At 57.4% G+C, this 47,148-nt stretch carries 47 protein-coding genes (1 of these 47 cut by a window edge); 16 read left to right on the forward strand and 31 right to left on the reverse strand.

Going from position 1 to position 47,148, the window contains the following annotated elements; genetic code table 11:
* From leuA to miaA, 7 genes are all read right to left on the reverse strand, one after another.
* Positions 1–1,280: the 5' portion of a 2-isopropylmalate synthase gene (gene leuA / locus B7Y89_RS01285; protein WP_292934968.1), read on the reverse strand. Its footprint begins 391 nt before the window's first position; 1,280 of the gene's 1,671 nt are visible here — the first part of the coding sequence; its start codon is at positions 1,278–1,280; its stop codon lies beyond the left edge, outside the window.
* Positions 1,281–1,560: 280 nt separating this feature from the next.
* Positions 1,561–2,145 (reverse strand): YceI family protein, encoded by a 585-nt coding sequence (locus B7Y89_RS01290; RefSeq protein WP_292934970.1) that lies wholly within the window; start codon positions 2,143–2,145, stop codon positions 1,561–1,563.
* Positions 2,146–2,330: 185 nt separating this feature from the next.
* Positions 2,331–2,711 (reverse strand): I78 family peptidase inhibitor, encoded by a 381-nt coding sequence (locus B7Y89_RS01295; RefSeq protein WP_292934972.1) that lies wholly within the window; start codon positions 2,709–2,711, stop codon positions 2,331–2,333.
* An 88-nt stretch (positions 2,712–2,799) separates the two neighbouring features.
* Positions 2,800–3,819, reverse strand: coding sequence for a ketol-acid reductoisomerase (gene ilvC, locus B7Y89_RS01300; protein WP_292934973.1), 1,020 nt, complete (start codon positions 3,817–3,819; stop codon positions 2,800–2,802).
* 126 nt (positions 3,820–3,945) lie between these two features.
* Positions 3,946–4,461 (reverse strand): acetolactate synthase small subunit, encoded by a 516-nt coding sequence (gene ilvN, locus B7Y89_RS01305; protein WP_292935061.1) that lies wholly within the window; start codon positions 4,459–4,461, stop codon positions 3,946–3,948.
* 15 nt (positions 4,462–4,476) lie between these two features.
* On the reverse strand, positions 4,477–6,225 hold the full coding sequence (gene ilvB, locus B7Y89_RS01310) for a biosynthetic-type acetolactate synthase large subunit (RefSeq protein WP_292934974.1): 1,749 nt from the start codon (positions 6,223–6,225) through the stop codon (positions 4,477–4,479).
* Between the two features lie 216 nt (positions 6,226–6,441).
* Positions 6,442–7,416 carry a tRNA (adenosine(37)-N6)-dimethylallyltransferase MiaA gene (gene miaA / locus B7Y89_RS01315; protein ID WP_292934976.1) on the reverse strand — a complete coding sequence of 325 codons (975 nt, stop codon included), beginning with the start codon at positions 7,414–7,416 and terminating at the stop codon, positions 6,442–6,444.
* On the opposite strand from miaA, the gene serB reads away from it, so the two are divergent.
* Together serB and B7Y89_RS01325 are read left to right on the forward strand one after the other, a co-directional pair.
* On the forward strand, positions 7,409–8,293 hold the full coding sequence (serB, locus tag B7Y89_RS01320; RefSeq protein WP_292934978.1) for a phosphoserine phosphatase SerB: 885 nt from the start codon (positions 7,409–7,411) through the stop codon (positions 8,291–8,293). The genes miaA and serB overlap by 8 nt on opposite strands.
* 66 nt (positions 8,294–8,359) lie before the next feature.
* Positions 8,360–9,163, forward strand: a complete 804-nt coding sequence (locus tag B7Y89_RS01325; protein WP_292935063.1) for a Coq4 family protein — start codon at positions 8,360–8,362, stop codon at positions 9,161–9,163.
* Positions 9,164–9,166: 3 nt separating this feature from the next.
* On the opposite strand, the gene purL is transcribed toward B7Y89_RS01325, so the two are convergent.
* Complete coding sequence (purL, locus tag B7Y89_RS01330; RefSeq protein WP_292934980.1) at positions 9,167–11,365, reverse strand: phosphoribosylformylglycinamidine synthase subunit PurL; 2,199 nt, start codon at positions 11,363–11,365, stop codon at positions 9,167–9,169.
* 58 nt (positions 11,366–11,423) lie between these two features.
* Positions 11,424–11,822, reverse strand: coding sequence for a DUF2177 family protein (locus tag B7Y89_RS01335; protein WP_292934982.1), 399 nt, complete (start codon positions 11,820–11,822; stop codon positions 11,424–11,426).
* A gap of 73 nt (positions 11,823–11,895) precedes the next feature.
* Between B7Y89_RS01335 and B7Y89_RS01340 the strand changes: the two genes are divergently transcribed.
* From B7Y89_RS01340 to B7Y89_RS01365, 6 genes are all read left to right on the forward strand, one after another.
* Positions 11,896–12,147, forward strand: a complete 252-nt coding sequence (locus B7Y89_RS01340; RefSeq protein ID WP_292934984.1) for an exodeoxyribonuclease VII small subunit — start codon at positions 11,896–11,898, stop codon at positions 12,145–12,147.
* 11 nt (positions 12,148–12,158) lie between these two features.
* A complete protein-coding gene (locus B7Y89_RS01345) occupies positions 12,159–13,058 on the forward strand; it encodes a polyprenyl synthetase family protein (protein WP_292934986.1) in 900 nt (299 codons plus the stop codon).
* Entirely contained in the window at positions 13,058–13,570 is a 513-nt protein-coding gene (gene coaD, locus B7Y89_RS01350) for a pantetheine-phosphate adenylyltransferase (protein ID WP_292934988.1), read from the forward strand. Before B7Y89_RS01345 ends, coaD begins: the two co-directional genes overlap by 1 nt.
* Positions 13,571–13,661: 91 nt before the next feature.
* Entirely contained in the window at positions 13,662–14,336 is a 675-nt protein-coding gene (locus B7Y89_RS01355) for a peptidylprolyl isomerase (protein ID WP_292935065.1), read from the forward strand.
* A 26-nt stretch (positions 14,337–14,362) separates the two neighbouring features.
* Positions 14,363–15,391, forward strand: coding sequence for a tRNA preQ1(34) S-adenosylmethionine ribosyltransferase-isomerase QueA (gene queA, locus B7Y89_RS01360; protein ID WP_292934990.1), 1,029 nt, complete (start codon positions 14,363–14,365; stop codon positions 15,389–15,391).
* A gap of 65 nt (positions 15,392–15,456) precedes the next feature.
* Positions 15,457–16,605 (forward strand): cytochrome P450, encoded by a 1,149-nt coding sequence (locus B7Y89_RS01365; protein WP_292934992.1) that lies wholly within the window; start codon positions 15,457–15,459, stop codon positions 16,603–16,605.
* On the opposite strand, the gene B7Y89_RS01370 is transcribed toward B7Y89_RS01365, so the two are convergent.
* A complete protein-coding gene (locus B7Y89_RS01370) occupies positions 16,597–17,367 on the reverse strand; it encodes a TSUP family transporter (RefSeq protein ID WP_292934994.1) in 771 nt (256 codons plus the stop codon). The two genes, B7Y89_RS01365 and B7Y89_RS01370, sit on opposite strands and share 9 nt — an antisense overlap.
* A 60-nt stretch (positions 17,368–17,427) precedes the next feature.
* Between B7Y89_RS01370 and tgt the strand changes: the two genes are divergently transcribed.
* Positions 17,428–18,552, forward strand: a complete 1,125-nt coding sequence (tgt, locus tag B7Y89_RS01375) for a tRNA guanosine(34) transglycosylase Tgt (RefSeq protein ID WP_292934996.1) — start codon at positions 17,428–17,430, stop codon at positions 18,550–18,552.
* On the opposite strand, the gene B7Y89_RS01380 is transcribed toward tgt, so the two are convergent.
* Entirely contained in the window at positions 18,549–18,746 is a 198-nt protein-coding gene (locus B7Y89_RS01380) for a hypothetical protein (protein WP_292934998.1), read from the reverse strand. The two genes, tgt and B7Y89_RS01380, sit on opposite strands and share 4 nt — an antisense overlap.
* Positions 18,747–18,892: 146 nt before the next feature.
* A complete protein-coding gene (rpsD, locus tag B7Y89_RS01385) occupies positions 18,893–19,504 on the reverse strand; it encodes a 30S ribosomal protein S4 (protein WP_292935000.1) in 612 nt (203 codons plus the stop codon).
* A gap of 207 nt (positions 19,505–19,711) precedes the next feature.
* Between rpsD and B7Y89_RS01390 the strand changes: the two genes are divergently transcribed.
* Positions 19,712–19,999, forward strand: a complete 288-nt coding sequence (locus tag B7Y89_RS01390; protein WP_292935002.1) for a chorismate mutase — start codon at positions 19,712–19,714, stop codon at positions 19,997–19,999.
* 17 nt (positions 20,000–20,016) lie between these two features.
* Here B7Y89_RS01390 and B7Y89_RS01395 read toward each other — a convergent pair whose 3' ends face one another.
* From B7Y89_RS01395 to B7Y89_RS01445, 11 genes are all read right to left on the reverse strand, one after another.
* Entirely contained in the window at positions 20,017–20,781 is a 765-nt protein-coding gene (locus B7Y89_RS01395; protein ID WP_292935067.1) for an RNA methyltransferase, read from the reverse strand.
* 5 nt (positions 20,782–20,786) lie between these two features.
* The gene (gene nrdR, locus B7Y89_RS01400; protein ID WP_292935004.1) at positions 20,787–21,263 is read right to left on the reverse strand and encodes a transcriptional regulator NrdR; all 477 of its coding nucleotides are present in this window, start codon (positions 21,261–21,263) and stop codon (positions 20,787–20,789) included.
* 3 nt (positions 21,264–21,266) lie between these two features.
* Entirely contained in the window at positions 21,267–21,473 is a 207-nt protein-coding gene (locus tag B7Y89_RS01405; protein WP_292935005.1) for a hypothetical protein, read from the reverse strand.
* 4 nt (positions 21,474–21,477) lie between these two features.
* Positions 21,478–22,788 carry a serine hydroxymethyltransferase gene (glyA, locus tag B7Y89_RS01410; protein WP_292935007.1) on the reverse strand — a complete coding sequence of 437 codons (1,311 nt, stop codon included), beginning with the start codon at positions 22,786–22,788 and terminating at the stop codon, positions 21,478–21,480.
* A 14-nt stretch (positions 22,789–22,802) separates the two neighbouring features.
* Positions 22,803–23,240 carry a ribose 5-phosphate isomerase B gene (gene rpiB, locus B7Y89_RS01415; protein ID WP_292935009.1) on the reverse strand — a complete coding sequence of 146 codons (438 nt, stop codon included), beginning with the start codon at positions 23,238–23,240 and terminating at the stop codon, positions 22,803–22,805.
* Positions 23,241–23,710: 470 nt separating this feature from the next.
* The gene (locus tag B7Y89_RS01420; protein ID WP_292935010.1) at positions 23,711–24,619 is read right to left on the reverse strand and encodes an acyltransferase; all 909 of its coding nucleotides are present in this window, start codon (positions 24,617–24,619) and stop codon (positions 23,711–23,713) included.
* Positions 24,620–25,081: 462 nt separating this feature from the next.
* The gene (locus tag B7Y89_RS01425) at positions 25,082–25,690 is read right to left on the reverse strand and encodes a hypothetical protein (RefSeq protein ID WP_292935012.1); all 609 of its coding nucleotides are present in this window, start codon (positions 25,688–25,690) and stop codon (positions 25,082–25,084) included.
* Positions 25,687–27,690 carry an RNA polymerase sigma factor RpoD gene (rpoD, locus tag B7Y89_RS01430; protein ID WP_292935014.1) on the reverse strand — a complete coding sequence of 668 codons (2,004 nt, stop codon included), beginning with the start codon at positions 27,688–27,690 and terminating at the stop codon, positions 25,687–25,689. Before rpoD ends, B7Y89_RS01425 begins: the two co-directional genes overlap by 4 nt.
* A gap of 61 nt (positions 27,691–27,751) precedes the next feature.
* Positions 27,752–29,620, reverse strand: a complete 1,869-nt coding sequence (gene dnaG, locus B7Y89_RS01435; RefSeq protein WP_292935016.1) for a DNA primase — start codon at positions 29,618–29,620, stop codon at positions 27,752–27,754.
* A complete protein-coding gene (locus B7Y89_RS01440) occupies positions 29,617–29,955 on the reverse strand; it encodes a GIY-YIG nuclease family protein (RefSeq protein ID WP_292935018.1) in 339 nt (112 codons plus the stop codon). Before B7Y89_RS01440 ends, dnaG begins: the two co-directional genes overlap by 4 nt.
* A gap of 165 nt (positions 29,956–30,120) precedes the next feature.
* Positions 30,121–30,576 (reverse strand): GatB/YqeY domain-containing protein, encoded by a 456-nt coding sequence (locus B7Y89_RS01445; protein ID WP_292935019.1) that lies wholly within the window; start codon positions 30,574–30,576, stop codon positions 30,121–30,123.
* Positions 30,577–30,749: 173 nt separating this feature from the next.
* On the opposite strand from B7Y89_RS01445, the gene carA reads away from it, so the two are divergent.
* The 3 genes from carA to greA all read left to right on the forward strand — a co-directional run bounded on the left by carA (position 30,750) and on the right by greA (position 35,957).
* Positions 30,750–31,925, forward strand: a complete 1,176-nt coding sequence (carA, locus tag B7Y89_RS01450; protein ID WP_292935020.1) for a glutamine-hydrolyzing carbamoyl-phosphate synthase small subunit — start codon at positions 30,750–30,752, stop codon at positions 31,923–31,925.
* 71 nt (positions 31,926–31,996) lie between these two features.
* A complete protein-coding gene (carB, locus tag B7Y89_RS01455) occupies positions 31,997–35,335 on the forward strand; it encodes a carbamoyl-phosphate synthase large subunit (protein ID WP_292935022.1) in 3,339 nt (1,112 codons plus the stop codon).
* Between the two features lie 145 nt (positions 35,336–35,480).
* Positions 35,481–35,957, forward strand: coding sequence for a transcription elongation factor GreA (greA, locus tag B7Y89_RS01460; protein ID WP_054109562.1), 477 nt, complete (start codon positions 35,481–35,483; stop codon positions 35,955–35,957).
* Between the two features lie 422 nt (positions 35,958–36,379).
* Here greA and B7Y89_RS01465 read toward each other — a convergent pair whose 3' ends face one another.
* The 5 genes from B7Y89_RS01465 to B7Y89_RS01485 all read right to left on the reverse strand — a co-directional run bounded on the left by B7Y89_RS01465 (position 36,380) and on the right by B7Y89_RS01485 (position 38,940).
* On the reverse strand, positions 36,380–36,601 hold the full coding sequence (locus B7Y89_RS01465) for a DUF4170 domain-containing protein (protein ID WP_292935025.1): 222 nt from the start codon (positions 36,599–36,601) through the stop codon (positions 36,380–36,382).
* A 595-nt stretch (positions 36,602–37,196) separates the two neighbouring features.
* A complete protein-coding gene (locus B7Y89_RS01470; RefSeq protein ID WP_292935027.1) occupies positions 37,197–37,697 on the reverse strand; it encodes a hypothetical protein in 501 nt (166 codons plus the stop codon).
* Between the two features lies 1 nt (position 37,698).
* Positions 37,699–37,983, reverse strand: coding sequence for a hypothetical protein (locus tag B7Y89_RS01475; protein ID WP_292935029.1), 285 nt, complete (start codon positions 37,981–37,983; stop codon positions 37,699–37,701).
* A complete protein-coding gene (locus B7Y89_RS01480) occupies positions 37,980–38,363 on the reverse strand; it encodes a phage holin family protein (RefSeq protein WP_292935031.1) in 384 nt (127 codons plus the stop codon). The genes B7Y89_RS01475 and B7Y89_RS01480 overlap by 4 nt, the downstream gene beginning before the upstream one ends.
* Positions 38,364–38,394: 31 nt before the next feature.
* Positions 38,395–38,940: a hypothetical protein gene (locus B7Y89_RS01485; RefSeq protein ID WP_292935032.1), complete on the reverse strand. Its 546-nt coding sequence runs from the start codon at positions 38,938–38,940 to the stop codon at positions 38,395–38,397.
* 228 nt (positions 38,941–39,168) lie between these two features.
* Here B7Y89_RS01485 and eno point away from each other — a divergent pair, with 228 nt between their 5' ends.
* The gene (eno, locus tag B7Y89_RS01490) at positions 39,169–40,455 is read left to right on the forward strand and encodes a phosphopyruvate hydratase (RefSeq protein WP_292935034.1); all 1,287 of its coding nucleotides are present in this window, start codon (positions 39,169–39,171) and stop codon (positions 40,453–40,455) included.
* 74 nt (positions 40,456–40,529) lie between these two features.
* Here eno and B7Y89_RS01495 read toward each other — a convergent pair whose 3' ends face one another.
* Positions 40,530–41,057, reverse strand: a complete 528-nt coding sequence (locus B7Y89_RS01495; RefSeq protein ID WP_292935035.1) for a MarR family transcriptional regulator — start codon at positions 41,055–41,057, stop codon at positions 40,530–40,532.
* Between the two features lie 590 nt (positions 41,058–41,647).
* Here B7Y89_RS01495 and B7Y89_RS01500 point away from each other — a divergent pair.
* Both B7Y89_RS01500 and B7Y89_RS01505 read left to right on the forward strand, forming a co-directional pair.
* A complete protein-coding gene (locus tag B7Y89_RS01500) occupies positions 41,648–44,563 on the forward strand; it encodes a TonB-dependent receptor (RefSeq protein ID WP_292935037.1) in 2,916 nt (971 codons plus the stop codon).
* A gap of 248 nt (positions 44,564–44,811) precedes the next feature.
* Positions 44,812–46,083 carry a site-specific integrase gene (locus tag B7Y89_RS01505; RefSeq protein ID WP_292935039.1) on the forward strand — a complete coding sequence of 424 codons (1,272 nt, stop codon included), beginning with the start codon at positions 44,812–44,814 and terminating at the stop codon, positions 46,081–46,083.
* Between the two features lie 22 nt (positions 46,084–46,105).
* Here B7Y89_RS01505 and B7Y89_RS01510 read toward each other — a convergent pair whose 3' ends face one another.
* Positions 46,106–46,309: a DUF5818 domain-containing protein gene (locus B7Y89_RS01510; RefSeq protein ID WP_292935041.1), complete on the reverse strand. Its 204-nt coding sequence runs from the start codon at positions 46,307–46,309 to the stop codon at positions 46,106–46,108.
* A 30-nt stretch (positions 46,310–46,339) separates the two neighbouring features.
* Positions 46,340–46,885 (reverse strand): lytic transglycosylase domain-containing protein, encoded by a 546-nt coding sequence (locus B7Y89_RS01515; protein WP_292935069.1) that lies wholly within the window; start codon positions 46,883–46,885, stop codon positions 46,340–46,342.
* Between the last annotated feature and the right edge of the window lie 263 nt (positions 46,886–47,148).

Below are 47,148 nucleotides of genomic sequence, written 5' to 3' on the forward strand. Positions count from 1 at the left end.
GCCTGCAATTCGCGGCCCAATTCGTCGGCCAGTTCCTGCACATGGCGCGAGAAGTGCGCCTGCATTTTCTTGGGGAGCTTCAGGCCCTGATCCTGTTCGAGAACCCAAGCAAAACCGCCTTTGCCAGATTGAGAATTAACGCGGATCACCGCTTCATAGCTGCGGCCAAGATCCGCAGGATCTATCGGCAGATAAGGCACTGACCATATGTCATCGTTCCGCTGTTCCTGCGCAGCGAAGCCCTTTTTGATCGCGTCCTGATGGCTGCCCGAGAATGCCGTGAACACCAGCTCACCGCCATAAGGATGGCGTGGATGGACCGGCAACTGGTTGCAGTACTCCACCGTCTGGATCACATCGTCGATGTCCGAGAAGTCCAGTTCAGGCTCAACCCCTTGCGTATAGAGGTTCAGCGCAACGGTAACGAGGCAGCAATTGCCGGTGCGCTCTCCATTGCCGAACAGACAACCTTCGACGCGGTCCGCGCCCGCCATCAAGCCAAGTTCGGCTGCAGCAACGCCCGTTCCACGGTCATTGTGCGTGTGCAGCGAGATGATCGCGCGGTCACGGTTGGGCAGATTGCGGCCGAAGTATTCGATCTGGTCGGCGTAAATATTGGGTGTCGATGCCTCAACCGTTGCGGGCAGGTTGAGAATGATCGGATGTTCGGCAGACGGCTGCAAAACGTTCATCACCGCTTCGCAACATTCGATGCTGAAATCAACTTCGGCGGTCGAGAATGTTTCGGGGCTATATTCGAAATGCCAGTCGGTCTGCGGAAAACGTGCGGCCTGATCGCGCAGAACTTTTGCGCCATCGATTGCGATTTGTTTGACGTCAGCCTTGTCCATGCCGAACACCACCTGACGCCACAGCGGGGATACCGCATTGTAAACGTGGACAATTGCTTGCTTGGCACCCGCCAGACTTTCAAAGCTGGTGCGGATCAGGTCTTCGCGTGATTGGGTGAGAACTTGCACGAATACATCATCAGGAATGCGACCGCTGTCGACCAGACCACGGATGAAGTCATATTCGGTCGCACCCGCGCTAGGAAAGCCTACTTCAATTTCCTTGAGGCCGACTTTGATCAGCAGATCGAAGAACCGTGACTTCTTTTCCGCATTCATCGGATCGATTAGCGATTGGTTGCCATCGCGCAAGTCGGTGGACAGCCAGCGCGGCGCTTGCGTGATTGTGCGGCTGGGCCATTGGCGATCCGGCAGATTGATCTGCGGAAACGCGCGATACTTGGCCGAAGGGGTTTTCAGCATGGTCATGGGTAGTTCTTCTCGACTGGAAAATGGCCTGAAACTGGTTCTCGCTTCCCTTGGGCGCCGTGCGCGCCGCAATGCGACACGTCAGCTTACGCCCAAGGGCGTGTAAGTCGCAGGGTAAGGGCCAGTCGAGCGTTCATGGAAAAAGCCTATGCTGATTCATTTCGCGCTTGTCCAGAATGAATGCGCAAAATGATCTTCGAACCGTTTTGCGGCCACAAAAAATGGCCTGACGCTCACCGCAATGAGCATCAGGCCGGCATTAGGCTTTAAGCGGTCGTGCTTACTTTTTTTCGAAAGCGACCGTGATGTTCAACTTCACGTCGTCCGACACGAACGGCAAGCCATACTTGATGTTAAAGTCTGACCGCTTGATTGCGGCAGTGCCGTGGAAGCCAAGCGTCGAGGCCTTGGTGAAGGGGTTGTTGCCCGCTCCGGCAAAAGTTGCAGCGATGGCGACCGGCTTCGTTACGCCGTTCAGCGTCAGGTTACCGTTGATTGTTGCCGACATGCCGTCTGCCGCCGGTACAACGTCCGTGGAGACAAATGTGGCATCGGTTGGCGCTGCGCCGAAGAAATCGGCAGGTTTACCATCAGCGGCTGGTTTCAGCAGGTGCGAAGTAAGCCCGGGGCTGGCGGTCAGAACGTTGGAGACGGGGATTTTAACTGAAACTTTGGCTGCGGCGGGATTGGCGGGATCTATTTCGAGCGTACCCGTTACGTCACCAAACAGGCCAAAGTAATCGTTGAAGCCAAAATGATTGACGTTCCACGCGACGAGCGAATGGCCGGCATCGGCAGTGTAGATGCCTGCAACGACGCGGGTTTTGTCAGCTTTGCCGGGCACTTCCGGCATTTGGGCAAGCATCGGTGTGGCCGCGGCCACCAAGGCGAGTGGTAGCGCAATCTTTAATGCGCGAGGCATTTTGGGGAGGAAGGTCACGATGGGGGGCTCCTGACTCTGTTTAAGTAGCACAGAAATGCCGCACGCACGCCATTCGCACAAGAGAAGCTGTCGCTAATACTTTGTAACAGGTTGGCGACAAAGCGGTCTTAGCCGCAGCGCATCGTCAGGATTTGGCCGGTTTGATCAAGAATGACATTCAGGCGATTTTCCTGAAAGTCTTGAGTAATGACGGTGCCCGGCTTGATCCAGCGGATCCGTTCATGCCCGACTGCGGTTGCAACGGCTTTGCGAACAGCAGGTTCCGCGTCAGCGCCAACGAACCGCGAGATTACTTGCGATCCGCAACTATCAGGAGCTCGCGTGCCAGGTTTGGGCGGGGAAGGGCGTTGGCTCATTTCATCAGGAGCGCTGTAGCCCGAATGGGGATTGAGCGTGGCGGCCAAAAAAACGCCGCAGATCAACATTTTATACACGGTGCGAACCTTTGTTTTTGGGCATTCTCTCCAAAATGGAGGAATAGCAGCCAAAGCCAGTTCGTCTACCGCTTTCGTCGAGGTGACGTGTCTGTTCGTCGGAAACGTGGCCCGCTTTACGGGCGGGCCACGATCAATCCGATCAGTTCTTGGTCTGGTCGACCAGCTTGTTGGCGCCGATCCACGGCATCATTGCACGCAGCTTTGCACCGGTTTCTTCGATCGGGTGGCGCTTGGCGAGGCCGCGCGCGGCCTTGAGTTCTGGCTGACCAGCGCGGTTATCAAGCACGAAGTCCTTGACGAAACGGCCCGACTGGATGTCTTCCAGAACGCGCTTCATTTCTTTCTTCGTTTCTGCAGTGATGATGCGCGGACCGGTCTTGATATCGCCGTATTCGGCGGTGTTCGAGATCGAATAACGCATGTTGGCGATGCCGCCTTCATACATCAGGTCGACGATCAGCTTCAGTTCGTGAAGGCATTCGAAATAGGCCATTTCCGGCGCATAACCGGCTTCAACCAGCGTTTCAAAACCGGCCTGCACCAGCGCAGTTGCACCGCCGCACAGCACGGCCTGTTCGCCGAACAGATCGGTTTCGCACTCTTCGCGGAAGTTGGTTTCGATGATGCCCGAACGGCCACCGCCAACGCCCGAAGCGTAAGCAAGGCCAACGTCCTGGGCATTGCCGGTTACGTCTTGGTGGACCGCGATCAGGCAAGGCACGCCGCCGCCGCGCTGGTATTCGCTGCGCACGGTATGGCCCGGACCTTTTGGCGCGATCATGATCACGTCGATGTCGGCGCGTGGCTCGATCAGGCCGAAGTGAATGTTGAGGCCATGCGCAAATGCAAGGGCTGCTCCGGGCTTCATGTTGGCGGCAAGATCGTCAGCATAGATCGCAGCTTGATGTTCATCAGGTGCCAGGATCATGATGAGGTCAGCCCAAGCCGCAGCATCAGCATTCGACATGACCTTGAAACCAGCAGCCTCAGCCTTCTTGGCGCTGGCCGAACCCGGACGCAGCGCGATGGCGACTTCCTTGACGCCCGAATCGCGCAGGTTCTGCGCATGGGCGTGACCTTGCGAACCATAGCCCAGAATAACGATCTTCTTGTCGGTGATCAGGTTGAGATCACAATCGGCGTCGTAATAGACCTTCATTGAATTTTCCTCGTTTTCGTCATTCCCGCCTTGGCGAGAATCCATCTCCGGCCATGTTGTCCAGTAGCACCCGTTGGAGATGGACCCCTGCATGGCAGGGATGACGGGTGGTGGATATGAAACTTGTCAGGCGGCTGATGCGCCCCGAACCATGCCAACGATGCCTGTCCGGCCAACTTCAACCAGTCCAAGCTCTTTCATTAAAGACACGAAGCTGTCGATCTTTTCAGGGGCACCGGTCAATTCAAAAATGAAGCTGGCGGTGGTCGTGTCTACCACTTTTGCGCGGAATACGTCAGCAAGGCGCAATGCCTCGACACGGTTCTCGCCCTTGCCCGAAACCTTGATCAGCGCCAGTTCGCGTTCTACGAACGGGCCGAGTTCGGTGAGGTCGGTGACCTTATGCACCGGCACAAGCCGTTCGAGTTGTGCGCGGATCTGGTCAATCACCGGTGGTGGACCGTGCGTTACGATCGTGATCCGGCTCAACTCATGGCCATCGGTTATGTCGGCCACGGTCAGGCTATCGATGTTATAGCCGCGCGCGGTGAACAATCCGGCAATCTTGGCCAGAATGCCCGCTTCGTTGTCCACCGTAATGGTCAGAACGTGGCGCTCTTGCGCCTCTTCGTGCATGTGCATCATGTCAGGGCTTTCTTAGACCAGCGCCTTGGCTTCGTCGTCCATCGTGCCGGCAACCTCGTCCCCGTAAAGGATCATGTCGGTGTGCGCAGCGCCTGATGGAATCATCGGGAAGCAATTGGCTTCCTTTGAAACGAGGCAATCAACAAAGACCGGGCCGTCATGGTCGATCATCGCCTGGATGCCGGCGTCGAGTTCACTCAGGTCCGTAATGCGGATGCCCTTCCAGCCATAAGCCTCGGCCAGCTTCACGAAATCGGGCAGGCTATCGGAGTAGGAGTTGGAATAGCGGCTTTCATAAGTGAGTTCCTGCCACTGGCGGACCATGCCCATCCATTCGTTGTTGAGCACGAACACTTTCACCGGCAAGCGATATTGCGTGGCCGTGCCCAGTTCCTGAATGTTCATCTGGATGGAAGCATCGCCTGCGATATCGATGACCAGGGCATCAGGAAAGCCCGCTTGCGCGCCGATGGCGGCAGGCAGGCCATAGCCCATCGTGCCAAGGCCGCCAGACGTGAGCCACTTGTTGGGCTTCATGAAGTGGAAGTATTGCGCTGCCCACATCTGATGCTGGCCAACTTCGGTGCTGATGATCGGCTCATGATGTTTGGTCAGCTCATACAGCCGTTCAACCGCCAGTTGAGGCATGATTTCAGCCGTCTTGCGCGGATAGCCAAGGCTCTTGCGTTCACGCCAGGTGTCTACTTGCGCAATCCACGCGGTAAGGTCTTGCGCCTTGTAGCCGCGTGTGTGCCATGCATCGATCAATTGTGCCAGAACCTTGCCGCAATCACCAATGACCGGCAGATCGACGCGCACCGTCTTGTTGATCGAGGCGCGATCAATATCGATGTGGATTTTCTTGGAGTTGGGCGAAAACGCATCCAACCGGCCGGTTACGCGGTCATCAAAGCGCGCACCGATGCACACGACCAGATCGGCGCGGTTCATCGTCATATTGGCTTCGTATGTTCCGTGCATGCCCAGCATGCCCAACCACGCAGGATGGTCAGCCGGAAACGCACCAAGACCCATCAGTGTCGATGTAACAGGCGCGCCGACAAGGGTCTGCAATTCTTGCAGCAGCTTGGCGGCTTGTGGCCCTGAATTGATAACGCCGCCGCCAGTGTAGAAAACGGGCGCGCGGGCATTGGCGATCATTTCGATCGCTTGTTCGATTTCGCGAACGCCGCCTTCGGTCTGCGGATTGTAGCGGTTGCGCTGTTGCGGCGCGGCACCGCTCCACGCGGCCATTGCAATTTGCACGTCCTTGGGAATGTCGATCACAACCGGGCCGGGGCGGCCTTCTGTGGCGATGCGGAATGCCTCATCAATGATCGTCGCGAGTTGCGCCGGGTCTTTGACCAGATAGTTGTGTTTGGTGCAGTGGCGCGTGATGCCGACGGTATCGGCTTCCTGAAACGCGTCCGAACCGATCAGGCCCGTAGGGACCTGTCCGGTGATGACAACCATCGGGATCGAATCCATAAACGCATCGGCAATGCCAGTGACCGCGTTGGTAGCGCCGGGACCGGACGTTACCAGCACTACACCGGGCTTGCCGGTAGCGCGCGCATAGCCTTCGGCGGCATGGGCCGCGCCGGCTTCGTGACGCACAAGGATGTGGCGAATGCGTTCATCACCGAACAGCGCATCGTAAATCGGCAGCACTGCGCCGCCCGGATAGCCGAATACAAACTCGACTCCCTTGGCAACGAGGCTTTCGACCAAGATTTCGGCGCCGCTGCGCTCGCTTGTCACGTCACGTAATCCTTCTGCCTGTCGCATTCGTTTGATCGTCGCATCTGTCCTGATGGGCCGATAGCCGCGACTGCGTGTATGCAAAACAAAAATTATCGGCCCGGTACAGGCTGGCTGCACCGGGCCGTCTCTCCCCACTCGGGCATCCGCGTTGCGGACGCCGCAACAAGGACAATTGACGGCCTGCTACTTGACATAAAATGCCATGTCAAGCGGCTATATGCGCAATAAACTTGCTACATGATCGGTGTCAATGGAATTTTCGTACGTTAAGCGGGGCCAAGTGCCGGGATTCTGGTTGTTCAGCCAAGTGTATTGCCGTTTGGCATAACGGCGGGTTGCCTGCTGACCGGCGGCGATAGCCTCGGATTGAGAGGCCTCGCCGCGACAATACATTCTGATTTCAGGAACACCGATGGCCCGCATAACAGGCATATCGTCGGGCAAGTTGCGCGCAAGCAGGGCTTCAACTTCAGCAATCGAGCCCCCTTGCCACATCAATTCAAACCGCAAATCGCAACGTTTATACAACCATTGGCGTTCAGGCAGGAGGATCAAAGGGTCAAGATCAACGCTGTCAGCGATCCCTCCGCTCAATTGCTTCTGCCAGTGGGCAAGCGAATGGCCGGTAGAGCGGATAACCTCCAGTGCGCGTGTCACACGCTGGGTATCTGCAGGGGCGAGCAGCGCTGCGCGTGCCGGGTCTTCGTTCTGCAGGGCTTTGTAAGTTTGCTCCTGCGGCATTGTGCGGACCTCAGCCCGGATGACGGGGTCAATTTCCGGCACTGGTGCAATGCCATCCAACAAGGTGCGTATATAAAGGCCCGTCCCGCCAACAAGGATCGGCAATGCCCCGCGCGCATGCGCCGCCGCTATTTCGCGTTTGGCGGCGTTGGCCCAGTCCGCTGCGGAGCAAGCCTGTGCTCCGTCCCATGCGCCGTACAGCACATGGGGCACGCCTTGCATCTCATCGTCGGATGGTCGTGCGCTGAGGACGCGCAAATCGGCATAGACTTGTGCGCTGTCGGCGTTGACGATGACGGCCTCTCGTCCGTCGGTCATCGCTCGCAAAGCAAGTTTTACCGCGAGATCGCTCTTGCCGCTGGCGGTCGGCCCTGCGATTAGCGCGAGCCTTGGCCGTTCGGTCCCCAAACTCACGCTTACGCTTTCAAAGGAATTCTCGGTGATCATCGCGCGGTTGATAGCAGACCCTGAGACGCTTGGTGACAATCTTGCGCTCGCCATGGAAATGATCGAGGCGCGCGATTGGGAAGTGGCAGGCGCAGGCATGCTCGACACCTGCGAAGATGTGTTGGAACTTGAGGTGCTTGAAGGCGATCCTGTGGGGATTCGCAGCATCCTTGATCAATGCTTCCCGACAAGCGATTTGCTGTTGTCGCAAGGTTTGATTGATGTACCGGGCCTGTTCGTTTCCGACATGGATTCAACCATGATCGGTCAGGAATGCATTGACGAACTGGCTGATTTTGCCGGTCTGAAAGGCCGCATCGCCGCGATCACCGAACGCGCGATGCAAGGCGAACTCGATTTCGAATCGGCGCTGCGTGAGCGGGTGGGCTTGTTGAAAGACTTGCCCGAGGTTGCAATCCGCCAGTGCCTGGATGAACGGATCCAGCCGATGTCTGGCGCACGGACGCTGGTTTCCACCTTGAAGGCGCGCGGATGTCATACAGTGTTGGTGACGGGCGGTTTCCATTCCTTTGCTGATCCCGTGGCCGAATTGCTTGGCTTTGAACGTGTGGTTGGGAACCGTCTGGGATTGCATGATGGTGTGCTCACTGGCGGCCTGGTGGGTGGAATCGTTGACAGTGCGGTGAAGAAGCAAGTGCTGCTTGAAGAGTCGGCTCGGCTGGGGGAGGGCGTGTTGAGCCTCGCCACCGGCGATGGCGCAAATGACATTCCAATGATTGAGGCCGCCCATTTCGGCATTGCTTACCGCGCCAAACCAAAGGCCCGCGCTGCGGCGGACGGCTGGATTGATCGTGGTGATCTGACTTCGATCCTTTCCCTTCTGGGCATAGGCCGCGAAGACTGGGTGTTGGATTGACGGAGTATTTACACTCCTGTTAGTATGATCATGTCGAGGTGAACGGGAGAATACGCCGTGAATGCTATGACCGGCGCGCTGCAAGCCGACTTGCCGATATATGATGAACGCCGTCCTGAACTTCGGCTGCGTCCCGCCAATGCGTGGCGGCATTTCCAGAACCTGATGAAAGATAAGGAAAACACCGAAGAGGTGTTCCATATCTTTGAATCGCTGCCCTGGCGCAATTTGCGACCATCGGCAGAGCGCTTCCTCCGTTCCGCGTGGGGGCAGGCGTTGCGCGCAAAAGAGCCAAACCTGCCAACGCTTCTCGATGATCACGCAGCGCTGCGCCGGACGCCTGCCGGATCACTTGCGCATGCTTACTGCGATTTCATGGAGCGCGAAGGGCTGACTGCGCAAGGTTTGGTCGACGAATTTGACAAGTTTGCGCAGCACCACGAAAAGTTTGAAGACCAGTTTCGCTGGTATCTGAACCGTATGCGCGACGTGCATGATATGCTGCACGTGTTGACCGGTTATGGCCGTGATGCGCTTGGAGAAGCATGCGTTTTGGCATTCACGTATAGCCAGCAGCCTTCGCCGGCGCATTTGTTCATTGGTTATATGGCGGGCCTGAACATCCGCAAGCAGGTGCGCAGCAATGCACCAGTGATCAAAGCGGTTAGCGAAGGGAAGCGCTTGGGCAAGGCGTGTCCACGCTTGTGCGAGCAATCAATCACAGACTTGCTGCCGCTTCCTCTTGAGGACGTGCGGCGCAAGTTGAACATTACGCCGGCGGTCCACTATCAACAGGCCCATGCCAGATGGGCACAGATCGGCGTTGATCCGTATGATTTACTGGGAAAAAACCTGAAGAAAGCAGCCTAGCGCTTAGATCCTCCCCGAAGCAAGTTCGGGGAGGGCCTGAACTGAACCTTCCATCCAGTCGCGGAAGAAGGCTTCGTTGGCTTCGCGCAAGGTGGCGAGTTCCACGCCTGCGATTTGCGTTCCGCCAACGGTGCCAATCCGGATCGCATCTTCAAGCACTTCGTTGGGTGCAGATGTGACGATGTAGCGCGACTGGTCTTCACCGAAGGCTTTGGCAGTGTCCAGTTCGATGGTCAGCGTGCAACCCTTGTTGCTCGCCAGCGCCATTTCCGTCAACGCCACGAGCAGACCGCCATCGGAGATGTCATGCACGGCGGTCAATTTGCCCGAAGCAATCCAATCACGGATCAATTCGCCGTTTTTGCGTTCAACTACTAGATCAACCTTGGGGGCGTCCCCTGCTTCACGGCCTGCAATTTCGCGCAAATAAAGTGATTGGCCAAGGTGCGTGCCTTCGCCGCCGACCAGCCAAATGGCATCGCCGTTGTTCTTGAAGGCGATTGTGGTCATGATTTCGTGATCAAGCATCAAGCCGACGCCGCCAATGGCAGGCGTTGGAAGAATGGCCGATCCGCCACCGGTAGCCTTCGACTCGTTGTAGAGCGAGACGTTGCCCGACACGATCGGGTAATCGAGCGCGCGACATGCATCGCCCATGCCTTCAAGCGCTTGGACGATTTGAGCCATGATTTCGGGGCGCTGGGGGTTGGCAAAGTTCAGGCAATTGGTGATTGCCAGTGGACGCGCGCCAACCGCACAGATGTTGCGATAGGTTTCGGCCACAGCCTGTTTGCCGCCTTCGTAGGGATCGGCGTAGCAATAGCGGGGGCTGCAATCGGTGCTCATGGCGAGCGCTTTTTGAGTGCCGTGAATGCGCACAACTGCCGCATCGCCACCTGATTTTTGCAGCGTATCTGCGCCAACCTGACTGTCGTATTGTTCGAAAATCCAGCGGCGGTTGGCAAGATCGGGGCAGCCGATCAGCTTGACGAGGTCTGCGCCTAGATCGGCGCTTTCCGCCACGCTGCCGAGCGGCGCGACATTGGCCCATGCCTTGTAATCAACAAGGCTGAGGGCCGGACGATCATAGAGCGGGGCGTCTTCAGCGAGCGGTCCGAGTGGTATGTCGCACACGGTTTCGCCTTTGAAAGTCAGCACCATGTGGCCGGTGTCCGTCACTTCGCCGATCACGGCAAAGTCCAGTTCCCACTTCTTGAAGATCGCCTCGGCCATCGGCTCTTTGCCGGGCTTGAGCACCATGAGCATGCGCTCCTGGCTTTCCGAGAGCATCATTTCGTAAGGCGTCATGCCCTCTTCGCGGCAGGGTACCATATCCATGTTGAGGATGATGCCAGCCTTGCCGTTTGTCGCCATTTCAACAGACGATGAGGTAAGGCCGGCTGCGCCCATGTCCTGAATGGCCACGATCGCATCGGTTGCCATCAGTTCAAGGCAGGCTTCGATCAGCAGCTTTTCGGTAAACGGATCGCCCACTTGCACGGTTGGGCGCTTCGCTTCGGAATCTTCACCAAAATCTGCGCTGGCCATGGTGGCGCCGTGGATGCCATCGCGTCCGGTCTTTGAACCAACGTAGACGATGGGGTTCCCAAGGCCGGTCGCGGCGGAATAGAAGATCTTGTCCTGATCGGCGACGCCCACGGTCATTGCGTTGACAAGGATATTTCCGTCATATGCGGGGTGGAAATTGGTTTCACCACCGACAGTCGGGACGCCCACGCAATTGCCATAGCCACCAATGCCCGCAACCACGCCTTGGACAAGGTGCTTCATCTTGGGGTGGTCGGGACGGCCGAATCGCAGGGCGTTCATGTTCGCTACAGGCCGCGCGCCCATGGTGAACACATCGCGCAAGATGCCGCCAACACCCGTTGCAGCACCCTGATAGGGTTCAATGTACGACGGGTGGTTGTGGCTTTCCATCTTGAAGATGGCGGCTTGGCCATCGCCAATGTCGATAACGCCTGCGTTTTCGCCAGGTCCGCAAATCACCCAAGGTGCGCTGGTGGGCAGCTTTTTAAGGTGGATGCGGCTTGATTTATAAGAGCAATGCTCTGACCACATGACCGAAAATATGCCGAGTTCGACAAGGTTCGGTTCACGACCAAGCGCGTGCAGGACGCGCTGGAATTCGTCTTCGGACAGGCCATGGGCGGCTACGACATCTGCGGTGATCTCGGACATGGCCCGCGCCTTAGCGAGGGCTGCGCAAAGTGGCTAGTCTTAACCTGCAAAGGCCGTCTTAACCTGCAAACTTGGTTGCAGCCCATGTTGCTGCAGTCGCGGTAACGGCGGTGGCAAAAGTGCCCCAGATGACGTCAATGATCGTCACATGGATCGGCCAACGCGCCAAGACAGCCTGACTGGTAAGGTCATATGTCATGTAACACATGGCCCCCAACACCGCTCCATTCAGCGCCGCGGCGCCAAGCCCTAGAGTCAGGCCGGGGCGCACCGCGAACCACATCATGCCCGCCAGATAAAGCACATAGAACACGAGCGCCGGGGCGATGCGGAACGTGGGGGCAAGAAGATCACCCAAAGCGGGGCGATAAAGCTTGGATCCGGCCCAGCCGAGCCAGACAGCGTCGAGCGCACCGAACACCACAGCGGCTGCGATATAAGCGATCAAATACTGCATGGTGTGGGCAACCTCCCTGACAACTTCTTTTCCAAGCTTGACCCGCCCCCCGTGCCCCGTCAATGCTGCCCACATGGGAATGGCACCGGAAATCGCGAACCTCAGCTTTGAAGAGGCCCTGAAAGAACTCGAATCTGTCGTCAGGCGGCTCGAAAGTGGCGAGGCACCGCTCGACGAATCGATTGAGCTTTACGCCAAAGGCGATGCGCTCCGTGCGCATTGCCAGGCGAGGCTCGATTCAGCGCAAGCCCGGATTGAGGCGATTGTCGCAGACCGTGATGGCAAAGCGCAGGGCTTGCGTCCGTTTGATGAAGCAGCAGGTTAAGGGGCTAAGCCATGTCACAGGCAATCGGACTGCTGAAGCCCGCCCTCAAGGCTATTGCCGAGGACATTGACCACAGCTTTGATTTGTTGTTGCCGCTGCCCGGTGATCCGCGCAACCGGCTGGTCGAAGCGATGCGTTACGCAACGATTGGTGGCGGCAAGCGCATTCGCCCGCTGTTAGTAACGGCAACGGCGGCCATGTTCGGCGTTTCGCGTGAAGCCGCGGTACGGGTTGGGACCGCGATTGAGGCGATCCACGTCTATTCACTGATCCACGATGATTTGCCGTGCATGGACGATGACGGAACGCGCCACGGCAAGCCAACGGTGCATGTCGCCTTCGACGATGCCGCAGCAGTCTTGGCTGGCGATGCTTTGCACGATTTCGCTTTCGAACTGTTGTCTGATCCTGCCACCAGCGGCGATCCGTTTGTACGCATCGAATTGATCCGTACGCTCGCCATGGCCAGCGGAATGAATGGCATGTGCGGCGGACAGATGATGGATATCGTCGCTGAAACCGAAAGCTTCGATCTGCCCACCGTAACCCGGTTGCAGCAATTGAAGACGGGAGCATTGCTGGCAGCGTCGGTCGAAATGGGCGCAATATTGGGACATGTTCCCATAGAAGGCCGCACACATTTGCGCGGTTACGCGCGTGATATTGGCCTGGCATTCCAGATCGCTGATGATCTTTTAGACCTTGAAGGGGATGAGGCTGCGGCCGGTAAAGCGCTGCGCAAGGACGAAGCGCAAGGCAAACAGACATTTCTGTCCTTGTTGGGGCCTGATCGCGCGCGCGAACAAGCCCGCCGTCTGGTTGAGCAAGCGGTAGACCTGCTGCAAAGTTATGGTCCGGAAGCGGATTTGTTGCGCGAACTTGCGCGCTTCATCGTGGAGAGGAACCACTGATGGCTGAACGTATCGGCGTTTATCCGGGCACGTTCGACCCGATCACGCTTGGGCATCTCGATATCATCCGGCGCGGCGCGAAGCTTGTGGACAGGCTGATTATTGGGGTGACGACCAATCCATCAAAGAACCCGATGTTCACTCCAGAGGAACGCATGGCATCGGTGCGCCGCGAAGCCTCCGAACAAGGCATCGACAATGTCGAAGTGGTGGGTTTCAACGCGTTGCTGATGAAATTTGCCCGCAAGCAGGGCGCAAGTGTGATTGTGCGCGGACTGCGCGCCGTGGCTGATTTTGAATACGAATATCAGATGGCCGGCATGAACCAGCAGATTGATGCCGAAATCGAAACGGTGTTTCTGATGGCCGATGTCGGGCTTCAGCCAATAGCCTCAAAACTGGTCAAGGAAATTGCGCTTTTTGGCGGCGATATATCGGGCTTTGTCACGCCAACCATTCGTGACGAAGTTGTGGCGCGTGTTGATAAGCTGGGCCGCTTGGGCGACTATTGAAGCGGCCACGGCGCGCAAACACAATCGTTCATTGCAGCGAAAGCGCGACGCGCCTATCCGCGCTGTAGATTTTCCGGAGTTCACCCGTCTCATGGTTTTGCGCTTTTTTACCAGTCTTGCGCTTGGCGCCGCCCTAATTGCTTCGCCAGCCCGGGCGCAGGACAAGGATGCGGCAGCCGCCACACCTAAGCCGCTCAATTATGCAATCAACGCAGATGAAAGCATCGATCGCGAAAACATCTTGCTGCTCGATTTGTCGAATGGCGGTCGCGTGTCGATCCGTTTGATGCCGGAATGGGCGCCCAATCATGTTGAGCGGATCAAGAAGCTGGCGCGCGAAGGCTTTTACAACGGGGTGATTTTTCACCGCGTGATTGATGGCTTTATGGCGCAGACGGGCGATCCCACGGGTACCGGGCAGGGCGGCTCGCCGCTTCCTGATTTGACGGCTGAATTCAACAAAGTGCCGCATGTGCGCGGCACCGTTTCAATGGCCCGCACGAACGAGCCGAACACGGCCAATAGCCAGTTCTTTATCGTGTTTTATCCGCGCTTTGCGCTGGACAACAAATACACCAATTTCGGTCGGGTGATTTCGGGCATGGACAATGTCGACGCGATCGTGCGCGGCGAACCGCCTTCGAATCCTACCAAAGTTGTGCAGGCCTCTATCGCGTCTGACAACAAACCCGCACCTGCCATTGTTGCGCCAAGCACAAAGCCAGCTTTCACTGCGGATATGTTGAGCAATTCGCAGTCGAATTGATCTGCAAATACGGCTAGGGCGCAGCGATGCGCGTTGACCTGTTTGATTTTGAATTGCCGACTGAAAATATTGCCCTGCGGCCCGCCCGTCCGCGTGATTCAGCGCGGTTGCTGGGTGTGTCGGCAGAGGGGCCTTTTCGTGATCGGATTGTTCGCGATTTGCCATCGCTGCTGAACCCCGGTGATGTTCTGGTCTTCAATGATACGCGGGTGATCCCGGCGCAGCTTGAAGGCCAGCGCGGCGATGCGCGGATTGGCGCCACACTGCATAAGCGAATCGATTTGCGGCGGTGGCAGGCCTTTGTACGCAACGCCAAGCGGTTGCGACCGGATGATGTGATCCAATTTGGCGCAGGCGTATCCGGCATAGCCGAAACGCGTCACGATGATGGCAGCTGGACGCTGTTCTTTCCCGGCGAAGAACCTGTCGAAGTGCTGCTTGAGCGCGCAGGGCGAATGCCGTTGCCGCCCTATATCGCGGGCAAGCGCCCAACCGATGAACAGGACCGTACAGACTATCAAACGATGTTCGCAACAAAAGACGGTGCGGTTGCGGCCCCCACAGCTGCATTGCACTTTACGCCAGATCTTCTCGAAGGACTGACTGCGAGCGGCGTGCAGACCGAGATGCTTACCCTGCATGTGGGGGCGGGCACATTTCTGCCAGTGAAGGCCGAAGACACCGATGACCATGCCATGCATGCTGAATGGGGTACGATTGACGCAGGCACTGCGGACCGGCTGAATGCTGCACGCGCTGGTGGAAACCGGGTGATTGCGGTTGGCACGACATCACTCCGCCTGCTGGAAAGCGCGACTGGCGACGACCGCGTGATCCGTCCGTTCGAGGGTGATACGTCGATCTTCATAACGCCCGGCTACAAATTCCGCGCGATTGATGGCTTGATGACCAACTTTCATCTACCCAAATCCACCCTGTTCATGCTGGTCAGCGCACTGATGGGGCGTGACCGCATGCAGGCGGCCTATGCTCATGCCATTGCGCAGGGTTACCGGTTTTACTCCTACGGCGATTCCAGCCTTCTCCTGCCATAAAGCGCAGTTTCGCGCTGCCTCTTCACGTCTAGCTTGTCCGCAAAAGACAAAGAGAGGGTAAGCGCATGATTCCAGCGCACGTACCGGCAGACCGGATCGTCAATTTTGATATTTTCAACCCGCCCGGGGTCGAAGACGATTACTTCGCAAGCTGGAAAACACTGCTCGATGGACCGGGTCTGGTCTGGACCACGGCGAATGGCGGGCACTGGATTGGTGCGCGTGGCGACGTTGTCCGCAGCCTTTGGAACGATTCCGAACGACTGTCGAACGAATGCCTCGCAGTAACGCCGGGCCTTGGAGACGTGATGCAATTCATCCCGCTTCAGCAGGATGGTGCAGAACACAAAGCCTTTCGCATGGCGGTGATGAAGGGCCTTGCCTCCCGCTATGTTGTTGCGCTGGAACCGCGCGTTGTCGAAATTGCCCGCGAACTGATTGCCGAATTGCGGCGGCGAGGATCATGCGATTTCGTTGCCGAATTTGCAGAAATCCTCCCTTTGAATATCTTTCTGTCGTTGATCGATGTACCGTTGGAAGATCGCCCTAGGTTGCGCGAGCTTGGCGTGCAATTGACGCGGCCTGATGGTTCAATTCAAAAACGCATGGTCGAACCGGGCGACGATCTGTTCAGCCACATTCTGTCCGAACCGGTGATGGGCCGCAGCTGGACCGAGGACGAGGCGCGACGGATGTGCCGTAATTTGCTGTTTGGCGGATTGGATACGGTTGCCGCAATGTTCGGTATGGTTGCGCTGCATCTGGCGCGTCATCCTGAAGATCAGAAACTATTGCGCGAACAGCCCGATTTGATCCCCGCCGCTGCGGATGAATTGATGCGACGCTATCCCACAGTCGCCGTCAGCCGCAACGCCGTGGCAGATGTGGAAATGGATGGCGTGACGATCCGCCAGGGCGATCTGGTCTATTTGCCCAGCGTCCTTCACAACCTTGACCCTGCCAGCTTTGATGCACCCGACGAGGTCCGCTTTGACCGCGATCTTACCCCGGTCCGCCATACGACGATGGGAGTTGGCGCGCATCGTTGTGTCGGTGCCGGTCTGGCACGGATGGAGGTGATCGTCTTCCTGCGGGAATGGCTTTCGCAAATGCCGGAATTTGCGCTTGATCCGTCACAGCCGGTCAAGATGAAGGGCGGCAATGTGGGGGCTTGTACCGCGCTACCGCTAAGGTGGGAACCAAGCCTAAGCTGAGAACCAGCCCCAGATCAGTCGCCCGGTCAGGCCCAAGCTGACGATTACCAGCAATGGCCGGATCATCTTTGCGCCAAATTTTGTGGCAAAGTGTGAGCCGATCCAGGCACCGGTCATGGCTCCTGCTCCCATGCATAACCCAAGCAGCCAAAGGGCTTGGCCGCCGAGAGTGAACACGATGACGCTGGCGATGTTGCTTGTGACATTCAGGAACTTTGTCAGGCCCGTCGCGCGGGTCAGGCCGAAGCCGCGAAAGCCGACCAAGGTTGTGGCAAAGAACTGGCCAGCGCCCGGTCCAAAGAAGCCGTCATAAAAGCCAATGCCCGCAGCGACCGGCCTAAAGCCGTTTTCGCTAAGCAGGGGTTTGCGATCCTCGTCAGTCATGCTGGGTGAAAGCACGGTGTAGAGCGCGACGCTGATCAGCAGGATCGGCACCACCAGCTTGAGCACATCGGCGCTGAGCCGCTGGATAGCGAGCGTACCCATGAGTGCGCCAACAAACACCACAGCGGCCAGTGGCGCGCTTTGACGGAAGCTGAACAGGCCCGCCTTGTGATAACGCCATGTTGCCACGGTCGTGCCGCACATTGATTGGACTTTGTTTGTGCCCAGCACAACGTGCGGCGGAAGGTTGGTGGACAGCAGGATGGGCATCATGATGAGGCCGCCACCACCTGCAACCGCATCAACGAATCCGGACAGCACGGCAACGCACGTGAGTGCAGGGTAAAGCCACAGTTCGATCTGCGAAGGGTCAAGCATTTGCGCGCCTTGGCGAATAGGCTTAAGGGCCGCAAACTCTTTTTGCCGAGCATGCAGCCCATGACCCGTTTTGCCTTTGATATTCACGCCACTGACGGCAAAGCCCGCACCGGTACCATCCGCATGAAGCGGGGTGATATCCGCACGCCTGCGTTCATGCCGGTGGGCACTGCTGCCACGGTCAAGGCGATGAAGGTGGAAGATGTGCGCGCGGCGGGCGCGGATATCATCCTTGGAAATACGTATCATTTGATGCTGCGTCCGGGGGCAGAACGGATGGCGCGAATGGGCGGTTTGCACAAGTTTATGGGCTGGGACCGGCCTATTTTGACCGATAGCGGCGGCTATCAGGTGATGAGCTTGTCGGACTTGCGCAAGATCACCGAAGAAGGCGTGACCTTTGCCAGCCATCTGGATGGATCGCGCCACATGCTCAGCCCGGAGCGGTCGATGGAAATCCAGCGCTTGTTGGGCTCGGACATTGTGATGTGCTTTGACGAATGCCCGCGCGCTGACCAACCGCGGGACGTAATCGCCAAATCGATGGAAATGTCGATGCGCTGGGCCAGGCGCAGCCGCGACGGGTTTGATGCAGGCGGCGAGCATGCCGAACGCTCGGCTTTGTTCGGCATCCAGCAAGGCGCTTTGGACGAAGGCCTGCGCAAGGCGAGTGCAGATGCGCTGACGGATATCGGCTTTGACGGATACGCCATTGGCGGGCTTGCCGTGGGTGAGGGGCAGGAGGCGATGTTCGCCACGCTCGATTTTGCGCCGCAGCAGCTACCGGCAGACCGTCCACGCTATTTGATGGGCGTGGGGAAACCTGATGATCTGGTGGGGGCTGTAGAGCGCGGCGTTGACATGTTCGATTGCGTGTTGCCTACGCGCTCTGGCCGCAACGGGCAGGCCTTTACGTGGAACGGGCCGCTGAACATGCGCAATGCACGCCACGCTGAGGACATGGGGCCGCTGGACGAACGCTGCCCATGCCCTGCCTGCAAGAAGTTCAGCCGCGCCTATCTCAATCACCTGATCAAATCTGGTGAGATGCTGGGCGCGATGCTGCTGACAGAGCACAACTTGTGGTTTTACCAGCAATTGATGGCCGGAATGCGCGCAGCGATTGCCGAAGGGCGCTTTGCTGTGTTTGCTGCGGAATTCCGCCGGGATTATTTCTCGCGTTAGGCTGCCAAGCCTTGCGGGTTGCCTTCCAGATCGGGTGAGCCCACTTCCAGTTTCGAATCCTTGTAAGGATAGAACATTCCCGATCGCGGGTCGAGAAAGCCTGCGCCGATGGCAAAGGCTTGACGCTGGGCGGTGAGTAGATCCGGATACCATTTGCCGGTGCGATGCGGTGTAACAAAGCGATAATGCGACATGTCTGGATAATGGATCGCAGGCTTGGCGGTTCCCACAACCCGTCGCAAATTATCGATAAAAAACAAAATCTAACACGCCATTCACAGATACGAAAAAGGCGGAGTTTGCACCCCGCCTTTCCGTATCTGTTGTAAGACGAGAAATCTTAGCGCGAATAGAATTCGACGACCAAGTTTGGTTCCATCTTCACTGGATAAGGCACTTCGTCCAGCGTTGGCACGCGGGTAAAGGTTGCCTTGTCAGCGTCGGTTGAAACGTAATCGGGAACGTCACGCTCTGGCAGGGTCTGCGCTTCGGCGATCAGGGCCATTTCCTTGGCCTTCTTGCCAAGGCTGATCACGTCACCGGGGCGAACGCGACGCGAGGCGATGTTGCACTTCACGCCGTTCACATAAATGTGACCGTGCGAAACAACTTGACGGGCCGAGAAGATGGTTGGCGCAAACTTGGCGCGGTACACGACCATGTCGAGGCGCTGTTCGAGCAGGCCGATCAGGTTCTGACCGGTATCACCCTTCATCTTCGCCGCTTCCTGATAGGTGCGCTTGAATTGCTTTTCGGTTACGTCGCCGTAATAGCCACGCAGCTTCTGCTTGGCGCGCAGTTGGATGCCGAAGTCCGACACCTTGCTCTTGCGGCGCTGGCCGTGCTGGCCGGGACCGTACGAACGACGGTTTACCGACGACTTTGGACGACCCCAGATGTTTTCACCGAGGCGACGGTCGATTTTGTACTTAGATGCCTTGCGCTTGGACATGCGCTACCCTTCAATTTGCAATGCTTCAGCCCTGTGCCGAAGTTTCTAGTCCCGGAACCGCACCATTCCGCCATTTGCAGAATGCGGCCACCGCTTCACCGGGAGTGCGAGGCCAATTGCGAAGCGCGGCCAAGAACAGAGAATGCCGCCTATGTCAAGGGTACCTGCCATAGACATTGGTAAGAATTGGGCGTTTATACTGGTAAGATGCTTGAAATGCCGCCCCAGCAAGACACCTCTGCGCTGCCGGATAGCGCCGCTGACGGCATTGCTGCAATCGATCAGGAAATACTGTTGCTGTTGTCACGGCGCTTTGCGTTGGCGCGCACGTCTGGCGAAGGCGCATGGCTTGACGAGGATGAGCGGCGCGCAGGTATAGGTGCGATCCGCAGCAAAGCCTTTGAATTGGGCGTGCCGGTAAGCCTTGTCGTTGATTTTTGGGATCGGCTTGCCGATGCATCGGCAGCCTTGAACCATCAGGCCAAGAGCCGATAAGCCCAGAGCCCGGGCCCCTAATCGCGAGGATCACCCGGTTTTGATCCGGGCCTGCGCCGCAATACACTAAGCACTCCGCGCAAAGTCCGCACTTCAAGGTGATTCCACCCGGCCTTTGTCAGAACTGATCGCAATGTCCGCCGTGTGGTTACAGCCCGGCTTTCAGGCTCAAAATAACCGCGCGGCTCAAGCATCGCGCACAGTTGGTCAAAAAAGCCCTCAAAATCCTCCTGAGGGGCAGGGGGGAGGATGTCCTCGACCGTCGGCTGTACGAGGTCTGCATTGCCCTCAACGCTGCTACGGGCGTGCTTTGACCATTCATAAGCGCAAAGGATGACCGCTTGCGCCAGATTGAGCGAGGCAAACTCAGGATTGATCGGCACGGTAATGATCGCGCGGGCCAATGCGACGTCATCCGTTTCCAGCCCGGACCGTTCAGGTCCGAACACGAAAGCGCTGCGCCCCGGCGCGATGATAATGTCGCGCGCCGCTTCTTCCGGGGTAAGGACGGGCTTGGTTACGCCGCGCTTGCGCACGGTCGTGGCATAGACGTGGGCGCAGTCAGCCACGGCATCGGCAAGCGATTCGAATACTTGCGCTTTTTCCAGCACGACATCGGCTCCGGCCGCTGCTGGCCCCGCCGAAGGGTTGGGCCAACCATCGCGCGGGGTGACCAGGCGCAATTCGACCAAACCGAAGTTGAGCATGGCACGGGCGGCTTTGCCAATGTTTTCGCCCAATTGCGGGCGCACAAGTACAATGACTGGCTGACGGCTTTGGATAGCGGTCACTTCTCGCCTGCCCCGATTCCGCTTACTTCCTTTACACTGCTGGCGAATTCCTCGAAATCGCGCGCTTCGGTGAAATCGCGATAGACGCTGGCAAAACGGATGTAGGCGACGCTGTCAAGCTGGCGCAGGCCTTCCATAACCATCTCGCCGATAACTTTGGACGGCACTTCGGCATCGCCCATTGTTTCGATCTGGCGCTGGATGCCGGAAACCAGTTGGTCGAGCCGTTCTTGCGCCACAGGGCGTTTGCGGCAAGCAAGCGATACGGATTGTTCGATCTTTGACCGGTCAAACGGTTCGCGCCGTTCTCCGCTTTTCACCACGAGCACTTCGCGCAGTTGCACGCGCTCAAATGTGGTGAACCGCGCCCCGCACCCTTCGCACTGCCGACGCCGGCGGATTGAGGTATTATCCTCGCTCGGCCGGCTGTCTTTTACCTGGCTGTTGTCATGGGCACAGAACGGGCAACGCATCGCTTAGCGTTTGATACGCTGCCAGAACGCAAAGCCTGCGCCGACCGCAAGACCAAGCGGCAAGGACACGACGGGCAGAAGCACGCCTGCAACTGCGCCGATAGCGGCACCAGCCAAAACGGGCTTTGTCGACGGATGGGCCATGCCCTGTTTGGCCATGCCCGAAATTTCGTCTTTGGCACGGGCGGCGAGATCATTGTTGTCGTTCATGGAATCAAAGCTCCGGGTACACTGGGAAGCGTGCACACAGTTCGGCAACGCGATCGCGCACCCGCTGTTCCACCTGACCATCACCTTCTTCGCCGTTGCGCGCAAGGCCTTCGACGACTTCGCTGATCAACTTGCCGATCTGCCGGAACTCTTCCTCACGGAAACCGCGCGTGGTCCCAGCTGGCGTACCAAGCCGGATGCCCGACGTGACGAAGGGTGAACGCTTGTCAAACGGCACGCCGTTCTTGTTGCAGGTGAGCCAAGCGCGATCGAGGCCCTTTTCGGCAGCCTTGCCGGTGACATCCTTGGCTGACAGGTCGACCAGCATCAGATGGTTGTCGGTTCCGCCCGATACGATGCCGAGGCCTGCATCTTTCAGGCTTTCGGCCAGAGCCTTGGCGTTTGCGACGATCTGGTGCGCATAGGCTTTGAATTCAGGACGCAGCGCTTCGCCAAAAGCGACAGCCTTGGCGGCGATGACGTGGACCAGCGGTCCGCCTTGCAGGCCGGGGAACACGGCAGTGTTGAATTTCTTGGCCAGCGCTTCATCGTTGGTCAGGATGATGCCCGAACGCGGCCCGCGCAGGCTTTTGTGCGTGGTGCTGGTGACAACATGCGCGTGGGGGAAGGGCGATGGGTGCGCGCCGCCAGCCACAAGGCCCGAGATGTGCGACATATCAACCAGCAGCCATGCGCCCACTTCATCGGCGATGGCGCGGAACACACCCCAGTCCCATGTGCGTGAATAGGCCGTGCCGCCTGCGATGATCAGCTTGGGCTTATGTTCGCGGGCAAGGCGCGCAACTTCGTCCATGTCGATCATGTGCGTATCGGCGCTGACGCCGTAAGGGACGGGGTTGAACCACTTGCCGCTCATGTTCACAGGCGAGCCGTGCGTGAGGTGGCCGCCCGAGTTCAGGTCAAGGCCCATGAACGTGTCGCCCGGCTGTAGCAGTGCAAGGAAGACGGCCTGGTTCATCTGGCTGCCCGAATTGGGCTGCACGTTGGCAAAATCGCAGCCAAACAGCTTCTTTGCGCGTTCGATTGCCAGCGTTTCAACGATGTCGGCATATTCGCAGCCGCCATAATAGCGCTTGCCGGGATAGCCTTCAGCGTACTTGTTGGTGAAGACCGAGCCGGTGGCTTCGAGCACAGCAAGGCTGGTGATGTTTTCCGAAGCGATCAGTTCGATCTTGGTCTGCTGACGTCCCAGTTCGCCACGGATTGCGGCAAAAACTTCGGCATCGGCCGTTTCGAGATGTTCGGTAAAGAAACCCGCTTTACGGATTTCCGGCGCTGCGGTTGCAGTGGTCATCGTATGTGGCTCCTTCAAAACGTTGGATTGGAAAGTTTTTCAACGCGGCCGGAATGGCGGCCGCCGCCGAATTCAGTGCTTAAAAACGCATCGAGACAAGCCTTGGCCATGTCCTCACCTGTCAGGCGTGCGCCCAAGGCGATGACATTGGCATTGTTATGTTCGCGAGCAAGCGCTGCAGACAGGGGTTCGGATACCAGTGCGCAGCGACAAGCCGGATTGCGGTTTACTGCGATGGAAATGCCGATGCCCGAGCCGCAAATAGCAACGCCATATTCGGCGGTGCCGTCAGCCACGACCGAGGCGAGTTTGTACCCGAAATCAGGATAATCGACACGGTCTGCGGTATCGGGACCAAGGTCTGCTACTTCATGTCCCCGTTCGATCAGATATTCGCGCAAGATCGTCTTGAGGTCTATGGCAGCATGATCAGAGGCGATGGCAATGCGCATGGGATCCGTTTCGGCAGCTATTTATCAGGAATCGTTGGCGGCCCATAAGCCGTCAAAGCGCAACAAGCCACTGCAAATCGCCGATTACGATCTGCCCGTTGGGGCTGATCGTAACAAGTGTGAGTTATCTCAATCTAAGCGCTAATCTTCCATTGCGGCATAATTGCACGCGTCTTCGCTATAATTTTGTCGGCTACTACTGCAAAAGAACGCGTGGAAATGTCGTCATGTAAGGATGCGCCGCGAGGTTCCACCCTGTTAACCAACCAGCGATCATTCTGTTTTGCCGATTTCACCTTCGTCCTTAACGCCTGAGGGCAGCAATATAATTATGGAAACCAGCTCGGGTGAAAGGTACTTTTTGAGCTTAGAGCAATAATTTTTTCGCGGCATGCGAACTTCCATCTTCGGAACTCGCAGATGTCCCGAATATGTTGGGCATCAAGTTCGCATTAGCTCGGTTGCTGACCTTAACGCGCAGGCGTCAACCGCCGCCGCACATCGGTGAGCGGTTTCTCGACAAGTGCGTACATAATCGCACAATATGCACAAGAAATTGCAAGCGCGATCATTGCTGACAAGATCGGCGGAAAGTCGGGCGCAATGCTCTGCATGGAGTACAGCAACGCATAATGTACAAGGTACAAGGTGTAGGACCACAGTCCTATTCGCTGTAAAACTGACCAACGCAAATATTTTGAAGCGATATTTCGGTTCTGCAATTGATAGTTGAAGATGACTAGCAACGCAGCGCCTTGCAGCGAGTATCGGATGCCCTCGCGCAAAAGGATTGAACTCATTGCGAACGTGCCGATAATTACCAAAACTGCAAGCATGGCTTGCCAGCCTTTTGCTTGCCATGAAGGTTGCACTTCCAATGCTGGGTTGGCCCACAGTGCAAGGATGCACCCGAACAAGATCGAATCAAACCGCGTGTGCGTCCAGTAATAATTTTCCTCGCCGAGCCCCAAAATGATAATGTTAAATAACCTTACAGCCAGAACTACCGCACACGCAACGGCACAAAGAGCTGCAAAGCGTGCCGTTGACATGCACTTCATCGCCATAACGAAGCAAAGCGGAAAAATAAGATAAAAATGCTCTTCCACCGCCAATGACCATAATGGTGACGGAAGACCGGTTTCAGTACCGTGATCTGGCATATAGTTGGAAAAGAAAAAAAACTGGCTCAAAACGCCCAACGCAGTTGGACTCTGGTTTAGAACCCCTACAATCACCAAATATCCAATAAAGGCTAACGTAATATAAAGTGGAGGATTGATCCTCAAAATTCGGCGTATATAAAAATTTCTCAGGCTCAATTTACCGGTGTTGGCATATTCTAATCGCATCATCGTTGTGATCAGATAGCCGCTCAAGAAAAAAACAACGTCACGCCAAACCCAGCCGGGAACTTCGGCAAGAGGTGCGTGTGTCCGATACACACGAGTCCGACAGCAATGGCCCGAATACCGTCAAGATCAGGCATGTGCGGCAAACTCTGCACCGCCAGAACTTCTCGCGTCGAACTTGCTGCTAAGAGTTCATCTTTATTTGCTAACTCCAACAAACTGTCTCCATCAAAGATTGAGGGCAGCCGGTCATCGGATTATAAAAAGAGCGGTTTCGGAACTGTTTGTAGCATTGAAACACGATTCTCGCCTCAGTTCAGCCCATTTTGAATGTAAAAATGCCTAACAGAGGGTAATCTAACGCGCAAGGCGAATCTTTTTGGGGATTGATGAAGCGTCAATTATTGGTTCGAAAGCGGACATTTCTTGGATGACGGACTTGGCTGATTCATTTGTTCGTCCGAGGTGTGCAGTGACCCGAAAGACGGATCAGCTTTCCGCGCTGTCTTTGGGCGGGTTTTCCTTAAAGTAGCTGGTCAATTCCTCGACCAGTTCGGTCTGCATTTTGCTGATCGAAGGCATTAGATCGCGCATGTAAGCTTCGTTTGCAGCCTTGAAGCTTGGGTCGCTCATAACCGCAGAACTGCGTTGGAAAAAGTGCCGACCGGCTTCGGTCTTGGCAAAAGCGCGCAGTTCCGAAAGCTCGGCTTCGCTGAATTCACGTGTGTAAGACATGGCCAGCGCATCCAGCAGATGCTGCATGTGGCCGCGCAGGATAATTTTGCTGCCGGCAACAAAGCTGTCGACCTTGCGGTTGACGATTTTCTCTGCGCCGACATCGTTTTTAAGCGACGAGAACATCGTGGCGCGCATTTGTTCAAGCGTCGCGTCCATGGCACTGCCGAATATGGCTTCGCGTTTGTCCTTCGGAAAGGCAATCGCCACGATTTCGCTTGCGATGGTCAGTCTGACAGGATCGGCGTCTGTCGCCGCCACAGCAGAAACAGGATCAGCTTGGGCGCTGGCCGCTGGCGAATGCAGCAAAGCCGCCAGCGCGAGAGCGCCAGCGGCTTGCCATTTAACCAATCCTTTGATCATTGATCCAGGAACGAGCGCATTTTACGGCTGCGGCTCGGGTGCTTCAGTTTGCGCAGGGCCTTGGCTTCGATCTGGCGGATGCGTTCACGGGTAACCGAGAACTGCTGGCCGACTTCTTCCAGCGTGTGATCGGTGTTCATGCCGATGCCGAAGCGCATGCGTAGCACGCGTTCTTCGCGAGGGGTCAGGCTGGCAAGGACGCGGGTGACGGTTTCCTTGAGGTTGGCCTGAATGGCCGCGTCCACCGGAATGATCGCGTTCTTGTCTTCGATGAAGTCGCCAAGGTGCGAATCCTCCTCGTCGCCAATCGGCGTTTCAAGGCTGATCGGTTCCTTGGCGATTTTCATCACCTTGCGGACCTTTTCGAGCGGCATCGAAAGACGCTCGGCCATTTCTTCCGGCGTCGGTTCGCGGCCTTGTTCGTGCAGGAACTGGCGGCTGGTGCGCACAAGCTTGTTGATCGTTTCGATCATGTGCACCGGAATGCGGATCGTGCGAGCCTGATCCGCGATGGAACGCGTAATTGCCTGCCTGATCCACCAAGTTGCGTATGTGCTGAACTTGTAGCCACGGCGGTATTCGAACTTGTCGACCGCCTTCATCAGGCCGATGTTGCCTTCCTGAATAAGATCAAGGAATTGCAGGCCACGGTTCGTGTACTTCTTGGCGATCGAGATCACCAGGCGCAGGTTGGCTTCCACCATTTCCTTCTTGGCGATACGCGCCTCGCGCTCACCCTTCTGGACCATGTTGACGATGCGGCGGAATTCACCCAGCGACATGCCGGTGGCGGCCGCAATGTCCGAGATTTCGGCGCGAATGCGTTCAACCGGCTCAGCTTCGTTAGTGGCAAAGGCCGCCCATTTTTTGTCACGCGTGGCAAGGCTTTGCAGCCATCCATCGTCCAGTTCGCGCCCGACATACATGTCGAGGAAGTCTTTGCGCGGCACCTTGTGACGCTCTGCCAGACGCAGCATCTGACCGCCAAGCGTGGTCAACCGGCGGTTGAAGGCGTAGAGATTGTCGACAAGGTATTCGATTTTCGATGCGTGGAATTGCACCGATTCCACTTGCGCCGTCAGGTCTTCGCGCAGCTTCTGGTACTGGGTTTCGCGCGTATTCGGAAAATCGTTGCCGAGGCCAAGCGCATCAAGGCGTTCACCCTGAATCTTTTCAAATGCACGGAACAGCGCGGTGATTTCGGCAAAACGCTCAAGCGCGGCAGGCTTAAGCTGGGCTTCCATCTGCGCGAGGCTGAGGGTGTTGTCCTCTTCCTCTTCCTCGGCGGGACGGGCACGGCGTTCGCGCAGTTCGTCGTCCTCGTCCTCGGCGGGTTCTTCCTCCGGCTCTTCTTCTTCCTTGAAGGTGGGGCCTGCGGTCGCTTCGCTGATTTCAGGCTCGCCCGCTTCTTCACCGTCCTCGGTCAGGGCTTCGGGCGCAGGTTCCTTGGAAAGCATCGCATCAAGATCGAGGATCTCGCGCAGTTGCATTTCACCGGCGTTCAGCGCTTCGGACCACTGGATAATGGCGTGGAATGTGATCGGGCTTTCGCACAGGCCCATGATCATGGTGTCACGGCCTGCTTCGATCCGCTTGGCGATGGCGATTTCGCCCTCGCGGCTGAGCAGTTCGACCGCGCCCATCTCGCGCAAGTACATGCGCACGGGATCATCGGTGCGTTCAATGGTTTCCTTGCGCTTTTCGACGACCGGTCGGTCGTCCATGCCGGTTTCCGGCTCTTCAGCGTCGTCGGCTTCCTTGTCTTCGGGATCGGCGTTGTCTTCATCGCTTTCCACGATGTTGACGCCCATTTCCGAAATGGCGGCCATGATGTCTTCGATCTGTTCCGAAGACATCTGGTCCTGAGGCAAGGCCTCGTTCAATTCGTCATAGGTAATAATGCCGCGCCGCTTGGCACGCGCGATCAGCTTTTTGACTGATGCGTCGTTGAGATCAATCAGCGGAGCATCGCCGTTGTCGGTCTTTTCGTTCGAAGCCATTTAACCCCGGTACCACCATCTAGAGCCGGGCCTGACTGACCCGAAGTGCGTGTGTCTATAATTATAACGCAGCACGAGCACGGCCCATCTGCCCCAAATGGGCAAGCAATGCCAGCCTTCGCTGCAACAATCGTTGTTGTTCGGCAAAACTATCGTCGGAAAGCTCGGTTTCAGCGCGTTTTGTTGCTTCAAAAAGTGCTTCTTCCACTGCTGGAAGTTCAACCAGCAGCGATACAGCTTCGGCCAATTCATCCGCCGCTTTCTCGCTGATGCCGGTCAAAAAGCCGAATCGCATTCCGGCATAGTCCTGTGCCGACGGCGACCGAAGTCCCCGCTCTGCCAATATGGGTTCCAGGCCCGCAGTTTCAAGCGTTTGGCCACTATCTGCCATTGTGAGCAAAGCATCCAGCAGCGCTGCGGTCGCGCGATCTTCGGGCTGAAGGCGCACAAGTGATTCGGCGTGGCGTGCAATCTGGTCGGGATGTCGAATCAGCCCTGCCAGTACAGCTGCCAGAAGCGTTATGCTTGGGCCGTTGCCGATCTTGAGCATTTTGGCCTTGTCATCGGCACCCAGGGGCAGGGGGGCGGGCTTCCATGGCCCTTTGCCCTGATTCCGGCGCGTTTGCCCCCCTTGGCGCGGTTGAAACGGCGGACGCTCTTTGCGCGCAAACGCCAGTTCACCGAATCGCTCGGTCAATTCGCGGCGGTAAAGCGATTTGATGTCCGGGTGCTGGATTGTCTCGCAATGAGCCAGCAGCCTTGCTTTCAACCCGGCCTTGTCCTCGGGCGTGGCGAGGGGGAGGGCATCGCGCTCAACTTGCCACAGCACATCGACAAGGCTGCGCGCATCATCAAGCAGTGCTTCCATTGCTTGCGGCCCATCACGCTTCACCACATCATCGGGGTCCATGCCTTTGGGCAGGGTGGTGATGCGCAAACTGTGTCCGGGGCGCAGCATCGGTAAGGCGCGGGTGATGGCGCGCATTGCGGCACGCTGCCCCGCTGCATCGCCATCGAAACACAGTGTTGGCGTTTCCACCAATCGCCACAACCGTTCGATCTGGTGCTCGGTCAGGGCCGTGCCAAGCGGAGCAACAGCCTCACCAATGCCCGCAGCGGCCAATGCCACCACGTCCATATAGCCTTCGACGACGACGACACGACCAGACTGGCGCGATGCGGGCGCGGCGCGGTGCAGGTTGTAAACCGTGCGGCCTTTGTCGAACAACGGCGTATCGGGTGAGTTTAAATACTTCGGTGCATCCGTCTTCTCCGCAGACAATATACGCCCGCCAAATGCAATCACCCGCCCACGTGGATCTAGGATGGGCAGCATCAATCGCCCGCGAAACCGATCGTACGGGTCTTTTCCTTCTACCACGATCCGCAAACCCGCTTCGATCAGCATGGCATCGGAGAATGCCGACAGTGCCTCTTTCAGGGCGGTGCGGCTATCGGGTGCAAAGCCGAAGCCGAATTCGCGCACCATATTTTGCGGAAAACCGCGCGAGGCAAGATAGCGCCGCGCCTCGGCCCCGCGCTCTTCGGCCAGGCAATTGACGAAGAACGTCTGGGCCGCCGCCATGACGTCATGCAGGGATTTCTGCTGTTCAGCCACTTTGGCGGCACGCGGATCGGGCGCGGGCACTTCCATGCCTGCTTGCAGCGCCAGTTCCTTGACCGCCTCCATGAAAGGCAGGCCCTGATGGTCGGTCATCCAGCGGATCACATCACCATGCGCGCCGCAACCAAAGCAGTGGTAAAAGCCCTTCTCGTCATTGATCGTGAAGCTGGGCGATTTCTCGTTGTGAAACGGGCAACACGCCTTGAACTCGCGCCCCGCCTTGGTCACACGAATGCTCCGCCCGATCACGCCTGAAAGCGAGATCCGGTTGCGCAGTTCGTCCATCCATTGCGGGGTGAGGGTCATGGTTCCGCCCCTTTGCACCCAACTCCGTTCGTGTCGAGCGAAGTCGAGACACGCTCACGTGGAGGACGTGCGAAGTGCGACAGGAGTTTCCAATCCCCGCCGATCAACGCCTCTTTCTTCGCCCGTGACCATTTGCCAACCTGCATTTCACAAGTGAGTGCCTCATAGCGCGTGGCGAAAGTTTCGCTCCAAACCAAAGTGACTGGCCGACGCTTCGAGGTGAACCCGCCAAAGCCGCCATGCACATGCTCTGCAATCCGACGTTCGAGATTATCAGTGTGGCCCGTGTAATACTTCCCATCGGCGCAGCGCAGGATGTAAGTCCAGAAGGCCATCGCATCGAACCTCGGCTTAAGGTGTCTCGACTACGCTCGACACGAACGGGGAAGGGGCAAATCAAAACGAGAAATCAATTTATCCCAAAGTCCGTTCGTGTCGAGCGAAGTCGAGACACCTATCGCCCAACCCCTCCCGCAGGCGGGAGGGGAGTTAACTGACGCTCACCCCGCCAGCGCGGCTTTCACCAGTCCGCTGGCCTTGCTCATATCCAGTTGCGTGCCGTGTTTGGCCTTCAATGCCGCCACAACCTTGCCCATGTCCTTCATGCCCGCTGCGCCCGTCTCGGCGATCAACGCAGCAATCGCGGTGCGGGTGTCGTCCTCGCTCATTTGCTGGGGCAAAAATTCCTCGATCACGGCAAGCTCGGCCTTTTCCACATCGGCCAGTTCTTGGCGGCCGCCTGCTTCATACATGGTGATCGATTCGCGGCGCTGCTTGGCCATTTTCTGCAAAACGTCGGTCACCAGTACATCATCGTCGGGCACCACAGCGGCGGTGCGCAATTCGATGTCCTTGTCCTTCAGCTTGGAAAGGATCAGGCGGACAGCGGCGAGGCGGGGCTTGTCGCCCGATTTCATCGAAGAAATTTGCGCGGCCTTGATGGTTTCGCGGATCATGTGGAATTGTTTCCTGTGTCGGTCATTATGTGAATGGGGCCGCCGCCATGCGACGTTTTGCCCATGTAGGGGAAACTTTTGGAAATCGCTAGGTTGACGCGTGCGGGACAGAGGTCTAACCGCCGCCCCTTAGCAACATCGCCAAAACCCCTGCCAACGGAGCGCCCCCAATCATGGCCGACCCCGCACTTTCGCACGCGTCCAAACCAGAAGGCGCGACGGGAGTCCTCGTACTGGCTGACGGGTCTGTGGCATGGGGACGTGGCTTTGGCGCAACCGGTACTGCGGTGGGTGAAGTTTGCTTCAACACCGCGATGACCGGCTATCAGGAAGTGATGACCGATCCTTCCTATGCGGGCCAAGTTGTCACCTTCACATTCCCCCACATCGGCAATGTCGGCACCAATCCCGAAGACATGGAAAGCCACGGCGTACCGGGTGCAGTGGGCTGCTTGGTCCGCGAAGATGTGACCGATCCCGCCAACTTCCGCAGCGCAGGTGGTTTTCAGGCGTGGATGGAAAAGCTCGGCAAGGTCGGCATCGCAGGGCTTGATACTCGCGCGCTGACCCGCCGCATCCGCCTTTCGGGCGCTCCCAACGCGGTGATCGCGCATGATCCCAAGGGCGAATTCGATATCCCCGCGCTGATCGAACGCGCGCGCAACTGGCCCGGTCTTGAAGGCATGGACCTTGCCCGCGTGGTCAGCCGCGATGCGCAAGAGGTCTGGGAAGGCTCCATATGGCATCTTGGCAAAGGGTTTGGCCGGTCCTCGCGTGACACGCGCAAGCATGTTGTCGCCATCGATTACGGCGCTAAGGACAATATCTTCCGCAATCTGGTGAAGGCGGGCGCAAGCGTTACGGTTGTTCCGGCGCAAACCTCGCTCGAAACGATCCTCGGACTCAAGCCGGATGGCGTGTTCCTGTCCAACGGGCCGGGCGATCCAGCGGCGACCGGCGCTTATGCCGTGCCGGTGATCCAGAAGCTGCTTGAAATGGACATGCCGGTTTTCGGCATCTGCCTCGGCCACCAGATGCTGGCGCTCGCCGCCGGTGCCCGCACCACCAAGATGCACCAGGGCCACCGCGGCGCGAACCATCCGGTGAAGCGCATGGCCGACGGCGTGGTAGAAATCACCTCGATGAACCACGGCTTCGCAGTGGACAACTCCCCCGGCGCGCTGGGCGACAACGTGATCGAAACGCATATGTCGCTGTTCGATGGCTCAAACTGTGGGATTGCGGTGAAGGGCAAGCGTGCGTTCGGGGTGCAGTATCACCCCGAGGCTTCGCCGGGACCGCAGGACAGCTTCTACCTGTTCGAGAAGTTTATAGCGTCGCTCGGCTGAGCGATTGATCCAGAGTATTCCCTCTTCCGGCGCAAGCGATATGCGACGGGGGCTGAAACACGAGAGCGATAATGCCCAAACGCACTGACATCTCCTCGATCCTGATCATCGGCGCCGGGCCGATCATCATTGGCCAGGCTTGCGAGTTCGATTATTCGGGCACGCAGGCGGTGAAAGCTCTCAAGGAAGAGGGTTATCGCATCATTCTGGTCAATTCGAACCCCGCGACGATCATGACCGATCCGGACATGGCGCACGCGACCTATGTCGAGCCGATCACGCCCGAGGTGGTCGCCAAGATCATCGAGAAGGAGCGCCCCGATGCGCTGCTGCCGACGATGGGCGGGCAGACCGCGCTGAACACCGCGCTGGCGCTGTTCAACGATGGTACGCTGGCCAAGTATGGCGTGCAGATGATCGGCGCGGATGCCGATGCGATTGACAAGGCCGAGGACCGCCAGCGGTTCCGCGATGCGATGGACAAGATCGGGCTGGAATCGGCGCGTTCGGGCGTTGCGCATTCGGTGGAAGAGGCGCTTGCCATTCTGGAGCGCACCGGACTGCCATCGATCATTCGCCCTAGCTTTACCATGGGCGGCACCGGCGGCGGCATCGCCTATAACAAGGACGAATTCGTCAAGATCGTGAAGGGCGGCCTTGAAGCATCGCCTACCACCGAGGTGCTGATCGATGAATCGCTGCTCGGGTGGAAAGAGTACGAGATGGAGGTTGTCCGCGACAAGAACGACAACTGCATCATCATCTGCTCCATCGAAAACGTCGATCCGATGGGCGTCCATACCGGAGATTCCATCACCGTCGCCCCAGCGCTGACGCTGACCGACAAGGAATACCAGATCATGCGCAACGCCAGCATCGCGGTGCTGCGCGAGATCGGTGTGGAAACTGGCGGATCGAACGTGCAGTTCGCGGTGAACCCCGCTGATGGCCGCATGATCGTGATCGAGATGAACCCGCGCGTGTCGCGTTCATCGGCGCTGGCATCGAAGGCCACCGGCTTCCCGATTGCCAAAGTCGCGGCCAAGCTGGCGGTTGGTTACACGCTCGACGAGATCATGAACGACATCACCGGTGCTACGCCTGCGGCGTTCGAACCGACGCTCGATTATGTCGTGACCAAGATCCCGCGCTTTGCCTTTGAAAAGTTCAAGGGCGCGGACAACAATCTTGGCACCGCTATGAAGTCGGTCGGCGAAGTGATGGCGATTGGCCGCAACTTCAAGGAATCGATGCAGAAGGCGCTGCGCGGCCTTGAGACGGGGCTTGATGGCTTCAACCGCGTCGTGGAACTGGAGGGCGCGAGCCGGGACCAGATCATCGCAGCGCTGAGCAAGGCGACGCCGGATCGCATTCTGGCGATTGCGCAGGCGTTCCGCGAGGGCTTCAAAGTTGATGAAGTACATGCAGTGACAAAGTATGAACCTTGGTTCCTGCGCCAGATCGCCGAAATCATAGACGAAGAAAAAGTCATACAAAGCAACGGCTTGCCCAATGATGCGGCCGGTTTGCGCCGGTTGAAGGCGATGGGCTTTTCTGACAAGCGCTTGGCCACTCTGGCGGTGCGTTCGGTGGGCGTTGCAGGCGGCCTTGGCGAAACCCAAGCCAAGCGGTCCGGCCTGTTGCATGATGTATTGAACGCGATGGCCGGTGCCACCAGCGAGGACGAAGTGCGCGCGCTGCGGCACAAGCTGGGCGTGCGTCCGGTGTTCAAGCGCATCGATAGCTGTGCGGCTGAGTTCGAGGCCGTAACCCCTTATATGTATTCGACATATGAGAGCGGGCTGTTTGCCAATGTCGGTGATGGTGGCCCGGAAAATGAATCCGCGCCCACGAACGCCAAAAAGATCGTCATTCTTGGTGGTGGTCCGAACCGGATCGGGCAGGGGATCGAGTTCGACTATTGCTGCTGCCATGCGTGTTATGCGCTGGGAGACGCCGGGTTCGAAACGATCATGGTCAACTGCAATCCCGAGACGGTTTCGACCGATTACGACACTTCGGACCGGCTCTATTTCGAGCCGCTGACCGCCGAAGACGTGCTTGAAATCCTTGAACTGGAGCGGTCGAACGGGGAACTTGTGGGCGTGATCGTGCAGTTTGGTGGCCAGACGCCGCTGAAGCTGGCGCAAGCGCTTCAGGACGCGGGCATTCCGATCCTTGGCACATCGCCGGATTCGATTGACCTTGCCGAAGACCGTGAGCGTTTTGCCGCGCTGGTTAACAAGCTGGGCCTGAAGCAGCCGATGAATGGCATTGCGCGCAGCCGCGATGAAGCTGTGGCGGTTGCCAGCCGCATCGGTTACCCAGTGCTGATCCGCCCGAGCTATGTGCTGGGTGGCCGCGCGATGGAAATCGTCGACAGCCTTGCGCAACTGGATGATTACATCGCCACCGCCGTGAAGGTTTCGGGCGATAGCCCCGTGCTGATCGACCAGTATCTGCGCGATGCGATTGAATGCGATGTTGATGCCCTGGCCGATGGTGACGAGGTTACCGTTGCAGGCGTGATGCAGCATATCGAAGAAGCAGGCATCCATTCGGGCGACAGCGCCTGCACATTGCCGCCGTATAGCCTGCCTGCCGACATTATCGCCGAGATGGAGCGACAGGCCATTCTGCTGGCGCGGGGTTTGAATGTGCGCGGGTTGATGAACATCCAGTTCGCGATCAAGGACGGCGAGGTTTACCTCATCGAAGTAAACCCGCGCGCCAGCCGCACGGTGCCGTTCGTGGCCAAGGCGATTGGTCAGCCGATTGCCAAGTTTGCCGCGCGGATCATGGCGGGCGAAAAGCTTGCCAATCTGCCTGCGATCAAACGCGAGATCGATTACATGGCAGTCAAGGAAGCTGTGTTCCCGTTCGCGCGCTTCCCTGGCATCGATCCTGTGCTGTCACCGGAAATGAAATCAACCGGCGAAGTGATGGGCATCGATAGCAGCTTTGCGGTGGCTTTTGCCAAATCGCAGCTGGGTGCCGGCGTGAAACTGCCACAAGGCGGCACGGTGTTCGTCTCGGTGAAGGATTCGGACAAGGCGATGGTCTTGCCAGCGGTGCGCAAGTTGATCACGCTGGGCTTCAGGATTGTGGCCACCGGCGGGACCGCGCGTTACCTGGCAGATGCGGGCGTGAACGTAGAGCGCGTGAACAAAGTGGCGGAAGGCCGGCCGCATATTGTTGACCGGATCAGCGATGATGACATCGCGCTGATCTTCAACACGACCGAAGGTTGGCAAAGCCACAAGGATTCAGCATCGATCCGCGCTTCGGCACTGAATGCACGGGTTCCATCGTTCACGACTGCCGCCGCTTCGGTTGCTGCAGTAGAAGCGATTGAAGCTATGCGCGCTGCCGAACTTGAAGTGCGGTCATTGCAAGACTATTATAGCTGAACCCCAAAGCTTCCAGGGGGGGATGTACCCCGGTATCGTGGCACTGAAGGGCTGGCCCGACGCATACGGCGCAGGCCAGCGAGGATAGTTTTTCTCTGCACGCCAGTTGGCGGGCAGGGGGCAGATTGAGAAAGAGATTTGAGCGATGGCGAGTGTGGAAAAGCTGCCGATGCTTGCAGCAGGCTATGAACGCCTGACAGCAGAGCTGAAAGCGCTGCGTGAAGAGCGCCCCCTGATCGTTGATGCCATCGAAGAAGCCCGCGCGCATGGCGATCTTTCGGAAAATGCCGAATATCACGCCGCGAAAGAGCGTCAGGGCCAGGTTGAAGCATCGATTGGCGATCTTGAGGATCGGGTAAGCCGCGCGCAGATTATTGATCCGGCAACGCTTTCGGGCGACAAGATCATCTTCGGTGCAACGGTGACGTTGCTTGATGAAGATGAAAAGCCGGTCCGTTACCAGATCGTCGGTCCTTATGAGGCGGACGCCAAAAACGGCATGATCAGTTACAACTCGCCGCTGGGCAAAGCGCTGATCGGCCGCAAGGTTGACGAGGAAATCGAAGTTACCGTGCCTGCGGGTGACAAGTTCTATCTGGTGCAGAAGATCGAATTTATTTGATCCCGATTTTACCGATATGGGTAACACGATTTTGCGTTATGAAAACGCACGCGTTGTAAACCCACTTCCAGCCCCTCCCTTAAAAAGGGGGCGCGAGACTTATCCCGCGTAAAAAATCTGGCATTTATCCCCTTCGGCAACGTAAGCCCTTAATCCCGTCACCCCGGACTTGATCCGGGGTCCATCTCTCAACGAGCACCGGCGGTTTGGACGGAGAGATGGACCCTGAAACAAGTTCAGGGTGACGAAATAGGGCCGACGTATGCAAAGGGGATATACGGCCAAAAAAGCACAGGGCTAATCGGTCTGGCTGCCCTATTTTGAGAGCGGGGCCTAGGTCTGGTTCATGGCAAGCTGCGTTTACAAAGACGGTTGATATCAAAAAGGCCCCGGAGCGATCCGGGGCCTTTTTTGTATTCTGGTCAGGCTGCTGGCAGATCAGGCTCAAGCAGCTTGTGCATGTGCACGATGACATAACGCATTTCGGCATCATCAACCGTGCGCTGCGCGGCGCTGCGCCATGCGTCTTCAGCAGTGGCGTAGTCGGGAAACACTCCGACGAGATCAATCGCCTTGAGATCAACGAAATCGAGGCCTTGCGGGTCTTTTACCCGCCCGCCCATTACAAGGTGCAACTTCTGCATTGGCGATGTTCCTTTGGGGAGGATAAGCTTTTGCCCATACAAAAAGATAGGTTTAAAGCAAGTCGACCAATGTCGTATTTCTGCTTAGCTGGCGAGGTTGCGTCGGCCGAGTTCACGCGTAGGACAAAGTCTGCGGTGGGCAACTGCCATACTCTCGACGCCACTCCACCGTCACCCCGGCCTTGTGATCCGGGGTCCTGCCTTTTTTCGCGCAGAGACCGCCAAGCGCGCAGAGATGTGGTGATTTGATGCCCTGTCAAAAAACCTACCAGCGGTTTGTGATCATCTGCTTTTCTGCGCGAAGTGTCTCTGCGGCCTCTGCGCGAACCACTTATCTTGCCGCACGCGACAAAGAAAAGCCTGACCCCGGATCAAGTCCGGGGCGACGATAAGGGGAGGGGCGATAAAGGGGGCGGTTGATTTTCGGGCGTTGGTTGATTGTGCTGGATGGCGGGAAGTGGACCAAGCGCTTGCCTCTGTAGGGGCCGAGGGTTGGGAGAGGGGGCCACGCGGCACACCCCTCTCAACTCCGGCTAGGCAGCACGCTGCCACGCCTGCGTATCTCTCCCCTGAAGGGGAGAGAGCAAGGGCACAATTAGTGCTTTATGCGCGCTGCCAGTTCGGTCATTTTGCGGATCGCGATTTCGCTGGCTTCAATCGCAGCAGCGCGGGCGACGTCGGCCAGATCGTTTGCCTTGCGCCGCGCATCGCCGCTGGTTTCAGCAATCCGGCCACCGACGTTGCCGCCAACATCGGCCAGTTTGCTTCCGGCTTCTTCGACTTTGTGCAGGCCCTCGCGGCCAACTTCGGCAGCTTTCGTGGCGTAATCAACCGCGAATTTTCCGGCTACAGTTGCAAGACCCGCAGCGCTTTTCCGGAAGCGGCCCGATGATGGAAGCGCCTTTGCAATCAGAGCGCCGAGCAGGATGCCTGCGGCGAGCGAGGCGACCGGATGTTCGACGATCAGGGACTTGACGGTTTCAACAGGGCGCGCGTTGCCGGTCCGTTCAGCGAGGCGGGCCTTGGCAGCGTCGACTTTGTCGCGCAGGTCGGTCTTTTCGGCGGGGGTGCTGTCGTTCATTTCGGTCTTTGGCATTTCAATCTCCGGAGCGGACAGCATCGCGCGCTTTGGCGGCCAGATCGATCAGCGGTCCCCGCAGGAACCAGCCGGTCAATGCGGCCACTATCGCGCCGATGACAGCCTTGTTTTCGTTCGCGACATCGCGGACGGTATCGATCATCTGGGCGGCTTCATCGATGGCGCGTTCCTTGATCCGCGCAGGCGAGGATTCCGCTTTGGCAAGGTCGAGGTCGGCCCGGACAATGCCGAGCGCTTCGTCACGCAGGGCGCGCGCGGCCGCAATAGTGCGAGGATCGCTCATGGTGCCTTGTCCCCGCCCAGAAGGCCTGCCTTGGCAGTGCCCATTCGCTTTACAGCTTTGAACAGGCACAAAGCTGTCAAGGCAAGCAGAGTCCCGCCAACTATGGCCAAAGCGCCCCAGACGCCGACATAAAATGCCAGCGCAAGAAGCAGTCCAACGACGAATGCCAGCAGTGTGAAAAAGCCGAAGGCGAGGCCTAAAACCAATAAAAGCGCAATGACTTTTGCTTCGCCCAAGCCAAACGTGGCCTGTGCTTTGCGATAAGCAATTTCTGCTTCAAGCAACGTCTGGCCATCCTCGATCAGCGCGCGAATAGCGTCACCGACCGAGGATACTTTTGCCTCATCCGTTACAGGCACGGGGTTCTCGATATCAGCCATCAGACCGCAATCGTCGCTTCGGCGCAAACCGTCAGTCGTCCGATCCGCCCGACAGCATCTTTGCGATGGCGAAACCGGCAACTGCAGCAATACCGATGGCAATGCCGGGGCTTTTCTGGACGAATTCCTTCACGTCGTTGCCCAGTTCGCCAAAATCCTTGGATTCAAGCTTGGCGGCTGTTTCCTGGATGGAACGTGCGGCGGTGCGGGCATAATCGCCATATTGGACGCCAAGCTTGTTATCGATGGTGCCGGCATTGTCAGAAATGACCTTGCCCAGTGTGCTCAGTGCATCGCTGGCCTTGGCCTTGCCTTCGACGGCAAGCGTTGCGCTCAATTCCTTGGCCTGGTCTGCATATACTTTGGCTTCGCCAACCCAATCGGTGGCGGTTTCGCTGACCTTAGCCTTGTATGCGGCGCCCTTGTCGATGGCTTCGCCTTTGAGCGCTTCAGCGCCAGCCTTGGCTTCTTCGATGGCTTTGGTGAAGCGGCCCTTGGCGCTCACCGTGTCGTTTGCGTCCGGCAGTGCTGTATCGGTCGTGACAGTGTCTGTGGGGGTCAAAGTCGTGTCGGCCATGGTATGTTCCCTTCAGCATGTCGTGCGGTTGTTGCCGCTACGATATGGGCGGTTTGTGTCATCTTGCTAGACCCTATAGCACAAAGGCAACGGGTTTGATGCTGTTCTGCAGATTCGGATACCAACGCGGCTTGCCTGTCTGGGTTCCAAACGATAGGGCCGCGCCAGACCTTGGCGTATAAGATTCTTATGCAAGTTTCTTTGGCGCCGCCCTGCAGGGAGCACCCGATGACCGCAATCCTTGACATCCACGCGCGTGAGATCCTCGACAGCCGTGGCAACCCCACTGTCGAAGTCGATATTTTGCTGGAGGACGGCAGCTTTGGCCGCGCCGCTGTGCCATCGGGCGCATCGACGGGCGCGCATGAAGCCGTTGAATTGCGCGACGGCGACAAGGCCCGCTATCTGGGCAAGGGCGTGACCAAGGCTGTCACTGCGGTCAATTCCGACATTGCCGAGGCCATCGTCGGCATGGACGCAGAAGACCAGCGCGACATCGATCTGGCGATGATCGAACTGGACGGGACCGAAAACAAGAGCCGTCTTGGCGCAAATGCGATCCTGGGTACGAGCCTTGCCATTGCCAAAGCGGCGGCTGATGCGCGCGGACTGCCGCTGTACAGCTATGTCGGCGGCGTTTCGGCGCACGTTCTGCCGGTGCCGATGATGAACATCATCAATGGCGGCGAACATGCTGATAACCCCATCGATTTTCAGGAATTCATGATCATGCCGGTGGGCGCGCCGACGCTGACCGAAGCTGTGCGTTGGGGCGCTGAAGTGTTCCACACGTTGAAGAAGGGCCTGCACGAGAAGGGGTTGGCAACTGCAGTGGGTGACGAGGGTGGCTTTGCGCCGAACCTTGCCAGCACGCGCGATGCGCTGGATTTCGTGATGACCTCGATTGAAAAGGCCGGGTTCAAGCCGGGCGAGGACATGATGATCGCGCTTGATTGCGCGGCCACCGAATTCTTCAAGAACGGCAAGTACGAAATCAGCGGCGAGGGGCTGTCGCTTTCGCCCGACGCCATGGCGGATTATCTGGCCGCGCTGTGCGATGCCTATCCGATCATCTCGATTGAAGACGGCATGAGCGAAGATGACTTTGAAGGCTGGGCTGCGCTTACCGCCAAGGTTGGCAAGCGCGTGCAACTGGTTGGAGACGATCTGTTCGTGACCAATCCGAAGCGATTGACGATGGGCATCGGCAAGGGCCTTGCCAATTCGCTGCTGGTGAAAGTCAACCAGATCGGCACGCTGACAGAAACGCTGGAAGCAGTGAGCATTGCACAGCGCAATGGCTATACGGCCGTGATGTCGCACCGTTCGGGTGAAACCGAAGATGCGACGATTGCCGATCTGGCGGTTGCTACCAACTGCGGTCAGATCAAGACAGGCTCGCTTGCCCGGTCTGACCGGCTTGCCAAGTACAACCAGTTGATCCGCATCGAGGAAGAACTGGGCAGTTCGGCGCGGTATGCCGGCAAGGCCGCATTTGGCCGCTTGGGTGCCTGAGCCCAAGCGCGTTGAAGCAGTTGCGTTAAAATGAAAAGGGCGGCTCTGACGGGCCGCCCTTTTTCGTTGGAGGATCAGTTGGCCATGCGCAATGCAGGCGGCTCGATCTCTTCATCCTGCCGCATGTTTCCGGCGACATTGCTGAAATAGGTGATCATCTTTTCATAGCCGTCTGCCGAAAGCCGGACGAAGACCCGGCGGGCATCGGCGGCGTCATTTTCACGGACAATGAGACCTTTGTCTTCAAGGACGGTCAACCAGCGCAGCGCGGTTGTGACAGGGACGGCTGCGCCAATGCAGGCGCTGGTGACGGGAAGGCGTTTGCGTTCCTTGGCGGCAATGAACAGATCAAGCATGATGTCCCATGCCGGCTCGCCAAACAGGGTTTGATCGGCAAAAATCTCGCTTCTGCGGCGGCGTTCGCGATAGCTTGACCGGGCGACTTCTGCCCAAGCCGGGCTGTCTTTTGCGCTGAACGGGGTGTTTTGATCAACCAAAACAGGGCCATCCTCGTTAAGCTCAAGCTCATGTGCGATGGCAAGCAATTCGTTGGCGGCAGCAATTAGCCTGCGTGCCTTGGCCCGTAGCTGGTTATGGCTCATCCGATGACACCCCGTTGGCTCCCGGAATGACGATCCCCTTCGTCAATCCACAGATAGCATTCTGCCAACCTAAGTCGTTTAACTATTCGGTTATATACTAAGTAAAGGTACTTAGTCAGGGATTTAATGGCGCGGAATACGAGGTAATTGTTGCCTGAAGCAGCAGAAGCCTCTGATTATTATTTAAAATATCGAAAAGCATATTGGTTCATTCTGTAATGAACTTGCTTCATAGTCGATCTTGTTTTGCAATTGTCCGCTTGTCTTGACCAAGAACAGGTCGCGCGTTCCGGCAAATATGTCCGATCATGAGGTGGGTGGCAGTGGCCTGGTGCCGCAAACCAACAATCGATTGCATATTTCGAATCGGCTTGGAGTCGCGCCTTCCTATCTGAATTTGTGCATGACGGGCTGGCTCCGGGGCTCAAATCGGGGTGTGCGGCCACAATTGTCGTCAATCAGGGACGAACCTTCCGTTACGGAATGGCATATTTTTAATTAACCGATTGACAAAGTTGCGCTCCCGTTATGTTCTGATGTCTGCGTGACCCGCGATAAACGACGGGCACCGCTGGAGAGAGGTCTGACTTATGAGGGGCAAGCTTTCCCTGTTGGTTGGCGTGTGCGTAACCGCCATTTCGTCGCCTGCTATTGGACAAACTGCCGACGATAGTATCGGCTTTCAAGAAATCATTGTTACAGCGCAGCGTCAGGCACAATCACTTCAGGCGGTGCCAATTGCGGTTTCGGCATTTTCGGCAGAGAACCTCGATAAGCAGCAAATCCAGAATTCGTCCGACTTGCAGCTTTCCCTGCCAAACGTCACTTTTACCAAAACCAACTTCACGTCATCCAGCTTCACCATTCGCGGTATTGGTGATTTGTGCGTAGGCGTTTCCTGCGATGCGGCGACTGGCATCCACTTGAATGACATGCCCATGGTCGCCAGCCGTTTGTTCGAAACCGAGTTCTTCGACCTTGAGCGAATTGAAGTGTTGCGCGGGCCGCAGGGGACCTTGTTCGGTCGCAACGCCACATCGGGCGTGGTCAATATCATCACCGCGCGCCCTGATTTGTCAGGCTTTGGTGCTTCGGGTGATGTCGATTACGGCAAATACAATTCGGTCCGTGTACGCGGCATGGTCAACGCGCCGCTTTCCGAAACACTCGGAATTCGCCTGGCCGGCATGTATAACAAACGTGATGGCTATACTTATAACATAGGCACCAAGAGTCGCATCGATGGACGCGACATGTACGCCCTGCGTGGATCGCTGCGCTGGGAACCGAGTGCAAACACGACTGTCGATCTGTCTGCCTACTATTTCCGCGAGAACGACAACCGCAGTCGCGTGCAGAAGCAATTGTGCCATCGCGATCCGACCGGCGTTCTGGGCTGTCTGCCCGACAAGTTGGCCAACGAATCTCCAAATGGCGATGCCACGCTGGCATCGTTGCTATCGTCGCGTGAATTCTTCGGGATCGCGGTTTCCCCCACTTTTGCAGCGCTCGGCCTTGGCAGCATCTACGGCGATGACGGCGATGGCTTTCTGGGTTCGGTAAACCCCGGCGACGTCCGGACGGTCAACGTCGATTATCTGCCCACCTATTTCGCCGAAGAAGAAGTGTATCAGGGCAAATTGCAGCAATCACTGGGCGACAAGTTCACGCTGAACGTAACGGCGGGCTATTCCCGCAACACTGTTCGCAGCCGTACCGATTATAACCTGTCAACGCAGCGCGCGATTTCCGGAAGCCCCGGCTTGTTCGCGCTGGCCGCATTCGCCGCCAACCCTGCAACCGCATTCGCATTTGCGCCAATAGCGGCCCGGCTGATCCCCAATGGCCCGACCGGGAATGTTTGCCAGTCTGACATCGATTATAACAACGTGGGTGTTTTCGGAGCAAACGCGCAGCCGCTCTGCGCGCGCACTTCGCTTGATCTGGATGAATCGAGCCAATCCTACAAACAGTATGCCGCCGAGGCACACATCGACTCCGATTTCGACGGGATGTTTAATTTCCTGATCGGCGCCAATTATCTGCGCGGTGAGACCACCAATAACAGCTACTTCGTCAATTCGTTCGGGCTTGATTACGCCGCCGGTATTCTGGGGGCAGCAGCGGCTGCTTCCGGTGCGACGGGGGGCAGGGCGGTTTTTCGTGCATCGCCATTCTTCCGCAGCAACACCGATCGCGGATTGCTGAACAGCTATGGCATTTTTGGTGAAACCTACTTCCAGTTCAATGATAAGCTGAAGCTGACGCTGGGCCTGCGGTACAACCATGACAAGAAGACCACGCGTGCCCGCACAACCCTGCTCAGCAACGGCTTGTCGAGCGAATTTGCCAGCGGCGGTGCAATTCTGGCACCGGTTGGCGCCAACACGCTGGAAGATGCGCTCAACATTGCCACAGCCGACTTCGACAAGGGCCTTGCCGGTGTGCAGGCGTTTCAGGAACGCTCTGTCAGCTTTGGCCGGATGACCGGACGTGCGGTGCTTGATTACCAGATCAGCCCGGATAACCTCGTCTATGTGTCCTATTCGCGCGGGTACAAATCGGGCGGGATCAACCCGCCGCTGTCGGTCGGTTCGGTCAATGACATCTTCAAGCCCGAAACGGTCGATGCGTTTGAAATCGGTTCCAAGAACCGCTTTGGTGCGTTGCAGCTAAACCTCTCGGCGTTTTACTATCGCTACAAGGACTTGCAACTCAGCCGGATCACGGCCCGCACGTCCGTCAACGATAATATCGATGCCAATATCTATGGCCTTGAAGCCGAGGCAATCATGGCACCTGCGCGCAATCTTCTGGTCAATCTTTCAGCCAGTTACCTTAAGACCAAGGTGGTCGGCGACCAGTTCTTTGTCGATACGCGCGATGTTTCCGCAGGGCGATCCGACACTGTGATCATCAAGGATATCACGCTGGGTTCGAACTGTGCGGTTACAGGGGTGAATGCCGCTGCGGCCAATGCCTTTGTCAACACCATCAACGGCGGCGTGGGCTTGCGCCCGGCAACGCCCATTCCCGGCACGAATACGACTGGTGCGTTTTCGATCTGTGGTGTGCTGGCGCAACAAGCAGCTGCGGTGGGAAGCGCATTTGGCGGTATCCGCGTCAGTTCGGGTATCGAGCGCAACGTACGGGGCAACCAGTTGCCACAAGCGCCCGAGTTCAAATGGTCTGCCGGTATTCAATACACTTTGGAAGCAGGAGAGATGTCAATCGTTCCCAGGTTTGACATCAATTACACCGGCGAAAGCTATGGTACGATCTTCAATGGCAGCATCAACCGCATCAAGGGTTTTGCGGTGATGAATGCCCAGATCCAGTTGAATGGACGGGATGACCGCTGGTTCCTGCGTGGCTACATCCAGAATATTGCCAACAACAACGCAACGACCGGCCTTTACGTGACTGACCAATCATCGGGCTTGTTCACCAACATCTTCACGCTTGAACCGCGCCGCTATGGCGTGATGGCAGGCTTCAAGTTCTGACCTGCATAACAAATGAAAAATGCGCGCCGGGGCCAAAAGCTCCGGCGCTTTTTTGTGCGGGTGCAATAGAAGTGGTGGACGCACTTGGGCTCGAACCAAGGACCCGCTGATTAAGAGCGATGATCAGTGGGTCCTAGACCGTCCACTTGGGTCCAGAAGTGGCGGAATTCTGCGATTCATGGTCCGCATAGTTCTTGATATGTTCGCCTGTATCCAGTACAAAAAGCTACCTAAGGTAGCAGGTACATATGACGAACAAAGTTGGTTTGACGGACGCGCGGATTGCGGGGCTGAAGGCTCCGGCGACAGGACAGATGGAGCTTGCCGACGGCATCGTTCCCGGCCTCCGCCTTCGCATGGGCGCAAGCGGTATCAAGACATACATCTTGCGCAAGCGCGTTCAAGGCAAATGGTTGAACGTCACGATCGGCCGACACAGTCCAAATTTCACTCTTGCCAACGCGCGACGGAAGGCACGCGACCTCCTCGTCGATGTAGAGCAAGGCAAAAACATCGCCAGGAAGGCAGGAGCAAAGCGAAAGGGGACTAAAGGCGTAGGGACGGTTGCTGAGCTCTACGAGATCTATCTGACTCAGCAGATCGAGGGCAAGAAGCGCAGCGCCAAGGAGTTCGATCGGGTCTTCCGGAAATATATTGAACCGGAGATCGGAGACCGGCTCGCCGACTCCATCACGAGAACCGACGTGAGCCGTTTCGTCGAGAAGATCGCGTTTGAGCGAGGAAAAGAAACTCTAACGATGGCGCGCATCGTTTTTCGCCATCTCTCCACCTTCTACGTTTGGGCGCTCACCCGGCTAGAGCACTTGCCAGCCAATCCATGTCGAGACGCATGGCGACCGAAACGAAGTGAACCGCGTGACCGTGTTCTAAGCGATCGAGAGCTTGCAGCTTTGTGGCAAGCCGCTGCTGAGGATGGCTCTCCATTTGGTCATCTCGTGCAAATGCTGATCCTTACCGCTCAGCGCCGCGGTGAAGTTCTCGAAGCGACCTGCGACGAGTTCGATTTCAAGACGAAGGTATGGACTGTGCCGGGAGACAGAGCGAAAAACGGGAAGGCGAATGTGGTGCCGCTATCGGCTCAGGCCCTCACGATTGCCAATGCGATCTTCTCGGCAGCGGGTATCGATCCTGACGAAGCCCACAAGCAGTCCAAGCTTCTTCTGGCATCCAGGGTCACCCCCTCAAACAGTATAAGTGGCCTGCCAAAGGCCTGGAAGCGGATCCGGGCAAGCGTGGACGAGAAACTGGGCTATGAAACGGGCCATTTCACGATGCATGACATTCGGCGCACGGTGGCGACGGGACTGCAAAGGCTTGGCATCCCGCTGGTTGTCTCGGAAGCCGTACTGAATCATCAGTCTGGGTCGGCGAAAGGCGGCGTTGCGGGCGTTTATCATCGTCATCAATATACGAACGAGAAACGAGAAGCTCTGGCGATCTGGGGCAGGGAGGTCCTACAGCTTGTCGCAAAGCATCAGCCCAAGGAGGATCTGAAGTAGTCAAAAGGCAAGGTGATTCAGATTATTCCGAATTTGCATTTTCCGTGGGAATTCCAACCCAATCGGCGCGCAAACGATCCAGTCCCTCAGGAATACCTTCAACTAGAACCCGTCCACCGATCAAGTGATCGACGTCCTGGTCTGCCTCAAGTACCCATAGTTCTCCTTGCTCGGTGGTCAGGTTCAAACCGCGCCGCCCTCGGCTCAGTGTTCCAGACACGCGCATTCGCCCACGAATCAACTTTGCGCTCCTTTCTCAATTTCGCCAGTAGCTCAGGACATTGCGGACGTATGCCGGTGTCTCGCCATTGCGCGGTATTCCCCCAGACTTCTCCACGGCACCGGGTCCGGCGTTGTAAGCGGCCACTGCAAGGTGAACCACACCAAACTTGTCGAGCATCTGCCGCAAGTAACGTGCGGCTCCCAAGAGGTTTTCCTTCGGGTTGAAGCGGTTCGAAACACCGAGATCACGCGCCGTGCCAGGCATCAGCTGCCCAAGGCCAGCCGCTCCAGCTCGGCTGATGGCAACAGGATTGTACCGGGATTCGGTCCAGATGAGCGCATCGAGCAACCCTGAAGGCAGAGAAAATTGTGCCTCAGCGGCATAGACGTGCGGCAGGTACACTGCCCGCCTGAAGCTTGTTCCTCCTTTGCCGGCGCTTGGGTTCGGCCTGGGGGCGTAGAATGCGTTAGGTCCGGTAGGTGGAGCAACAGCAAGGGCCTGTTCGCCTGCCGGGGCTTTCCACACTCCATGCGTTACCAGTTGAAACCCGTCGGGCCTTTGTTCCATGCGAAAGCCCATGGTTTGCAGTTCCTGGTTTTCGAGAGCATCAGTGATTCGCTCTTGGGAAAACGCAGGTTGCCCGCTGCATACGCAGGCTGCCACCATAGCCAAGCCGCCTAATTTCAGTCTCATCGTCGATTCCTTCGCTAGCCGAATCGATAGAGAACATATAAAGAACATATGTTGTAGGAAAACGCATTGTAATGGGCGCAGAGCGGAGGCTGCGCGGTGGAGGCATGTTGGACTGGAGATAGCCCATGCCCCGTACCCGAGTGCCGGAA

This window comes from Novosphingobium sp. 32-60-15, from assembly GCF_002280675.1.
GTDB lineage: Bacteria > Pseudomonadota > Alphaproteobacteria > Sphingomonadales > Sphingomonadaceae > Novosphingobium.

Excerpts from the sequence above, each read along its gene's own strand:
- rpsD (WP_292935000.1), bottom strand. The coding sequence starts at position 19,504 with ATGTCCAAGCGCAAGGCATCTAAGTACAAAATCGACCGTCGCCTCGGT.
- B7Y89_RS01405 (WP_292935005.1), bottom strand. The coding sequence starts at position 21,473 with ATGAACGACAACAATGATCTCGCCGCCCGTGCCAAAGACGAAATTTCG.
- coaD (WP_292934988.1), top strand. The coding sequence starts at position 13,058 with ATGGCTGAACGTATCGGCGTTTATCCGGGCACGTTCGACCCGATCACG.
- B7Y89_RS01380 (WP_292934998.1), bottom strand. The coding sequence starts at position 18,746 with ATGTCGCATTATCGCTTTGTTACACCGCATCGCACCGGCAAATGGTAT.
- B7Y89_RS01355 (WP_292935065.1), top strand. The coding sequence starts at position 13,662 with ATGGTTTTGCGCTTTTTTACCAGTCTTGCGCTTGGCGCCGCCCTAATT.
- purL (WP_292934980.1), bottom strand. The coding sequence starts at position 11,365 with ATGTCCGAGATCACCGCAGATGTCGTAGCCGCCCATGGCCTGTCCGAA.
- eno (WP_292935034.1), top strand. The coding sequence starts at position 39,169 with ATGACCGCAATCCTTGACATCCACGCGCGTGAGATCCTCGACAGCCGT.
- B7Y89_RS01465 (WP_292935025.1), bottom strand. The coding sequence starts at position 36,601 with ATGCAGAAGTTGCACCTTGTAATGGGCGGGCGGGTAAAAGACCCGCAA.
- B7Y89_RS01500 (WP_292935037.1), top strand. The coding sequence starts at position 41,648 with ATGAGGGGCAAGCTTTCCCTGTTGGTTGGCGTGTGCGTAACCGCCATT.
- B7Y89_RS01480 (WP_292935031.1), bottom strand. The coding sequence starts at position 38,363 with ATGGCTGATATCGAGAACCCCGTGCCTGTAACGGATGAGGCAAAAGTA.
- B7Y89_RS01485 (WP_292935032.1), bottom strand. The coding sequence starts at position 38,940 with ATGGCCGACACGACTTTGACCCCCACAGACACTGTCACGACCGATACA.
- B7Y89_RS01390 (WP_292935002.1), top strand. The coding sequence starts at position 19,712 with ATGCTTGAAATGCCGCCCCAGCAAGACACCTCTGCGCTGCCGGATAGC.
- glyA (WP_292935007.1), bottom strand. The coding sequence starts at position 22,788 with ATGACCACTGCAACCGCAGCGCCGGAAATCCGTAAAGCGGGTTTCTTT.
- B7Y89_RS01345 (WP_292934986.1), top strand. The coding sequence starts at position 12,159 with ATGTCACAGGCAATCGGACTGCTGAAGCCCGCCCTCAAGGCTATTGCC.
- greA (WP_054109562.1), top strand. The coding sequence starts at position 35,481 with ATGGCGAGTGTGGAAAAGCTGCCGATGCTTGCAGCAGGCTATGAACGC.
- B7Y89_RS01445 (WP_292935019.1), bottom strand. The coding sequence starts at position 30,576 with ATGATCCGCGAAACCATCAAGGCCGCGCAAATTTCTTCGATGAAATCG.
- B7Y89_RS01365 (WP_292934992.1), top strand. The coding sequence starts at position 15,457 with ATGATTCCAGCGCACGTACCGGCAGACCGGATCGTCAATTTTGATATT.
- B7Y89_RS01440 (WP_292935018.1), bottom strand. The coding sequence starts at position 29,955 with ATGGCCTTCTGGACTTACATCCTGCGCTGCGCCGATGGGAAGTATTAC.
- B7Y89_RS01325 (WP_292935063.1), top strand. The coding sequence starts at position 8,360 with ATGACCGGCGCGCTGCAAGCCGACTTGCCGATATATGATGAACGCCGT.
- carB (WP_292935022.1), top strand. The coding sequence starts at position 31,997 with ATGCCCAAACGCACTGACATCTCCTCGATCCTGATCATCGGCGCCGGG.
- B7Y89_RS01290 (WP_292934970.1), bottom strand. The coding sequence starts at position 2,145 with ATGCTTGCCCAAATGCCGGAAGTGCCCGGCAAAGCTGACAAAACCCGC.
- tgt (WP_292934996.1), top strand. The coding sequence starts at position 17,428 with ATGACCCGTTTTGCCTTTGATATTCACGCCACTGACGGCAAAGCCCGC.
- rpiB (WP_292935009.1), bottom strand. The coding sequence starts at position 23,240 with ATGCGCATTGCCATCGCCTCTGATCATGCTGCCATAGACCTCAAGACG.
- B7Y89_RS01475 (WP_292935029.1), bottom strand. The coding sequence starts at position 37,983 with ATGAGCGATCCTCGCACTATTGCGGCCGCGCGCGCCCTGCGTGACGAA.
- carA (WP_292935020.1), top strand. The coding sequence starts at position 30,750 with ATGGCCGACCCCGCACTTTCGCACGCGTCCAAACCAGAAGGCGCGACG.
- B7Y89_RS01495 (WP_292935035.1), bottom strand. The coding sequence starts at position 41,057 with ATGAGCCATAACCAGCTACGGGCCAAGGCACGCAGGCTAATTGCTGCC.
- B7Y89_RS01470 (WP_292935027.1), bottom strand. The coding sequence starts at position 37,697 with ATGCCAAAGACCGAAATGAACGACAGCACCCCCGCCGAAAAGACCGAC.
- queA (WP_292934990.1), top strand. The coding sequence starts at position 14,363 with ATGCGCGTTGACCTGTTTGATTTTGAATTGCCGACTGAAAATATTGCC.
- B7Y89_RS01515 (WP_292935069.1), bottom strand. The coding sequence starts at position 46,885 with ATGGGCTTTCGCATGGAACAAAGGCCCGACGGGTTTCAACTGGTAACG.
- B7Y89_RS01370 (WP_292934994.1), bottom strand. The coding sequence starts at position 17,367 with ATGCTTGACCCTTCGCAGATCGAACTGTGGCTTTACCCTGCACTCACG.
- ilvC (WP_292934973.1), bottom strand. The coding sequence starts at position 3,819 with ATGAAGGTCTATTACGACGCCGATTGTGATCTCAACCTGATCACCGAC.
- B7Y89_RS01340 (WP_292934984.1), top strand. The coding sequence starts at position 11,896 with ATGGGAATGGCACCGGAAATCGCGAACCTCAGCTTTGAAGAGGCCCTG.
- miaA (WP_292934976.1), bottom strand. The coding sequence starts at position 7,416 with ATGATCACCGAGAATTCCTTTGAAAGCGTAAGCGTGAGTTTGGGGACC.
- B7Y89_RS01425 (WP_292935012.1), bottom strand. The coding sequence starts at position 25,690 with ATGATCAAAGGATTGGTTAAATGGCAAGCCGCTGGCGCTCTCGCGCTG.
- rpoD (WP_292935014.1), bottom strand. The coding sequence starts at position 27,690 with ATGGCTTCGAACGAAAAGACCGACAACGGCGATGCTCCGCTGATTGAT.
- B7Y89_RS01335 (WP_292934982.1), bottom strand. The coding sequence starts at position 11,822 with ATGCAGTATTTGATCGCTTATATCGCAGCCGCTGTGGTGTTCGGTGCG.
- ilvN (WP_292935061.1), bottom strand. The coding sequence starts at position 4,461 with ATGCACATGCACGAAGAGGCGCAAGAGCGCCACGTTCTGACCATTACG.
- dnaG (WP_292935016.1), bottom strand. The coding sequence starts at position 29,620 with ATGACCCTCACCCCGCAATGGATGGACGAACTGCGCAACCGGATCTCG.
- nrdR (WP_292935004.1), bottom strand. The coding sequence starts at position 21,263 with ATGCGTTGCCCGTTCTGTGCCCATGACAACAGCCAGGTAAAAGACAGC.
- B7Y89_RS01505 (WP_292935039.1), top strand. The coding sequence starts at position 44,812 with ATGACGAACAAAGTTGGTTTGACGGACGCGCGGATTGCGGGGCTGAAG.
- B7Y89_RS01510 (WP_292935041.1), bottom strand. The coding sequence starts at position 46,309 with ATGCGCGTGTCTGGAACACTGAGCCGAGGGCGGCGCGGTTTGAACCTG.